Annotated in this window: 42 protein-coding genes and 1 tRNA gene (1 of these 43 cut by a window edge); 23 read left to right on the top strand and 20 right to left on the bottom strand. The window is 53.2% G+C overall.

All coding sequences use genetic code 11. The features are described 5' to 3' along the window. The coding region (locus tag K7H09_RS14120; protein WP_230805000.1) for a 2-oxo acid dehydrogenase subunit E2 at window positions 1-119 on the top strand (119 nt) is incomplete at its 5' end. 79 nt (window positions 120-198) lie between these two features. On the opposite strand, the gene K7H09_RS14115 is transcribed toward K7H09_RS14120, so the two are convergent. The 11 genes from K7H09_RS14115 to uraH all read right to left on the bottom strand — a co-directional run bounded on the left by K7H09_RS14115 (window position 199) and on the right by uraH (window position 12512). Continuing rightward, on the bottom strand, window positions 199-915 hold the full coding sequence (locus K7H09_RS14115; RefSeq protein ID WP_027957831.1) for a GntR family transcriptional regulator: 717 nt from the start codon (window positions 913-915) through the stop codon (window positions 199-201). 134 nt (window positions 916-1049) lie between these two features. After that, a complete protein-coding gene (gene pyk / locus K7H09_RS14110) occupies window positions 1050-2519 on the bottom strand; it encodes a pyruvate kinase (RefSeq protein WP_141440446.1) in 1470 nt (489 codons plus the stop codon). Next, the gene (locus tag K7H09_RS14105; RefSeq protein WP_141440445.1) at window positions 2516-3838 is read right to left on the bottom strand and encodes a glycerate kinase type-2 family protein; all 1323 of its coding nucleotides are present in this window, start codon (window positions 3836-3838) and stop codon (window positions 2516-2518) included. Before K7H09_RS14105 ends, pyk begins: the two co-directional genes overlap by 4 nt. A gap of 201 nt (window positions 3839-4039) precedes the next feature. After that, window positions 4040-4924 carry a 2-hydroxy-3-oxopropionate reductase gene (locus tag K7H09_RS14100; RefSeq protein ID WP_141440444.1) on the bottom strand — a complete coding sequence of 295 codons (885 nt, stop codon included), beginning with the start codon at window positions 4922-4924 and terminating at the stop codon, window positions 4040-4042. 52 nt (window positions 4925-4976) lie between these two features. Further along, the gene (gene hyi / locus K7H09_RS14095) at window positions 4977-5753 is read right to left on the bottom strand and encodes a hydroxypyruvate isomerase (RefSeq protein WP_141440443.1); all 777 of its coding nucleotides are present in this window, start codon (window positions 5751-5753) and stop codon (window positions 4977-4979) included. 74 nt (window positions 5754-5827) lie between these two features. Next, the gene (gene gcl / locus K7H09_RS14090; protein WP_041157232.1) at window positions 5828-7615 is read right to left on the bottom strand and encodes a glyoxylate carboligase; all 1788 of its coding nucleotides are present in this window, start codon (window positions 7613-7615) and stop codon (window positions 5828-5830) included. A gap of 407 nt (window positions 7616-8022) precedes the next feature. Then, on the bottom strand, window positions 8023-8859 hold the full coding sequence (locus K7H09_RS14085; protein ID WP_027957837.1) for a bifunctional allantoicase/(S)-ureidoglycine aminohydrolase: 837 nt from the start codon (window positions 8857-8859) through the stop codon (window positions 8023-8025). Window positions 8860-8926: 67 nt separating this feature from the next. Continuing rightward, window positions 8927-9703: an IclR family transcriptional regulator gene (locus K7H09_RS14080; protein ID WP_027957838.1), complete on the bottom strand. Its 777-nt coding sequence runs from the start codon at window positions 9701-9703 to the stop codon at window positions 8927-8929. Window positions 9704-9811: 108 nt separating this feature from the next. Continuing rightward, window positions 9812-10735: an allantoinase PuuE gene (puuE, locus tag K7H09_RS14075; RefSeq protein WP_027957839.1), complete on the bottom strand. Its 924-nt coding sequence runs from the start codon at window positions 10733-10735 to the stop codon at window positions 9812-9814. Between the two features lie 139 nt (window positions 10736-10874). Beyond that, entirely contained in the window at window positions 10875-12083 is a 1209-nt protein-coding gene (locus K7H09_RS14070) for a urate hydroxylase PuuD (RefSeq protein ID WP_141440442.1), read from the bottom strand. 75 nt (window positions 12084-12158) lie between these two features. Next, window positions 12159-12512 (bottom strand): hydroxyisourate hydrolase, encoded by a 354-nt coding sequence (uraH, locus tag K7H09_RS14065; protein WP_027957841.1) that lies wholly within the window; start codon window positions 12510-12512, stop codon window positions 12159-12161. 434 nt (window positions 12513-12946) lie between these two features. On the opposite strand from uraH, the gene K7H09_RS14060 reads away from it, so the two are divergent. The 3 genes from K7H09_RS14060 to K7H09_RS14050 all read left to right on the top strand — a co-directional run bounded on the left by K7H09_RS14060 (window position 12947) and on the right by K7H09_RS14050 (window position 16821). Continuing rightward, window positions 12947-14428, top strand: a complete 1482-nt coding sequence (locus K7H09_RS14060) for a uracil-xanthine permease family protein (protein ID WP_422822625.1) — start codon at window positions 12947-12949, stop codon at window positions 14426-14428. 161 nt (window positions 14429-14589) lie between these two features. Further along, window positions 14590-16200, top strand: a complete 1611-nt coding sequence (locus K7H09_RS14055; RefSeq protein ID WP_141440441.1) for a methyl-accepting chemotaxis protein — start codon at window positions 14590-14592, stop codon at window positions 16198-16200. Between the two features lie 69 nt (window positions 16201-16269). Beyond that, window positions 16270-16821 carry an AmiS/UreI family transporter gene (locus K7H09_RS14050; protein ID WP_230804987.1) on the top strand — a complete coding sequence of 184 codons (552 nt, stop codon included), beginning with the start codon at window positions 16270-16272 and terminating at the stop codon, window positions 16819-16821. A gap of 438 nt (window positions 16822-17259) precedes the next feature. On the opposite strand, the gene K7H09_RS14045 is transcribed toward K7H09_RS14050, so the two are convergent. After that, on the bottom strand, window positions 17260-18144 hold the full coding sequence (locus K7H09_RS14045) for a LysR family transcriptional regulator (RefSeq protein WP_041157235.1): 885 nt from the start codon (window positions 18142-18144) through the stop codon (window positions 17260-17262). A gap of 161 nt (window positions 18145-18305) precedes the next feature. On the opposite strand from K7H09_RS14045, the gene K7H09_RS14040 reads away from it, so the two are divergent. From K7H09_RS14040 to K7H09_RS13995, 10 genes are all read left to right on the top strand, one after another. Next, on the top strand, window positions 18306-19283 hold the full coding sequence (locus K7H09_RS14040) for a hydroxyacid dehydrogenase (protein ID WP_230804985.1): 978 nt from the start codon (window positions 18306-18308) through the stop codon (window positions 19281-19283). Window positions 19284-19325: 42 nt separating this feature from the next. Next, a complete protein-coding gene (locus K7H09_RS14035) occupies window positions 19326-20006 on the top strand; it encodes an RraA family protein (RefSeq protein WP_027957847.1) in 681 nt (226 codons plus the stop codon). 2 nt (window positions 20007-20008) lie between these two features. Beyond that, the gene (locus K7H09_RS14030; protein ID WP_027957848.1) at window positions 20009-21265 is read left to right on the top strand and encodes an MFS transporter; all 1257 of its coding nucleotides are present in this window, start codon (window positions 20009-20011) and stop codon (window positions 21263-21265) included. A 482-nt stretch (window positions 21266-21747) separates the two neighbouring features. Then, window positions 21748-22731 (top strand): TRAP transporter substrate-binding protein DctP, encoded by a 984-nt coding sequence (gene dctP, locus K7H09_RS14025; RefSeq protein WP_208797104.1) that lies wholly within the window; start codon window positions 21748-21750, stop codon window positions 22729-22731. A 23-nt stretch (window positions 22732-22754) separates the two neighbouring features. Beyond that, window positions 22755-23279 carry a TRAP transporter small permease gene (locus K7H09_RS14020; RefSeq protein ID WP_141440440.1) on the top strand — a complete coding sequence of 175 codons (525 nt, stop codon included), beginning with the start codon at window positions 22755-22757 and terminating at the stop codon, window positions 23277-23279. Next, window positions 23279-24574 (top strand): TRAP transporter large permease, encoded by a 1296-nt coding sequence (locus K7H09_RS14015; RefSeq protein WP_141440439.1) that lies wholly within the window; start codon window positions 23279-23281, stop codon window positions 24572-24574. The genes K7H09_RS14020 and K7H09_RS14015 overlap by 1 nt, the downstream gene beginning before the upstream one ends. Window positions 24575-24576: 2 nt before the next feature. Continuing rightward, the gene (locus K7H09_RS14010; RefSeq protein ID WP_208797106.1) at window positions 24577-25512 is read left to right on the top strand and encodes an SMP-30/gluconolactonase/LRE family protein; all 936 of its coding nucleotides are present in this window, start codon (window positions 24577-24579) and stop codon (window positions 25510-25512) included. After that, window positions 25512-26675 (top strand): amidohydrolase family protein, encoded by a 1164-nt coding sequence (locus K7H09_RS14005; RefSeq protein WP_141440437.1) that lies wholly within the window; start codon window positions 25512-25514, stop codon window positions 26673-26675. Before K7H09_RS14010 ends, K7H09_RS14005 begins: the two co-directional genes overlap by 1 nt. A gap of 210 nt (window positions 26676-26885) precedes the next feature. Continuing rightward, window positions 26886-27707 (top strand): tripartite tricarboxylate transporter substrate binding protein, encoded by an 822-nt coding sequence (locus K7H09_RS14000; protein WP_223828071.1) that lies wholly within the window; start codon window positions 26886-26888, stop codon window positions 27705-27707. A 335-nt stretch (window positions 27708-28042) separates the two neighbouring features. After that, entirely contained in the window at window positions 28043-28999 is a 957-nt protein-coding gene (locus K7H09_RS13995) for a Bug family tripartite tricarboxylate transporter substrate binding protein (protein WP_141440436.1), read from the top strand. Between the two features lie 18 nt (window positions 29000-29017). Here K7H09_RS13995 and K7H09_RS24445 read toward each other — a convergent pair whose 3' ends face one another. Continuing rightward, entirely contained in the window at window positions 29018-29152 is a 135-nt protein-coding gene (locus tag K7H09_RS24445) for a hypothetical protein (protein WP_255200324.1), read from the bottom strand. Here K7H09_RS24445 and K7H09_RS13990 point away from each other — a divergent pair. Both K7H09_RS13990 and K7H09_RS13985 read left to right on the top strand, forming a co-directional pair. Further along, entirely contained in the window at window positions 29151-29618 is a 468-nt protein-coding gene (locus tag K7H09_RS13990) for a tripartite tricarboxylate transporter TctB family protein (RefSeq protein WP_027957855.1), read from the top strand. The two genes, K7H09_RS24445 and K7H09_RS13990, sit on opposite strands and share 2 nt — an antisense overlap. A gap of 14 nt (window positions 29619-29632) precedes the next feature. Next, window positions 29633-31138, top strand: a complete 1506-nt coding sequence (locus K7H09_RS13985; RefSeq protein WP_141440434.1) for a tripartite tricarboxylate transporter permease — start codon at window positions 29633-29635, stop codon at window positions 31136-31138. Between the two features lie 239 nt (window positions 31139-31377). Here K7H09_RS13985 and K7H09_RS13980 read toward each other — a convergent pair whose 3' ends face one another. From K7H09_RS13980 to K7H09_RS13960, 5 genes are read right to left on the bottom strand one after another with little or no spacing between them, the layout of a single operon-like run. After that, complete coding sequence (locus tag K7H09_RS13980; protein ID WP_141440433.1) at window positions 31378-32463, bottom strand: ABC transporter ATP-binding protein; 1086 nt, start codon at window positions 32461-32463, stop codon at window positions 31378-31380. Then, entirely contained in the window at window positions 32460-33320 is an 861-nt protein-coding gene (locus K7H09_RS13975) for an ABC transporter permease (protein WP_230804982.1), read from the bottom strand. Before K7H09_RS13975 ends, K7H09_RS13980 begins: the two co-directional genes overlap by 4 nt. Continuing rightward, window positions 33304-34137 (bottom strand): ABC transporter permease, encoded by an 834-nt coding sequence (locus K7H09_RS13970; protein ID WP_141440432.1) that lies wholly within the window; start codon window positions 34135-34137, stop codon window positions 33304-33306. Before K7H09_RS13970 ends, K7H09_RS13975 begins: the two co-directional genes overlap by 17 nt. Then, entirely contained in the window at window positions 34134-34958 is an 825-nt protein-coding gene (locus K7H09_RS13965; protein ID WP_141440431.1) for an alkaline phosphatase family protein, read from the bottom strand. Before K7H09_RS13965 ends, K7H09_RS13970 begins: the two co-directional genes overlap by 4 nt. Window positions 34959-35014: 56 nt before the next feature. Next, entirely contained in the window at window positions 35015-36094 is a 1080-nt protein-coding gene (locus K7H09_RS13960; protein ID WP_230804980.1) for an ABC transporter substrate-binding protein, read from the bottom strand. A 269-nt stretch (window positions 36095-36363) separates the two neighbouring features. Here K7H09_RS13960 and K7H09_RS13955 point away from each other — a divergent pair, with 269 nt between their 5' ends. Beyond that, a complete protein-coding gene (locus K7H09_RS13955) occupies window positions 36364-37137 on the top strand; it encodes a UTRA domain-containing protein (protein WP_141440430.1) in 774 nt (257 codons plus the stop codon). Window positions 37138-37708: 571 nt separating this feature from the next. Here K7H09_RS13955 and K7H09_RS13950 read toward each other — a convergent pair. Further along, window positions 37709-38581, bottom strand: coding sequence for an ABC transporter substrate-binding protein (locus K7H09_RS13950; protein WP_442908120.1), 873 nt, complete (start codon window positions 38579-38581; stop codon window positions 37709-37711). 234 nt (window positions 38582-38815) lie between these two features. Here K7H09_RS13950 and K7H09_RS13945 point away from each other — a divergent pair, with 234 nt between their 5' ends. From K7H09_RS13945 to kwaB, 5 genes are all read left to right on the top strand, one after another. Then, a complete protein-coding gene (locus tag K7H09_RS13945) occupies window positions 38816-40990 on the top strand; it encodes a TonB-dependent receptor (protein WP_141440428.1) in 2175 nt (724 codons plus the stop codon). Window positions 40991-41118: 128 nt separating this feature from the next. Further along, window positions 41119-41337, top strand: coding sequence for a hypothetical protein (locus K7H09_RS13940; RefSeq protein WP_230804978.1), 219 nt, complete (start codon window positions 41119-41121; stop codon window positions 41335-41337). Between the two features lie 715 nt (window positions 41338-42052). Next, on the top strand, window positions 42053-44689 hold the full coding sequence (locus tag K7H09_RS13935) for an ATP-binding protein (protein WP_230804976.1): 2637 nt from the start codon (window positions 42053-42055) through the stop codon (window positions 44687-44689). A gap of 122 nt (window positions 44690-44811) precedes the next feature. Then, window positions 44812-45390, top strand: coding sequence for an anti-phage protein KwaA (kwaA, locus tag K7H09_RS13930; protein WP_230804974.1), 579 nt, complete (start codon window positions 44812-44814; stop codon window positions 45388-45390). A 3-nt stretch (window positions 45391-45393) separates the two neighbouring features. Beyond that, window positions 45394-46359: an anti-phage protein KwaB gene (kwaB, locus tag K7H09_RS13925; protein WP_230804972.1), complete on the top strand. Its 966-nt coding sequence runs from the start codon at window positions 45394-45396 to the stop codon at window positions 46357-46359. A gap of 232 nt (window positions 46360-46591) precedes the next feature. Here the strand turns inward: kwaB and K7H09_RS13920 are convergent. Further along, window positions 46592-46668 (bottom strand) — tRNA-Arg (locus tag K7H09_RS13920). A 144-nt stretch (window positions 46669-46812) separates the two neighbouring features. On the opposite strand from K7H09_RS13920, the gene K7H09_RS13915 reads away from it, so the two are divergent. Further along, window positions 46813-47678 carry the 5' portion of a TRAP transporter substrate-binding protein gene (locus tag K7H09_RS13915; RefSeq protein ID WP_230804969.1) on the top strand. Its footprint extends 130 nt past the window's final position, so the window shows 866 of its 996 coding nt (coding positions 1-866); it begins with the start codon at window positions 46813-46815; its stop codon lies beyond the right edge, outside the window.

Here is a 47678-nt window from a genome sequence, read left to right as displayed (position 1 = left end):
GCCTGATGATGCCGCTGTCGCTCTCCTACGACCACCGCGCGATCAACGGCGCCGACGCGGCACGCTTTACCGCCTTCCTGGCCGATGTGCTGTCCGATATTCGTCGCTTACTGTTGTAGTTAACGATAAAAAAAGGGACTTATAAATGGCGCCTTTATAGGCGCCATTTATTTAAATAAAAAACTTTTCTTTATTAATTTAATTACCACCTAAAATGGCCATAAGATCAGCATCAGGTTCTCTGGAGGTGAGTACAAGCAAGGATTCTAAGCTATTGAGGTGTGTATATACGGAGTTCCGAGCTGCTTCGGCATCGCCATTTACAAGATGCGAAAGTAGTTGAGCATGGTCTCCCTCTAAATAACAAGACAATAAACTCGGCGGTTTATAAAGTGCAATAACGATAGAAGTGCGTAGTACCAAATCAGTAAGCATCGCACCCATGATACTATTAGGTGAGCATTCGGCAAGAAGATGATGAATATTCAGAGAGTGTTCAATGCGTGCTGGTTCATTATTATTTTCATAAGCCTCCTTTTCAAGTACGACTTGCTGTTGCAATGCTTTCTTAGCGCTAGTCTCCAACTTGCCTGCTAGCAGTGCAACAATTTCACCTTCGACTAACCTGCGTGCAGAAAAGGTCTCACGAGTTTCTTCGATTGAAGGAGCACGCACGCGAGCGACCTGATTGGGGCGTTGATCAATGACATGCTCGGCATCAAGCCGTGTTAATGCCTTACGCACCACCGAGCGACTGACTCCAAATACTTCACCTAGCGTTATCTCAGGCAATTTAGTATTGGGAGTCAAACGTTGCATCAGCACAGCCGACCGGATGTGGTCGACGATGTCCTGGTCGCCGACGCGACCTTCTTTGGGTTTATTAAAGCGATTTTTATGCCAGCCGAGGTTCATATTCTTTATCTCTAACGATCCTCGCTGGAACTTAACATGTATCCCCCAATACAACCAACATAAGATCAATGCTTTATCGTTGAAGATGGTTATTTCTCAAGAGCTAACTCAAGCATTTTTTGTAGCGTTTCCGATCATCTTATGCTCTGGTTTACAGCAAGAATTTTCATGGTGTTAGTACCTCCGTGTGCATTCATATGGTTGCCACGGGTAAGAATGACGTGATCATTTTGGGAAACAATTCCTTTAGATACCAGTAATTCTATTGCTTTATCATTGAGTTCTTCGGCTTTCATACTTGTTGTATCAAAGGCCAGAGAGACCACACCGCGATACAGTGCCATACGTCGTTGAGAAATTTCACTTTGTGCTAAACCGATAATGGGCAATCCAGAGTGTATGCGTGAGGCGATCAACGCCGTAAAACCACTAGACGTCATACAGGCAATAGCGGTGACTCCAGCGAGATGGTTCGCAGCGTACATGGCAGAAAGAGCGACCGTTTCATCGACCTGCAAAAAATCTTGATGGATGCGATGGCCAGACTCCTGAGCGCTCCGCTCACGTTCGGCCCCCAGGCATAAACGATCCATTGCCTTCACGGTTTCTACAGGAAAGTCCCCAGCAGCGGTTTCAGCGGATAGCATCACCGCATCCGTGCCATCAAGAACGGCATTGGCAACATCGAAAACCTCAGCACGCGTTGGCAGCGGCGCACTAATCATCGTCTCCATCATCTGCGTGGCGGTGATCACCGCACGGTTGAGGCTACGCGCGCGCTTGATCATGCGTTTTTGCACGCCGATCAACTGAGCATCCCCGATTTCTACCCCCAGATCACCCCGTGCCACCATGACTGCTTCGGATGCCATAATAATGCCATCTAAAATTTCATCATCCGCCACCGCTTCGGCACGCTCAATCTTCGCGACAAGACCGATTTCTTTACCCTCCTCACCCAGCAGCTTGCGAGCTTCCTGCATGTCAGCAGCGCTACGTGGAAAAGATACCGCAAGGTAGTCAACACCTATTTCGACGGCGGTCTTAATGTCTCGTTTATCCTTCTCGGTAAGAGCGGCCGCAGACAACCCGCCTCCCTCCTTATTGATGCCCTTGTTGTTGGAAAGCTTACCTCCAACAACAACCCGAGTATGGATTTCTTGGCCCCCAATGGCACTGACTTCGAGCACCAAACGACCATCGTCAAGCAGGAGGCGGTCACCCACGATGACATCGTCCGCCAACGTCTTGTAATCACAACCGACGCGTGTGATATCGCCGGCATTGCTATCCAACAACATATCAAGCACGAAGGGCTGGCCTTCTCCAAGCAAAACCGAATCGTCCTTGAAGCGAGCGATACGAATTTTAGGGCCTTGCAAATCAGCTAACACCGCGACGCTTCGGCCTAGACGTTGGGAAATCTCACGCACTTCGACTAGCCGACGGCGATGATCATCAGCCGAACCATGGGAGAAATTGAGTCGAACGACATCCACACCTGCCCGCAGCATACCTTCCAGTACACCTTCACGGTCGCTGGCGGGGCCTAAGGTTGCCACTATTTTGGTGCGACGAATGGGGGTATAAGCGGTTGGTTTCATGCTGGCCTCGGGAGAACAAGAATAGCTCGAAAATCATTGACATTAGTTCGGGTCGGACCGGTCACAACCAGGTCGTTAATAGCAGCAAAAAAACTGTAAGCATCGTTACGGTTCAGATAATCCTTTGCTGACAACTGCAAGGCTTTTGCACGTTGCCAGCTCTCGGGGCCGAATACAGCACCGGCGTTGTCCTCAGAACCATCAATGCCATCGGTATCGACAGCGAGTGCATAAACGCCCTCTGCACCCTCAAGTGTGTCGAAAAGCCCTAATAAATATTCGACATTGCGCCCGCCACGCCCATCGCCACGCACAGTGACGCTGGTCTCACCACCGGAGAGCACCAGCAGTGGACGTTTAATTTCACTTTGCAGTTTGCGCACCATACGCGCTTGAGCAATACCTAAATCACGAGCTTCACCTTCCAAATCATCGCCCAGCACTCTGACGACGACCGCACTTTTTTCAGCACTGAGTCGAGCAGCCTCAAGGGCATCACTGGCTCGCGCCAGGATTATGAACTGGTCGCGTGCAAACTCAGGGCTAGAGGCTTGAGGCGCGTCGTGATTGGCCATCAAATGTTGACGCACGTTATCAGGAACCTCGATGGCGTGGCGTTCGAGAATCTCCAGGGCATCAAGCGGTTTTGAGTTATCTGGCAGGGTGGGACCTGAAGCAATCAGGGTAGGATCATCACCCGGCACATCAGAAATAAGGTAGGTCACCACCCGAGCGGGGTGAGCGTGAGCAGCCAAACGACCACCCTTGATCCCAGACAAGTGACGACGCACCGTATTGATGTCGCGTATCGGTGCGCCACAGAGCAGCAACGCTTTGTTAACAGCCTGCTTGTCCTTCAAACTGATACCTGCGGCGGGTAGCGTCATCAATGCAGAGCCGCCCCCTGAGATCAAAGCAATCACTTGATCGTCTTCACTGAGGTTTTTCACCGCTTCAAGCATACGTTTGGCGGCTTGCTCACCAAGTGCATCGGGCATGGGATGGGACGCTTCTAACACCTCGATATATTGGCAATCAGCACCGTGTTTATAGCGAGTCACCACCACTCCGTCCAAGTCAATTGCTTCACCGTTGTTACGTGCACGCTCAACCCATGCTAACTCTAGTGCGCTTGCCATAGCAGCGGCGGCTTTTCCAGCACCGACGACAACGGTTCGTCCGGCCGGTTTTTCTGGTAGTTGGTCTGGCAATAAGCTGAAAGGATGCACCGCAGCGATGGCCGTTTCAGCCAGGTGCACTAACCACTGGCGCGAGGCCTCTTCACTAGTAAAGGGTGCTAAGCGAAAAAGGGCATTCATCGGTAGACTCCACAGGCAAGGGCCGGGGGGAATAGAAAAAAGGGGACAAAAAAACCGGTGAAAGACACATAACGAAACGGAAGTCTTGCACCGGGAAAAGGCAACGAGTCACATGCAATAACGAGGGCGGGCGCAGAACGATGCCCGCCGTAAAACAGTAATGAAACCTCCGTCAATCAGTCAGTCGCGCCATAAAAGGCATTACTGGCCAATTTCATAATTCGCCAGTTTTTCCAGGGCACGCAGGATTCCCGCATGATCCCAATCCGCACCGCCATTAGCGGCACATGCCTGGAACAGCTGTTGGGCATTTGCCGTCCCCGGTAAAGAGAGGTTAAGGCTACGTGCACCCTCCAATGCCAAGTTGAGATCTTTCTGATGCAGGCGGATGCGAAAACCAGGGTCAAAGGTACGCTTAATCATGCGCTCGCCATGCACATCCAGAATTTTCGACTGAGCGAGGCCGCCCAACAGGGATTCACGCACCTTGGCGACATCGGCACCGGCCTTGGAGGCGAACAGCAGCCCCTCTGCAACGGCCTCAATAGTCAGTGCAACAACGATCTGGTTGGCGACCTTGCAGGTCTGGCCTGCTCCGTGACCACCAATGTGCGTAATCACCTTACCGACGACTTCAAGCAGCGGCTTAGCCCTTTCAAAGCCTTTGTCCGTCGCCCCTACCATAATGGTCAGCGCGGCATTGATCGCACCGCCTTCACCACCGGAAACAGGGGCATCAACAAACTCACCACCGGCTTCCGTAATGCGCTTGGCGAATGCCTGGGTCTGCATTGGGGCAATGGAACTCATGTCGATGACTAGGGTGCCGGGCTTGAGGCCCTCTATCACGCCGTTCTCACCGAACAGTACACTCTCTACATCTGGCGTATCCGGCACCATGGTGATAATGACATCGGACGCCTGGGCAACCGCTTTTGGATTAGCCGCCTCTTGCATGCCCTTATCGGCAAGCGTTGCGTCCAAGGGGCCGCGTTTGACGGTCACCAAAGAGTGGCCCGCATCGAGCAGGTGGCCTGCCATTGGGCGTCCCATGATGCCTAAACCGATAAAACCAATCTTGCTCATCCTCTTTCTCCTTCAAACTAACGCAATTTGTACTTATTCATACTTGGGATGTTCAGCGCACCGCCTCTAACCAAACCAGCCCTTCCGACGTCGACGTCTTGGGCTTGTATTCGCAGCCAACCCAGCCGTCGTAACCTAAGCGGTCAAGCTGTGAGAACAGAAAAGGGTAGTTGATCTCACCGGTACCCGGCTCATGACGGCCCGGGTTATCCGCCAGTTGCACATGCGCGATACAGCCCAGATGCTTCTCGATCGTGGGCGCTAGATCCCCCTCCATGATCTGCATGTGGTAGATGTCGTATTGCAGCTTCAGATTGTCACTACCGACCTCGTCGAACAGCGCCAGAGCCTGCTCGGTGCGGTTGAGGAAAAAGCCTGGGATATCACGAGTGTTGATCGGCTCCGCCAACAGAAGAATGCCAACCGACTTGAGCTTTTCAGCGGCATAACGCAGATTTTCAATCAGCGTGCTGCGTGCCTCGTCATCACTTACACCTTGAGGCTTAATACCCGCCAGGCAGTTCACCTGTTTGCACCCCAAAACAGTGGCATATTCGATAGCACGATCAACACCGACCCGGAACTCTTCCACCCGATCCGGGTGACAAGCGATGCCTCGTTCACCCGCGGCCCAATCGCCCGCAGGCAAATTGTGCAATACCTGGGTAAGGCCGTTGGCTAATAAACGCTCTTTGATTTCCGCCGCCGTGTAATCGTAGGGAAATAGGTATTCAACCCCCTTGAACCCAGCCACGGCAGCGGCCTGAAAACGATCGAGGAAGTCTACTTCGGTGAACATCATGCTGAGATTCGCGGCAAATTTGGGCATGCAAGTCTCCTTGTTTTTATCTTAGTGATAATAATTGCCCTGGTGCCGAACCTCGGTAGTCACCAGGGCCAAGCTTAGGTCAAACTGGCGATGGAGCTAGGCGCATCCGTCAAGTTTTCAGCCAGTTCCTCGAATTCATTGACGCCATCAAGGTCGGTACCCATTGAGATATTGGTGATGCGCTCAAGAATGATCTCAACGACTACAGGTACGCGATGTTCACGCATCAGTTCGCGGGCCTTTTCAAATGCCGGAGCGATATCCTCAGGCTTTATTACGCGCAGCGCTTTACAACCCAGGCCTTCGGCAACAGCAATATGGTCTACACCGTATTCAGCTAATTCAGCCTCTTCGTCGGTGTAGTTAATGTTTTTGAAAGAGAGCTGCACGCAGTAATCCATGTCGAAACCGCGCTGAGCCTGACGAATCAACCCGAGATAGGAGTTGTTCACCAGCACATGGATATAGGGAAGGTTGAATTGCGCCCCGACTGCCAGTTCTTCGACCATAAACTGGAAATCGTAGTCACCGGAAAGTGCCACCACTTCAGCTTCAGGATCAGCACGGCAAACGCCCAACGCCGCTGGAATGGTCCAGCCTAGCGGCCCCGCCTGGCCACAGTTGATCCAGTGACGCGGCTTGTAAACGTGCAGGAACTGAGCGCCCGCAATCTGGGACAGACCGATGGTGCTGATATAGCGGGCATTCTTGCCGAACACCTTGTTCATTTCTTCATAAACACGCTGGGGTTTGACCGGCACGTTATCGAAGTGCGTCTTGCGCAACAGCGTGCGTTTGCGCTCCTGGCACTCCGCGGCCCAGGCACTGCGATCCTTGAGTTTGCCCTTCGCCTTCATTTCCCGAGCCACATCAAGGAAAAGTGCCAATGCCAGCTTGGCATCAGAAACGATGCCGTAATCAGGGCCGAAGATACGCCCGATCTGCGTCGGCTCGATGTCGACGTGAACAAACTTACGGTCTTTGGTATATGTTTCGACGTTACCGGTGTGGCGATTGGCCCAACGGTTGCCGATGCCCATCACGAAATCCGAGGCAAGCATGGTTGCGTTGCCGTATCGATGAGATGTCTGCAAGCCCACCATGCCCGCCATCAGCGGGTGATCGTCGGGAATCGTACCCCAGCCCATCAGCGTCGGAATGACCGGCACGCCGGTAAGTTCGGCAAACTCGACAAGTTGTTCTGCGGCATCTGCATTGATGATCCCGCCCCCCGCGACCAACAGCGGCTTTTCGGACTCGTTGAGCATGGTCAACGCTTTTTCAATCTGGGCACGCGAAGCAGACGGCTTATAGGCCGGAAGTGATTCGTAGGTATCCGGATCAAACTCGATTTCGCTCATCTGAACGTCGATCGGCAGATCGATCAACACCGGGCCGGGGCGGCTTGAGCGCATGAGTTGAAAGGCTTTCTGGAAGGCCCGCGGCACTTGGGCCGGTTCCATCACGGTAATCGCCCATTTTGTGACCGGCCCGGCAATGGTCTGAATATCCACTGCCTGGAAGTCTTCCTTGTGCAACTTGGCCCGTGGCGCTTGACCGGTGATGCACAGAATCGGTATGGAGTCGGCGCTGGCGGAATACAGCCCGGTGATCATGTCGGTGCCGGCGGGACCAGAAGTACCGATACATACCCCGATGTTCCCCGCTTTGGTTCGGGTATAACCCTCGGCCATGTGCGACGCCCCTTCAACATGGCGTGCCAGAATGTGATCGACTCCACCCACCTTACGCATGGCAGCGTAAAAAGGATTGATTGCGGCCCCCGGCAACCCAAAGGCAACGTCGATACCTTCTTTCTTCAGAACGTGAATGGCGGCTTCCGCAGCTGTCATTTTAGCCATTACAATTTCTCCTCAACAATTGAATACAATTGCTGTATTCATTTTCGATTTGTTCTTGTATTCAAAAATAGGCGCCTACTCGATGAGTGTCAATTTTTTTATGGAAAATATTTCCATAAAAAATTAAATGCCAACATATACCCTTAATAAACAAAAGGTTATTGAAATCACAGCTACGGGGATATGCACATAGTGCAGAGGTGGAATCGTAGAACCAAGGAGGGAAATTCAGGCACCACTAATAGACCAACAGCCTTGGCTGTTAGCCTTTAAAAACCTTAAGGAATAGCGGATGACATGCGAGAAAATTTAGCGCCAAAGGCATCTCAACAGGCTAACAACGCTATTGATCAGAGTGTGTACGTCATCGCCATCATCTTCGGTTTCAACTCGTGCCAGGAAACGACTCAGCGTGCCCCCACGCAACCCAGTTTCATATGGCGGTTAACGTCTTTGTAGAGCAGATAGCGGAACGGCCCTGGGCCGCCGGCATAACAGGCCTGCGGGCAGAACGCGCGCAACCACATAAAGTCGCCAGCCTCGACCTCAACCCAACTCTGATTCAAGTGATAAACAGCCTTACCTTCGAGCACGTAAAGCCCGTGCTCCATGACATGGGTTTCATCGAAAGGGATGACGGCTCCAGGTTGCAGAGTGACGATATTGACATGCATGTCATGGCGGACGTCATCCGGTTCGACGAAGCGTGTAGTCACCCATCTCTCATCGGTATCCGGCATAGCCGATGGTTCAATGGCATTTTCGTTAGTGACGAAAGGCGCAGGTGCTTTAATGCCTTCAACATATTCGTAAGCCTTGCGCACCCAATGAAAACGAACCGGCTCGTCAGCCCTGTTATGCGCCTGCCAGCTAATACCTGGGGGTAAAAAAGCATAGCCGCCGGGCTGCATAAGGTGTGTTTCACCCGCCAGAGTGAGCGTCAGTTCGCCTTCAACAATGAACAGCACCCCCTCGGCTGCCGGATCTAGTTCCGGCTTTTCGCTACCACCGCCAGGAGATACTTCCATAATGTATTGTGAAAACGTCTCGGCAAAGCCAGACAGGGGACGAGACAACACCCATAAGCGGGTTTTATCCCAAAACGGCAAATTACTGGTCACAATGTCACGCATGACCCCTTTAGGTATCACTGCATAGGCTTCGGTAAACACGGCGCGATCCGACAGCAGCTGTGTCTGTGCTGGCAACCCTCCCTGGGGGGCATAATAGTTACGCTTGGCCATCATCTTTCCTTTATTGTGGTCAATTTTATCGTTTGGATTTTTTATATATAGAAAGGGATCTAGAAATTTATCCGTAACCCAACATTGCGGAAATGGTCGCGGCAGCTTCAGCTACGCAGCTCTGTAGTCGATCACGCTTTTCGGCAGAGACTTCGTGTACTGGCACCATAATGCTGATAACGCCTTCCATAGAGCCATCATGGTTATAGAGGGGATAGACAACCGAAGAGATACCAAAGTGATAATAGGAGTCCGCAATAACATATCCACGCTGCCGGTCTTCCTGCACTAGATCCCAGAGAACATCACGGTTGGCAGGCGCACCCGGCTCCTTATCTAAAAGGTAATCTGATGGATAAAGAGTTTCGAATTCCTCTCGTGATAGATCGGTAAGCAGCATTCGTCCCAAAGAAGTGCAATGCAACGGCAAGCGGGTTCCGACACTCACACGGCGAATAGTAGCGTTCGATGCCCCAACTCTCGCCACGTAGACGGCATCACGACCATCTCGAATAGCGATATGGCTCGAACAACCGGTTTGCTCACACAAAGACTCAATAACCGGCTGTCCGATCTGTACTACATCCAGCGAAGCGACGTACTCAAAGCCTAGGCGCAATACATTGACCCCCAGGGAATATAAACCGGTGACGGGGTGATGGCGTAAAAACCCCATGTGCTCCAAGGTCTGTACCGCTCGATGCGAAGTTGCTTGTGGATAACCCACTCGCTTAACAAGCTCGGAAAAGCTCATCTCTCGGTGATGACGATTGAGCTCCATTAAGATCATTAGCCCTCGTTCAAGCGCGGGTATCAGATGTTTTTTGTTATCCTTGTCACTCATGGCTCGTTCACTCGCTTCAGGGTTATCGCTTTTAGGCGAACAAAAAAAAGAGACCTTAGTAGATAAGTAATTACTAATAAATATTTCTTTAGACCTGCATCGATAAGCTCAGTAGGCGGGATGGTGCTTTACCCAATGCCGGGCGATATCCACGCGCCGACTGACCCAGACACGGTCATGCGCTTCAATATGATCAAGAAAACGCTGGAGTGCGATAAAACGGCCAGGGCGTCCTATCAGGCGGCAATGCAAACCGATAGAGAGCATTTTTGGCACTTCTGCTCCCTCCGCGTATAACACATCAAAAGCATCACGCAGATAGCTAAAGAAATGATCAGCGGTATTAAAACCCTGTGGCGAGGCAAAGCGCATATCATTAGAGTCCAGTGTATAAGGCACTACTAGATGAGAGTGCGTATGGCCCTGGCTGTCCTTCTCGCGTGTCCAGAACGGTAAGTCATCACCGTAGTAGTCGCTGTCGTACAAAAAACCGCCTTGATCCAATATCAGACGACGCGTATTGGGGCTGTCACGGCCGGTATACCAACCCAGCGGCTGCGCGCCGTAAAGGTTCTGAAACACTTCGATAGCACGCTCCATGTGCTGGCGTTCCAGCGCTTCTGGCACTTCCTGATAATTGATCCAACGATAGCCGTGACACGCAATTTCATGACCCAACTCCTGAAAGGCATGAGCCACCTCGGGGTTACGCTCCAGCGCCATGGCCACACCGAAAATGGTCAGCGGCAAACCACGTCGTTCGAATTCACGCAAGATTCGCCATACCCCTGCCCGGGAGCCATACTCATAAATGGATTCCATGCTCAGGTGGCGATTGGAAAAAGCAGGCGCACCGACTATCTCGGAAAGGAACTGCTCGGAACCGGTATCGCCGTGTAGTACCGAGTTCTCTGCACCCTCTTCATAGTTCAGCACGAATTGCACAGCAATTTTCGCCTTGCCAGGCCAATTGGCCTGAGGGGGATTACAGCCATAGCCGACCAAGTCACGAGGATAATTAGGCGAATGCATGATGCAAGTTCCTTGTTATAAAACAGCGATCTAATGAGTGTTTAAAAACAATAAAAATGTACATAGCGAAAGATACAGCCCACCATAAGGCAGGCTTTAAATAGCACTGACGTTAAATACGTACGAATTATTTAGACGCTTACTCTTCCCACTCCTCAATCAATGCACGTTCTTCCTCCGTCATATTCGTCATATTGCCAAGCGGCATATAGCTGCTCGCTACTACTCGCTTAATGCTCTCTTGTTGTTTAATGATTTGCTCGATTTCGTCATATGCAAAACCAGCAGGAGGAGCAGAAAAGCCTGGCTGTGTCGGCGTTTGTGAGTGGCAAGCGACACAACGTTGCTCTATGACGGCACCGATCTCGGTGATATCTGGCCCCTTTTCTGCTGCCTGAGCACCAGATTGACTCGAGCTTTGCGCAGGCATAGCCACCCAAAAAGCTATTAAGAGAAGAGCAACACCAGCAATGGGATAAATTGGCTGAATTTTACCCGCATGCATTAAGACAAAGTATTGACGAATCAATGCACCCGCAAAGATAAAGAGTGTCATCAGCACCCATGCATGCTCATGAGTGTAAGCAAAGGAGTAATGATTGCTGATCATCAACAATACGACGGGCAGGGTGAAATAGGTGTTATGAACCGAGCGCTGCTTACCACGCTTACCATCAAGCGGATTGGGTGTTGCGCCAGCCTTCATCGCCTTTACCATGCGACGCTGACCAGGAATAATCCAAAAGAACACATTCGCCGACATCGCAGTAGCCATCACAGCCCCTGTTAACAGGAAAGCCGCGCGCCCCGAAAACATTTGAGTACTCAAGTAGGTAACTACGATCATCATGACCGCTACGCCGATACTCAAGAGACCATCACGCTCCATGTTCGGGCTGATACGCTTACACATCTCGTTATAAACAACCCACCCTAGTAGCAGGAAGGCCAGCGCCAGGATATTAGCTTCCCAACCAGCAAGGTTAGCCGCCCACTCCCAGTTACTGTTGGGGTTCACCAAGTAGAAGCTTGGGTTAACCATATACAAAATGATGAACAGGGCAAAACCGGACAGCCATGTGGTGTAAGACTTCCAGAACGACCAGTGCAGATCATCCGGTAGTTTTTCTGGACTCGTTGCATATTTCTGGTTGTGATAGAAACCACCACCATGTACAGCCCACATTTCACCAAACACCCCTTTTTGGCGGCAGTTTTCGTCTTTAGGTGTTTTGAGGCCGTTGTCCAGCATCACAAAATAGATGGATTCGCCTATCCAAGCGATGGCCGCGATGACATGCAGCCAGCGCAGCATAAAGTTTCCAAATTCAAGTAAATAGGCTTCCATTAGGGGAACCTCGCCTCATTTGATTATTGTTGGGTGGCTAACTACAAAACGTACATTGACGCTCAAAATGGATGTTCAGCTGCCGCGATAAGTCGAATAGGCATATGGCGTTAGCAATAACGGCACATGATAGTGCTGCGCCGCATCATTAACCCCGAAACGGAGTGGTATGATGTCCAAAAAGCTCGGCTCTGGCGCTTTTAAGCCTTGGCGCATCAAGTAGTCACCTGCATGGAACACCATTTCATAATTGCCCTTTACTAATTCACTTCCTTCAAGTATTGGAGCATCACAACGACCATCGTCATTGGTCTTAACTATTTTAAGAAGCTGGCGTAGCCCCCCATCTAAACGGAATACCTCTATTTTAATTCCTTCACCAGGGCAGCCTTGGGCTGTATCCAAAACATGTGTTGTCAGTTTTCCCATCACCTCTCTCCTCTGATTTTCCGCGAATCCTGTGCCGCTAGCTCATCATTGGCAACGCAGTATTAGCACAGTCTAAAAAGCGTTCATGTGGTTATAGTCAACATTTTTAGCTCTTTAATGGACACATTTCAAATATTTTCTGTATACATTTTTGGAATATTTTGATGACCAACGTCAGCGAATGCGACTTTAGTAGGCATTCCTTAAGGGGATTTACCTTTAGAAAGATCGGCTACAGCAGGTAGATGTAAAACAGGCAATACAAATGTAAGTCACTGTTATTTAATAACTTTAATTAAATTTCTGTTAGAAGAAACTGGGCATACCAGTATTATTTTCTAGGTATAGTTATCCGGAAAAAACGCACATTGCTGATATGGGGTTGGAGGATGGCTGCAAAATTATTTATTTTCTGATTTATTTTTGTGTACAGTATGATCAAATCAGATAAACAAAAAATTAATAGCACTGAATACAATAACAATGGAGACTCATCTATGAATGATGCATTAGCCTCTTCCGAAGATCGGAAACGCGTGAGCGAAAAGAACACCTCTCTGTTTGATTTCTATGGAAAACCGCGGTTTTCAAAGGCTTTGCCTCTATCTCTTCAGCATCTATTGGCCATGATCGCTGGCGTCATCACTCCGCCCATTATCGTTGCCGGTGTTGTGGGGGCGAGCATAGAAGAAAAGCTCCTACTTATTCAGATTGCCGTGCTGGCATCAGGGGTATGTACTGTTTTCCACCTTTACGGTGTTTGGAAATTTGGCGCCCGCTTGCCCGCCATCTTTGGTGTAGGCTTTGCCTATGTACCAACCTTGGTCGCGGTAGGAGCTCAGTATGGTATTGAAGGGATTCTTGGCGCCCAGTTAATCGGCGGTATGACCATGGTGATAGTGGGCTATTTCATCCAGTATATCCGCCACCTCTTTCCGCCTGTTGTCGCAGGCACCGTGGTATTGGTCATTGGCTTATCACTTTACGATATTGCTATTCGTTACATGGCGGGCAATGGCAACGTAAACGCACCCAATTTTGGCGATCCGATTAATTGGGTCGTGGCGTTGGTAACGCTACTCACGGTATTGATCGCCGCTCAGTTCGGTAAAGGCGTGGTTAAGCTTTCCGCAATCATTGTAGGCATCGTCGTGGGTTACTTGCTCTCGCTCGCCCTTGGCATGGTCAGTTTTGATAGCGTGTCCAATGCTTCCTGGGTGGCCATTCCCAAGGTAATGCCTTTCGAGATGGAATTTCACGCGGCCGCCATCGCCTCTATGGTCGTTATCTGCATTATCAATTCCGTACAAACTATCGGCGATTTGTCCGCAACAACCGTAGGTGGCATGAATCGCGAGCTGAAGACTAGGGAGTTGACGGGAGGTTTACTGGGCAATGGCCTGACGACCACCCTAAGCTCTTTCTTCGGTGCATTACCTACCTCCACCTTCAGCCAGAACGTAGGCATTGTGGCGATGACCAAGGTTATTAGCCGTTATGTCCTGGCGCTGGCGGGCATCATGATGATTCTGGCTGGCCTTAGCCCAAAGTTTGGGGCAATCATGACCACCATTCCTTATCCCGTATTGGGTGGAGCAACCATTACCGTATTCGGCATGATCACCATGACGGGGATTCAGCTGTTGGTAAAAGATGAAATGTCCGCTCGAAATATGACGATCGTGGGGCTCGCTTTAGCATTGAGCCTAGGCATCGCTTCTGTCCCCTCAGCCATTGAGCAGTTTCCGGCGGTGTTGAGAGACCTGATTGGCGGTGCGCCTATTGTCGTTGCTGCGATAACAGCCTTCACACTTAACATAGCCCTGCCTAATAAAACACTGACCGACGAGGCAAAAGAGCGGAAGGAGATTGCCAAAGCAGATGCCGAGGCGGCCAAAGCCGACAGCGACAAATGAAGCCAGAAAATCTCACAAACAACACCCACTCTAATTAAACAGTTTTTATGTACACCTAATTAGAAGCCATTTGGCCACCACTAAATAGAACTGCTGCGTGCGCTGGCAGTTCTATTTTGTGGTTAAGGTGCATGGCTCTATAGGTTAACTTGGGAATATAAATGCGTATATTAGATAATATGACTTTAAGGATGAGCTGGACGCTGGTTCTACTCTCATTCTTACTTATGCTTCTTGTGCTCAGTGGCACAGGGCTTTATGCCGTCAATCACAGCCAACAAAGCATCGAGCAGCTCACTAATGTCAATGTTAACCAGCAGGCTAGTCTCAACCGAACTAATTCCACGCTACAAGCCACACGCCTTAGCATGGCGCGCCTTTATGAGGAATTGATTGAGCCACAAACAACGCTTACCAATGAAGAGAGGCAGCAGCGAGCTAATGAGCTGCATAGCTCACTTAATAGTACCCAAGACGTGTTTTCGAATTTTATCTCACTGCCCGCCGACGCAGCCCATGAGGCGATCATCTCGCCTATCGTAACAAGCTTTGACACCATGATAGATGTACACCTTTTGCCGCAAGTAACTGCATTGTATGAAGGCGATACAGTTACTTACCGCGAACAGCGTGACGCCGCTTACCAGGCTTATGCAGCTTTCTATCAAGATGCGATTGGTTTTTTTCATCAAGTAGAAAAAGAAGGTAACAACCGGCTGACCAATTTTGACTCTGTCATCAGCCTTTCCACTATTACCATCATCACCGTCTTCATTATAGCGCTCATGGTTACCGTGATTGTTTACTGGGGCGTAGGTGCTAATTTAATACGGCCTTTGCACCGCATTACCGAGCATTTCAAGAGCATGGCGGAAGGCGACCTTTCAAGAGAAGTGGAAACCCGCGGTCGCAATGAAATCGGCGTGCTTTTCACCTCTCTGCGTCATATGCAGCAAAGCTTACTCGGAACTGTTATGACGGTTAGAGAAAGCAGTAGCGAAGTATTTACCAGCGCCCAAGAGATCGCCAAAGGTAATCAGGATCTCTCGGCGCGTACGGAACGACAGTCAGCCTCGTTAACCGAAACCGCGTCAAGCATCGAAGAAATGACCTCAACAATGGAGCGCAACAGCGAAAACACTATCCAAGCAAGACAAGTAGCTCGTGAAGCGGCGAACACTGCGGATCAAGGCGGTAGTGTGGTTATGGAGGTCATTAGCCATATGCACAACATCCGCGAAAGCTCACAGAAAATCACCGACATCATCAAACTGATTGACTCCATTGCTTTCCAAACCAATATTCTCGCCCTCAATGCTTCAGTAGAAGCGGCACGTGCTGGAGAGCATGGCCGCGGCTTTGCGGTAGTGGCCAGTGAAGTACGCCAGCTCGCTACCCGCAGCGCTAGCGCTTCAACGGATATTCGAAAGCTGATTGAAACATCGGTCAATATGGTAGAAGCCGGCACGCATCAAGCGGATAAAGCAGGCGAAACCATGGCGCGAATCATGGCATCGGTGACCCAGGTCACCACGTTAATGGACGAGATATCCGTAGCAACCGAAGAGCAACGCGCGGGTATTCGAGAAGTTAATATCGCAGCTAACGATATGGAGCAAACGACTCAACAAAATGCCGCGATGGTCGAACAAGCCAGTACGGCCGCCATCGAGCTTCAGCATGAGGCCGAACGCCTCAACTCCATCGTCGCCCGGTTTAAGCTGAATGAATCAACACCGCAGCTAACGGCGCAAGCGGTCAATACCCACTAACGATACACAGTAGTGCCTTACTAAAAGCACCCTACCATTAAAGCAAAGCCACGGGAACGAGCACGTGGCTTGATTAAAAATAAACATCTGGAGCAAGACAGTATGATCCTGGGTCTTACATTGCTATATGTGGGCGCTGTTTTGTTTATAAATGGTATCTGGCTGCTGGAAAAAATCAGCAACCAAGAAGTCTCAATCATCAACGTCCTGGTTGGGTTGCTCAGCTTTATTATAGCCATGCACTTAATTTTCAAAGACCCTAACAACACGGCTGAGATTAGCGCAGGGGCTTTTACGCTCTTATTTTCAATAATCTATCTTTGGGTAGGTGCCAATCAGTGGCTAAAATCTGATGGCAAAGGATTAGGTTGGTTCTGTCTTTTTGTAAGCATCACCGCCGCGGTTATTGGTGTGCACTCAATCGCTGGCTACACGACAAGTTTCAAATTATGGAATACGGTTAACTGGTTTTCATGGTCTCTTTTATGGCTTAGTTTCTTCTACCTATTAGCGCTAGCGAAGCCTATTCAGCGGTACGTTGCAACTTATACCATTTTTTGCGCGATCTTTACCGGCTGGATTCCAGGCGTCATGATTTTACTAGAACTTATTAGTACATAATTTTCAATAAACGCTTCCTCTTAAAGGTGTTTTTAAACCTTCCTCAAAAAGACCAACTTTCGAATCGTGCCGCTTATGCCAGGCTGATACTGATAAAACCACCAATAAGCTGATTCGCCGATGTTTCCCGAAAGTGCTGCGCTTATTAGTTGAATTCAGAATTCAAGATGGCCAATATTAACCACGCTGAAAGAACACTATAGGTTACCAGCTCATGAACTGGTAGTTGACGGATCCATCATGATCAGCAAACCCTGTATGGGTTGATGGGCATAAGCGTTAATATCAAAGTGCTTGCGCCAGGTAAGTGGCCAGTAACCCTAAAGGCGAATGCGGCCCAGGTGATCGCGCATTACTAGGGCCTGTTGACGTTTCATCAGCGTAGCGGGGACGGCTCGGGCAAGTGCGATATTGTATCTACGACTTCCGTAATGACGACTATTCTCGATAAACACCAAACTCTCCCGCAACTTCCGCCAGCTTATTGTGTAACGCTGTCAGTAGCTCGGCCTTGGCCGAACTGGCGCGATGGATCATGCCAATTTGTCTGAAGACTTGGGGCTCACCGAACGGCAATGTCAGCATGTCGCGACCGTTCTCGCGCACCGCGACATTTGGCACGATGCTGGCACCAAGGCCCGCGGCCACGCACTCCACGATGGCTGGCACGGTGTCGATCTCAGCGATGTCCTGCACCGCTATGCCTAGCCGGGCCAGCTCGTTGTTGATCATTGCGCCCAGCGGCACGTTACTGCCAAAGCGCACGAAGGGCAACGTTTCCAGCAACTGCTGAACCGGCATCGGCGGTGTTCCGGGCGGCGCTATCACCACTAACGGCTCGCGTATGAACGGCGACCACAAGAGATCGCGCGACACGCCGGAGTGCTCGGCGACCACCGCCACATCCAGCCGGTCGGCGTTGACATCACTGATCAGCGTCGAAGACATGCCCACTCGTAGGTTTACGTTCAGCTCGGGGAACTCCTGTCGCAGTGCCACGATGGCACGTGGCAGTAGGCCGATAGTACTGGTGCGCACCGAGCCAATATTGAGCGTACCCGTTATCTGCTTCCCGGACAGAACGCCACGCGTTTCATCCACCAAGGCCAGAATCTGTTTAGCCGTTTCAAGCATTTTCAGCCCCTGGAGGTTGAGGCTAGGAGGGCGGGAGTCACGATTGAACAGCTTGGTATCCAGTTCCTGCTCAAGCGAATGGACCTGTTGGCTAACAGCGGAAGGGGTCAAATTTACGATCAAGGCCGCCCGCGCGAATGTGCCATGCTCAGCGATCGCTACGAATGTTCGTAGTTGGCGAGTGTCCATAAACCCTCCTTAAATGAAGAAATGCTTAACATAAAGGCAAATTTTATTCGCTTTTGTATAAAAAATCTTCCTGTATTCTAAAAATCAATTCGAAAGCAGTCGCCTGTGATGCTACGCCGATCAGTGTCCGGCTGCCCTCGTTACAACAGGGAGGATCTGATTTGGCACTACAACCTTTGATTCTAATAACAGGCCCCGACCTTGCCCCCACTGCAAAGCAAATGGCCGAAGACGCTGGCTATACCCTTGTTCACACACCCCCCTATCCATCTGAGGAGGTACTCGCTGACTTCCTCAAACAGTACGACCCGGTTGGGGTCGTGTCTCGAATGGGGCAATTTGGTGCCGGTGCTGTCGCAGCAGGGAAATCGCTGCGCGTTATCTCCAAGCATGGCGCAGGCGTCGACAATATCGACATCGATGCAGCAACCCAACATGGTATCCAAGTCATCCGGGCGGCAGGTGGCAATGCAGTTTCTGTTGCGGAACACACGGTTGCTCTAATGTTCTCGACGATCAAACGTTTGCTGCCACTGGATGCAGGCATGCGGGCAGGACGCTGGGAAAAGGCGGGATTCCTCGGTCGAGAATTATCCGGCATGCGTTTAGGTCTAGTGGGTGGCGGCGCCATCGCTGCCGCCGTAGCGAAGCTGGTGAAAGGCATGGGTCTCGACGTGCTCGTCTACGACCCCTATGCCTCGGTGGACGCCATCGAAGCTATGGGCGCACGCCGCGCCGAACGCATCGAGGACCTGCTCCGCCAATCGGACATCGTCAGCCTGCACTGCCCCCTTACCGAAAGCAATACGCACATGCTTAACGCCGCGATGCTCGCCCTGATGCCGGCCGACAGCTACGTCATCAATACTTCTCGGGGTGGTCTGATCGACGAGGCGGCCCTGCTTGCCGCCCTAGAGAGTGGGCATATCGCAGGCGCAGGACTAGACACTTTCGAACAGGAGCCGCCATTGGACGTGAACGCTCTGGCCGCGTCTGAGCGAGTCATTCTCACGCCCCATATCGCAGGCGTCACCAAAGAAGCTGGCAAGCGCGTCGGCGAACTGGCGGTAAGCGGTATCGTGGACTTCCTCGCTGGAGAAACCCTACCGAAAGCCCGCTTGGTCAACACCCTAGCCTGAACGCACCATCTTTAATGTTGAGTCACATGACGGAGTAATGCCATGACAGTCGGAAATAGAGTTCTTCAGCGCCAGCGCCGTGTCGACGACGACCTCGTTAAGGCGTTCGCAGTACTGCCCGTAGCGGTGGTCAGCGATAGCATGTCCCGCGTCTTCGCCGGTGGCCCAGACCTTCGCCCGATGCATCGCGCTGGCAATTTAGCCGGGGTCGCCCTTACTGTTCGTACGCGCCCCGGTGATAACCTGATGCTGCACAAGGCCATCGACATGGCCCAGCCCGGTGACGTCATCGTCTGCGATGCCGGAGGGGACACCACCAATGCCCTGATGGGTGAGTTAATGCTGGCTTACGCGGTCAAGAAAGGCGTTGCGGGTTTCGTGCTCAACGGTGCGCTGCGCGACCTGGACGGCTTTCGCGATACCAACCTGCCGACCTTCGCCGTGGGCGTCACGCATCGCGGCCCATACAAAAACGGGCCAGGTGAGATCAATACTCCGATCAACCTTGGCGGGATGGTTATTGAGCCGGGCGACCTAATTCTGGGTGACGCCGATGGCGTGCTGGCCGTTCCCTACGCTGATGCCGAGACAGTGCTAAAAGCCGCCCAAGCGAAACAGGCCTCCGAAGAGAAGCAAATGGTCGCCATACATACTGGCGAGAACGACCGCACCTGGGTTGATAAGGCTTTGGAAACGACGGGCTGCAGCCTCCTGCGAGGCTGAGTTTGCACCTGCCCAAAGCCGCCGCCCCGCTGGCAAACGCTCGGCTTCGCGCGTACTTGGCGGGTAACGCGGCTTCGGCTGTTGGCACCTGGGCGCAACGTGTGGTGCTGCTATGGCTCGCCTGGGAGATGACACAGTCGAGCTTCATGCTAGGGCTAATGGCAATGGCGGACCTGCTGCCATCAATGGTCGTGGCTCCCTTTGCAGGCACATTGGTCGATAGACAAGACAAAATTCGCCTAGCCCTGTGGCTGCAGCTTCTCTCAATAGCGCCGCCTTGCATTATGCTGATTGCCATAATGGCCGAGCTTGTCAGCCCGACAATGTTGCTAATCGTGGCTGGATTAACTGGCATCCTGAACGGATTCGATCATCCAACGCGTATGGTCGTTGTCGGTAGCATCGTCCCTAAAGAAGATGTGCCTGGAGCGATAACGATCAACTCCATGGTGTTTAACCTTGCGCGGATGTTAGGTCCAGCCGCCGCCGGCATGGCGCTAACGCTGGAAGCACTTTGGTCGGTCTTTTTATTTAACACAATTAGCTATTTGCTCTTTGCACTGATACTAGCGCGGCTTTCCCAATCAGAAAATACTAACCAAAGGCGAGGGTCTGAGGGACTGGAAGGGTCGACGGAAGGCAAACTCAGCCACTCAACATGGTCAGCGGTAATACATGCACTGACTGGACATCACAAGCTCTTGCTGCTGTTCTTCGCCCTTCTAGCGCTATGTTATAGGCCTATTTTCGAATTATTACCGGCTTTTGCCGGTCAGGTCGTTATTGGAGAAGCAGCAAGAGCAAAGGCCTTCTCTTTGATGACATCAGCTCAAGGGCTCGGTGCGATAGGCGGTGGGTTGATGACCTCCTTCTTACTAACAAAAGGCTCTCCTCTCTCACTGGCCATAGGCTTCGGACTATCGGCAATATTGGCATGCGGATTATTTCTGATTAGCCATGTGTTATGGGCAGGATTATTAACCCTTGCCTGTTTGTCAGGAGCCATCCTGGCCAATGGTGTGTGTACGCAAGTTGTTCTGCAGACACAGGTGCCAGAGTCGGTGAGAGGAAAAGTGCTGTCACTCTATACAATGATCTTTCGAGGCCTACCAGCGATGGGGGCTATGGTAGCCGGACTAATCGCCGAGAATACATCCAACCGCGTCATCTTCGGCTTGAGCAGCCTACCAATAGTAGCAATGTTGCTTGTGCTGCTAGTGGCTCTAAACAAGGATCGAAAAAAGCTGAGTGACTCATAGCCCTTGAATCTGCAGAAGACTTCAAATCAATAACGTTCATAGATACGTTACTATTATGGGTTACTAGATAATCTGTAAAACCTCATCATTTTCCTCTTTTGATACAGATTGGCGGAGTTCGATTCGGCGCGCTTCCCGTTCCAAGATTGTCTCCCCCCCGATGCAGTCGTATAGGTTGATATCGCCTCAGGTACGTTTGCATCTTTTTGCTACGCCATGCCAATAAACTACCACTAAAGCGGCATATACAAGTCTGCAAAAACACGAATTTTTAATAAAGAAATTCTTCATACTTCTTCAAGAAAAACGCGCTTTATACAGAAAGTCTTTTCATGTTCCACTTCTGCTAGAAACACGCTTTCCAATGGCTTAGATGCCCGTGGTTCGCGTCTTTTCGATCATAGATCAACATCTAACAACATGCGCTGTACCGCCAGTTCCTCGAACGGTAGAGACATAACAACGATTAATGAGGTATCGATATGAAAGCCTTCAAGCCCTCTTTGGTAACTAGCCTACTCATCATGGGTATAGCCACGACAGGTGCTGCTCAAGCCGCTGATTGGACCGGCTACACCTATTCGTCGGTTTCCACTACCGCGGCAGTAAAGGGAATGCAGCGCATCATAGACCGTACTGAAGCTGAAACCGAAGACCTGTCGATCACGCTGCATTTGGGAAAAACACTGCAGATCGCCTCCAGCGATATTACCCAGGCGGTCGGTAATGGATTTATCGATTTCTCGGCTGATCTGTTTTTTTCCGGCAATGTGCCCATCGCGCGTATCCTCAATCTGCCAATGCTGATCCAGAACGATGAGGAGTGGGATAAAGCCTACGCGGCCATGTCTCCCTATCTCACGCAAGGCTTCGCCGAGCAGGATGTTACCTTTCTGGGCGCTTATCGCTACCCTCAACAAGTCATTTTCACCTCGTTCGAGATCGACTCCCTCGACGATCTCGAAAGTCATAAGATCCGCGTGACCTCACCCGAGCAGGGTGCCTTCGTCGAGGCCTTCGGAGGCGCGCCGATCACCCTATCCGGCTCCGAGGTTCCAACTGCACTGGAGCGCGGCGTAATTGATGGTGTGCTAACAGCCAGTGCGGGCGGTGCAAAAAACTGGCACGAGTTCCTCGACTACAACTACCGATTACCGGTGAACTACGCCTATAGCGCCATTATCGCCAATACCAACGCCTACGAGTCCCTGAACGAAGTCGATCGAGAGACCTTCGCCACCATCATCAGAGAGGAGGCTTCTAACATCACCGAGGCCTTCCTTATAGACGAGCAGGCCCAAAAGGAATCTCAGGGGGACGCTGGCATGACCATTGTTGAAGCAAGTGACGCAGAGATCGTCAAGGCCCAGGAAGCCCTCGCCCCCTTCTGGCAGGAATGGGCCAGCGAAGCCGGTCCTGAGCATGAACAGGCACTGCAGGATGTGCTCACAGCGCTCGGCAAGTGATTGATCTTTTAGAGGATCTCAACATGTCTACCCCCCAACATGAAACAAGAAAAGGGCCGGCCTCCGCCGGCCCCATTTTTGACGTGCTCTCCGCTATTGTGCGCATGCTCGCCAGTGCTGGACTAATAACGCTAACGGTATTGGTCGTCGCCGAGATCGGATCACGGTTGCTTTTCAACAGTTCCCTACATGTAGTGGAGGAGCTCTCCGGCTACTTGGTTATCGCCACCACTCTGTTCGGCGCTAGCCTAGCAATCAGGAACAATGCATTGTTTCAGGTCGGTTTTATATACGAAACCTTGCCGCCTCGGGTCAGGCAGGTGCTTGGTCTGGTGTACGTCGCACTAGCCATGGGCATCTGCGGTGTGCTCGCCTGGCACTCCTCCCTGCTCGTCATGAGTTCGTTCGCACGCGGCAACGTGGCGCCCACCGCTCTGATGACACCGCTTTGGATCCCGCAGATGCTGCTGCCTGTGGGCCTGTCCGTGATGACCCTTTTCCTGTTAGAGCGTGCCTTGCTGCAACTAGGCATCGGAGGACAACGCTGATGGATGCAATCATTGCCTTTTCCGTCTTGCTGCTACTGATCCTCGGCGGTCTTTGGGTGCATTTCGCTGTAGGAGCCGCGGCCCTTGGGTATCTTTGGCTGCTGAAGGGATTTGCTGGCTGGAATGCCCTTGGAATGGTTAGCTGGGGGGCATCCAACAGCTTCACTCTAGCCGCCATTCCGCTGTTCATCTTGATGGCGGAAATCCTACTCGGCAGCGGCCTGAGTGGCCGTCTCTATAACGGCATCGCACCCTTCATGCGCCGCCTGCCGGGCGGACTGCTACATACCAACATCATAGGCAGCGGCATCTTCGCCGCCGTCGCTGGCGGCAGCGCCCCCACAGCCGCGGCCATGTCGACCGTGGCTCTGCCAGCCCTATCCGCACGGGGCTATCAAAAGCGTATCATCGCAGGCTCGCTGGCCGCCGGTGGCACCCTGGGCATACTGATTCCGCCCTCGATCACGATGATCATCTACGCCACCTTCACCGAGACCTCCATCGCCAAACTGTTTGCGGCCGGGCTGGTGCCCGGTATCCTGCTGGCTGGCTGCTATAGCCTGTTTATTGCCGCGCGCTCGCTACTCAACCCCTCGCTGGTGCCACGCGACACCACCCAGTTGCGGCTTTCCGATTACCTGAAGGCGGCGCTGGATGTCGTGCCATTCATGATATTGATCAGCTTCGTACTGGGCAGTATCTATTCGGGCATCGCTACGCCTACCGAGGCCGGTGCTGTTGGCGTAGTTGGGGCAGTAGTGATCGCTGCCGCCTACCGCAGGCTCAGCTTGAGCATATTGCGCAAAGCCATCTCACGTACCCTGGTGATGAGCGGCAATGTTCTGTTTATCGTCTTCATTTCGATGATTTTCGCCTACGCCACCGCGCTATCCGGCGTCGGCGAGGATCTGGTTAGCTGGGTGTCCGAGGCGGACATGTCGCCGTTCGTTTTTCTAATGATCTTGCTGGTCACCTTCGCCATCCTCGGCTGCTTTATGGAAGGTCTAGGCATGATCGCGATCATTGTGCCGGTCATCTTTCCCGTGCTGATGGCGATGAATATCGACCCAGTGTGGTTTGGCGTGTTCGTGGTCATCCTGGTCGAGCTCGGCCAACTGACGCCGCCACTGGGCATCATCCTGTTCGTGGTCGCCAGTTCGGACCCCACCGTTAAAGTCGAAGACGTCGTCATGGGTGTGCTGCCCTTCTTCCTGATCATCCTGGCCTTCCTTGTTCTGCTGATCTGGTTCCCCGACATCGCCCTGTGGCTCCCAACCACGACCTTTGGAGGTTGAACATGGCATTCCCCCACCCCGACCCGATACTGATTGAGGCCGAGGTTTTCACCAAACTGCCGACGTCACTGAGAAGATCCGGCCAACGCTCTTACTGGGCGGATCGCAACCGGCGCGGGGCGGTGGTCGACAGCTTCATTGAGGGCCCATCCTTCGATCTCGAAGGCAACCTGTGGTTCGTTGACATTCCTTTTGGTCGGGTCTTTCGCGCCTCACCTAACGGCGCCGTCGAGCAGATCACCGAGTACGAAGGCCAGCCCAATGGCCTGAAGATCAACGCAGCCGGACACATCTACATTGCCGATTTTCGTAACGGCATCATGCAGTTGAATCCGAACACTGGCGAAGTGATCACCGCGCTGGGCGATGCTGACACCGAGGGCTTCAAGGGCTGCAACGACCTGCACTTCGGCCCCGACGGCTCGCTGTACTTCACCGATCAGGGCCAAACCGGCTTGCAGGACCCCTCTGGCCGTGTCTACCGCTGGCACCCGGACAGCGGTCGGCTGGACTGCCTTATCGACAAAGTGCCGAGCCCCAACGGGCTGGTGCTCGATAAGGCTGGCCATGCACTCTATGTGGCGGTAACCCGTGCCAATGCTGTCTGGCGTCTGCCGATCTCGGACAGCGGACGCGTGGTAAAAGCGGGGCTATTCCTGCAGTTTTCCGGCGGCCGTGCGGGCCCGGACGGTCTGGCGCTTACCAAGGATGGTGGCGTGGTGGTCTGTCAGACCGGCATGGGACTGGTTTGGGTACACGATGCGCTCGGTGTGCCAATCGCCGTGGTGAGATCCCCTCGTGGGCTCGGCACCACCAACTGCGCCTTCGGCGGGCCGGAAGGCCGTACACTCTTCATCACCGAGTCTGACACCGGCACTATTCTGCGCGCTGAGCTGCCCGTCGGCGGCTTTCCCATGGCTTCCGGCTGGGGTATGTGATGCTGACGACGAAGCCGCAGCCCTACGACAGCTTCCTTGCCTCCTGTTCCACGACCCAGCGGAATCACCAAGACAGTGACGATGCCGCCAACGAGCGACCCTGGCGCCGACGCCCCGTCGTAGACTCACCGAACCCGCCGCCGCGGCCGGACTGGCTCACCCAGGTTCGGGAGCCCTCGCTGGCTCCGGATCAGAAGATCGTCGATGCCCATCACCACCTTTGGGATCGCCGAGGCTTTCGCTATCTGCTTGAGGAGTTCACCGACGACATCGGCGACAGTGGCCATTGGGTGACTGCCTCGATCTACATCCAGTGCCGGACGATGTATCGCGCGAGCGGCCCCGAGGCCTATCGATCCGTCGGTGAGATCGAGTTCGTTCGCGGCCTCTCCGCTCAGTCGCGTAGCGGCCACTACGGGCCCACCGACGTGGCAACGGCCATCGTTGGCTATGCCGACCTACTGATGGGGGCCAGCGTCGCGCCGGTGCTCGAGGCGCTGATGGAGGCTGGCGGCGGGCGCTTTCGCGGTGTGCGCATGCCCGTCGCGGCGCATCCCGACCCCACCGTTCGTTCCAACCCCGTGCCAGCACCGGAGGGGCTGATGGTCAGCAAGCCCTTCGTCGAGGCAGCACGGCAGCTGTCCCGCCTCGGCCTGTCGTTGGATATATGGGCCTACCAAACCCAGCTCGACGAGGTAGCAACCTTGGCCCGCCGCCTGCCCGAGCTGACCATCGTTCTCGACCATGCTGGAGGGCCTCTGGGCGTCGGATCCTATCCCAGTCCTCATAGTGACCATAACTCGATCCATCGCCAGGCCTGGCGCGACGGTTTGGCGCGACTGGCCGAACTCCCCAATGTGATGCTCAAGATCGGCGGCTTTGGCATGCCGATCATGGGCTTCAGCTTCAACACAGGAAAGACGCCACCGAACTCACAGCACCTTGCCGATGCCATCGCCCCCGACGTGGACGCCTGCATTGAGCGCTTTACACCATCGCGCTGCATGTTGGAGAGCAACTTTCCTGTCGATAAGGGCAGTATCTCCTACGGCGTGCTGTGGAATGCCTATCACCGACTCACCGCCTCCTGGAGCCAGGAGGAACGCAACGCCGTGTTTCACGACACGGCTACACGGGTCTACCGGCTACCCGCCGGTTCATGACCTAACTAACCGCGCCGTTAATGAGCCATGCCCGCAAGTTCAACAACAAGATCGGAGTACGCCAACATGAAACAACGTTTTTTAAGCTTGTCCCTCGCCGCTGTCGCGTCGACTTCCCTCCTGGTCGGCACCAGCCTCGCTCAAGCCGACTATCCCGACAAACCGATCAACTTGGTGGTCGGCTACTCCGCCGGGGGCGGCACGGACGTCATGGCCCGCACAGTCGCCAAGTATCTGGAGGAGCAGTTGGGCGACGGCGCCACGGTGGTGGTTAAGAACATGCCTGGCGCGGGCGGTCAGATCGGATTTTCGGCGCTAGCCTCGGCCAGTCCAGACGGCTACACGATTGGCACCATGAATCTGCCAGCTGCCCTGGCGCTGACCTATGACCGCGAGGCTGACTACGACGTGGACAGCTTCACCTGGCTGGCCAACTTCGTCTCCGACCCTAATACCCTAGTGGTGCCGAAAGACTCTGACATCGCCTCGGTGGAAGACCTGATCGCGTACGCCAGGGACGTCCAAGGCAAGATGCCGGTGGGCCTGTCCTCGCTAGGCGGCAACGACCATTTCTCCGCTATCCAGTTCGCCGAGGCGGCCGACATTGAACTAAACTACGTACCGTTTAATGGCGCAGCCCAGGCGCGCAGCGCACTGATGGGCGGGCACGTGGCCATGGGCACCATGGCATATAGCCAGACGGTGGGCTTTGAAGATGAGCTACGCGTACTGGCCGTGCTGGCTGACGAGCGCCTGGAACAAGCCACCAACGTGCCGACGGCGAAGGAGCTCGGCTTCGATATCGAAATGGGCTCGTTCCGCGGCTTGGCGGCACCGGCCAACCTACCGGTTGACATCCGCTCTGCTCTGCTGGGCGCCCTTGAGGATGTGGCCGAGGACATCAACTTTAGCTCCGACATGGCACAGCAGGGCAACCCGCTGAGCGTCATCTATGGGGAAGACTATCGAGCCCTGGCCGAGGCCCAGGATGAGTTGGCGCGGCGCACCTGGGAAGAGACGCCCTGGAAGTAATCTTATTTAACAGACCGACGCGAGGCACTGCTGTCCCGCGCCGGTTTATCTCTATTTCATCCCCCCGGCGCACCAGCCTCACTCAATACATAGTCACACTGAATTACTCCCACTCCCCCCGACCATAGTCGTAAGCCTTTACTGGCCGTTCGTCATGGTATTAGCGGCCAACCCCGATGACATGGGCTTTATCGCCTTTCCTCTCCATAGATACAGAAAAACTTACCACACAGTTAAACATTATTCGCTTTTATCAAGTAATTCTGTACTGTTCACTGCACTAGACAGGCTTTGCCTTTTAGACCATCCGTGAATGTAAACGGGAGTACAACAACATGATCACAAAGTTTTCAACCATCGCCGCCACTCTCTGCCTCGCTAGCATTACCTCGACTCAGGCCCTCGCCAACTATCCAGAGAAAAAGATAGACCTGATCGTCGGCTATGCTGCAGGTGGTGGAACCGACGTCATGGCCCGCACCGTTGCGCCTTTCCTTGAGCAGTATCTTGGCGACGACGCTACCGTCGTAGTAAAGAATATGCCCGGTGCCAGCGGCCAGATCGGCGTCACCGCCACGGCCCAGGCCGATCCCGATGGCTACACTATCGGCACCTACAACCTGCCCGGCATGATGGCCCGCACCCTTGACCGCGACGCCGACTACGACGCCGATAGCTTCACCTACCTGGCCAACGTGGTAGACGATCCCAACGTGATCGTCACACCTAAGAGCAGCGACATCGACAGCATGGAAAAACTGGTCGCTGCAGCCCAGGAACGTGATGGTGCCATCACCGTCAGCATGTCAAGCCTCGGCGGCGATGATCATTTCTTCCTTATTCGGCTCTCCGAGGAGACCGACGCTGAATATACCATCGTTCCCTTCTCAGGCTCCGCGCCGGCGCGTAGTGCTCTCATGGGCGGTCATGTCGCAATGGGGATCATCAACTTATCGGAGGTGGTCAACTTCCGTGACGAGCTAAATGTGCTGGGCATTGCCACCAACGAACGTTCTGAACTACTGGAAGGTGTGCCGACCTTTACCGAGCAAGGCTACGATCTTGTCAACGGTTCGCTGCGTGGGTTTATTGCCCCCTCCGGCCTGCCGGAAGAGGTCGAGGCCAGCCTGATTAGTGCCTTCGAGAAGACGTACGAGGATCCAAAATTCCAAGAGGCTATGCTCAAATCTGGGAATCCTATCAGTCTGACGACAGGAGATGATTTTCAAGCACTTAACGCAGAGCAGCTTGAACTGGCCGAGCGTGTTTGGGAATCCTCACCCTGGAAATAAATTGATTGGCCGGGGTGTTCAATCAACCCGGCCAACCATGGCAAGCCCCCCTTCGTCACGCCCCGTAACAGGATAAAACGTCACCTCCACCATGTCGCTCGACTCGCTTGGTGGTAGACGCTCTACGAGCAAGCCAGCCAGAGAATAGAACATGAAACAGACCACTTCAGGGCAAGGGCCTCATCCCGACCTCATCACCGGTATCGCCATCATCGTTGTCGCAGGGTTTCTTCTGCTACGCACACCCGACATGCCGACCATGAGCTCCCTGCTGCCTATAACAATGCTGAGCACGCTAATCGGGCTCTCTGTATTAATGATCTTACGGGTTTTTGCCGCCACGCGAAGCGAGCGCTTTAAAGCCCCACGGCACCAAATATTCGAGAATTTGCCGCGCTTTCTCGGCATTGTCGTGGCCATTGGGCTCTACGTGGCCAGCGTGAGCTTGATCGGCTTTTACACAACCACCGCGGTTATGGTGCCTTTGGTGGCGTGGAGCTTCGGCTATCGGGATATCAAACGGTTGCTGTTGGCGGATCTGATATTCACCGGAGGCTTGGCAATAATTTTCGCCTTGCTGATGGGTCAGGATCTCCCCACTGAATTCTTCATACGCTGAAAGAGGGCTGACACATGTATGGAAGTTTGATTGATGCACTCCCAGCGGTGCTGTCTCTCGGCAATTTCGCCGCTGTCGTGCTCGGCGTCATAACGGGCATCTGTATTGGTGCCTTGCCCGGGCTCAGCGCCACCATGGCAATCTCGGTACTGATTCCCTTCACCTTCGGCATGGATCCACTGGTAGCACTTGGCATGATGGCCGGTATCTATAACGGCGCCATGTACGGTGGTGCTATTCCCGCGGTGCTGCTGCGCATTCCCGGCACCCCCGCCGCCGTAGCCACCAGCTTCGACGGCTACCCAATGGCCCAGCAAGGCAGGGGCGGCTATGCGCTTCAGGTCTCAGTGGTGTCATCCGCCATCGGTGGCATCGTCTCGGCTATCGTGCTCATGCTATTGGCCCCGCCGCTGGCCAAGGTAACACTGCTGTTTGGCCCCTCCGAGGTTTTCTGGGTCGCCGTCTTCGGCCTCTCGGCCATCGTCTTCCTGCTCGGCGGAGACGTCCTCAAGGGCTTGTTGAGCGCCTGTTTCGGCGTTTTTGTCTCGCTGGTCGGGCTAGACTCTATCTCCGGATATGACCGCTACACCTTCGGCCACCTGGAGTTACTCGACGGCATCAACATCGTGGTGCTACTCGTCGGGCTCTACGCCATACCGCCGGCAATCGCCCTCCTGGAGGAAGTCGTGGATGTCGACACCTCCACGGCCAAAAAGCTCAATACGACGAGCCTCTGGAAGGCCTTTCCGAGCATGCTGAGATTCTGGAAGACTTGGCTGCGCTCTTCGGTGATCGGCGTGTTCGTCGGCATCCTGCCGGGCGCTGGCGGATCAATGGCGGCCTTTCTCAGCTACAACGAAGCACGTCGCGCATCCAGTAATCCCGAAGACTGGGGCAAGGGCGAACCCGAGGGCGTAGCGGCCTCCGAGACCGCCAACAACGCCGATACCGCCTCAGCACTGATTCCCGCCTTGACGCTCGGCATCCCCGGTACCGCGGTGGCTGCAGTGATGCTCGGTGGCCTGATGATCCACGGTCTGCAACCTGGCCCGATGCTCTTCCGTGACAACCCCGGCATTGTGTTCGGCTTCATGTGGCAGTTCCTGTTCGCCGCCATCTTGCTGATCGTACTTGGCGGCGCCCTGGCCACCAACAGCTTTGCACAGGTTCTGCGTCTGCCGCGTCCACTGCTTGGCGCTTTCATCATCACCCTGGTTCTAGTGGGGGTCTACTCGATCAATGGCCGGATGTTCGACGTTTACTTGATGCTGGGCTTCGGTTTTATCGGCTACTTTATGGACAAACTGAAGTTCCCATTGCCCCCAGTCGTGCTGGGCCTAATTCTCGGTGGCTTCGCCGAGCAGAACTTGCGTCTGGCTCTGCGCATTGGTGGAGGCGATTGGACAGCCTTGGCAGCGAATACCACGTCGAAGGTGCTTATTGCCATGATTCTTCTTGTCATTCTTATGCCTCTCTTTTCACGACTGTCCCGCCGCAAGAAGAGTGAGTCGACGGCATAGTACCCTGTTAATAATTTAGGCCCTGCGGTCTGATATGGCATGAAAGCGCGGCGCCCCTACCGCGCTTCTTCTGTTGTTTGCCCCCGGTGGCCAAGGGGATGTCAGCCCTTCATTCGCTTCGACTACTGGCACTTCAGCGGGCGTTCTCTTCTGCCGGCGCTGGCTATCGTTACGATATGCCTTGCCACCGCTATGCTTTAGAGCGCCACTGATAAAGGCACATGATAAACGGGGCCTAATTACTCTACGAACGCTTGAACCTCATCGAGGTCCACCACCACCCCTACTTGGCTGCCTTCCGTCAGCAGATGCCGGCTACCGCGGTTGAGCGTATCGACAGAGAGCACCACCCCGGGGCACTCTACCGAATAGCGCACGATGTTGCCGAGCAGTTGGCAGCGGCGTATGACCCCGGGGCACTCTGGGCCAGGGCGAGCCGGTCGCTCCACGCCCATCGCTCCGTCTGCCAGTGGCTGGAGGTAAAGGGCCTCTGGCCGCAGCGCCACGCGTGCTGAGTCGAAACCCTCTCCTAACAGCGGACGGGCCTGATCGCCGAGCAATATGTTGTAGTGCCCCATAAAGCCCGCCGCGTGGTAGTCCCTGGGCCGTGTATAGAGTTCTTCGGCGCTTCCCTGCTGCAGAATGTGCCCGTCATGCATCAGGAAGATACGGTCAGACATCACCAGTGCCTCTTCCTGGTCGTGGGTCACAAACAGGGTCGTCAGCCCTAATGTCTGCTGGATATCGCGCAGCTGCTGACGTAGATGGCCGCGGATACGGGCATCGAGCGCTGAGAGCGGCTCATCCATCAATAGGATACGTGGCTCAACCACCAGCGCTCTTGCTAAAGCCACGCGTTGGCATTGTCCGCCGGAGAGCTGGTGGGGAAACTTGTCAGCATGCACATTGAGCTCTACCAGACGCAGTACCTCATCCACCCGGCGGCGGCGCTCCTCATGCGGCACCTTCTGCATACGCAGGCCGAAGGCGACGTTGTCGGTCACCCGCATATTGGGAAACAGCGCATAATGCTGGAAGACCATGCCAACACCACGCTGCTGGGGCGGAAGTGCGGTGATCTCTTCGCCATCCACCACGATTCGCCCCTCATCCAGCCGATTCAACCCGGCAATAGATCGCAACAGGGTCGATTTTCCGCAGCCGGAGGGCCCCAGCAGCGTGACGAACTCCCCCTTGGCTATCACCGCATTGATGTGAGAAAACACCTGGGTAGTGCCGAAACGCTTGGCCAACCCCTCGAGATGGAGATAGCCAGAGGCCAGGGTGCTGTCGTTGGCTACCGGAGCACCGCTTAGGGTCGTCATGGGTTGGCCCCCTTGGTAATGGCGTGACCGGCCTGACGATTCCCCAACCAGGTCAGCAGCAGGGTGAACAAGAAGAGTGTTATCACCAATGCGCTGGTGAAGTGGCCGCTGGAGCCACGCATATTGTTGAGATACACCTGCAGGGTCTCGAAGCGCGTGCCTACCAGCATGTTGGCGAAGACGAACTCGCCGATCAGGAAGGAGAAGGACAGGAACACGGCGACCTGCACTCCCACGCGGATGTTGGGAAGAATGACCAGGAAGAAGGCCTTGAAGGGCGTTGCCCCCAGCAATTGCGCGGCTTCCATCAGTGACCTTACATCGATGGTGCGCAGGCTGTTGGCAATGGCCCGGTAGACGAAGGGCAGCGCGATCGTCACGTAGGTAAACATCAGAATCCAGGGGGTGCCCACCAGTGGCAGCGGGCCGCCAGCGTAGAGTTGCAGCAGTCCTACCGAGGAGACCACAGGAGGCACTGCAAAGGGCACCAGGATAAGGCCACTCATCCAGGCATCCAGCCGTGGGTAGCGGGTATGCGCCAGGAAAGCTACCGGCACCACCAGCACCAAACTCAGCGCCAGCGCACCTAGAGTGACCAGCAGTGAGCGGGCGAAGGCCCACTGAAAGCGCGGTGTACTCCATAGCTCCCAAAACCACTTCAGGGTCACCCCATCAGGCAGGAGGGTGGCCCCCCAGCTGGACGCCAACGCATACCCCAGGGTGGCGAGCAGCGGCAGCGCCAGTAGCGTGAACACACCCCACACCACCAGTGCATAGGGCGACGGCCAGGCAAGGCGAAGTGCTGGCAGTGGCGACTCCCCTGGTCGGGATAGGGTGAGATCAGCGTTCTGCGACATAATGGCTCCTGCGCACTATCCACTGCTGAATCAGGGTGACCATTGCCAGTAACCCGACCAGAACCAGCGCCAGTGCGCTGGCCAGATTGGGCTGCAGGAAGAGATCCCCCGAGACCAGATTGGCGATACGGATAGTCATGAGGTTGTAGCTGGTATTGACCAGCGCATAGACGGTGGCATAGGCGCCCATGGCGTTGGCGATCAGAATCGTCAGCGTCCCCGCCAGTGCCGGCCGGAGGATCGGCAGACCGATATGGCGCCAGTAGGCGATACGCCCGGCGCCCAGCAGACTAGCAGCGTCCCGCCACTCTGCCCGCAATCCCTCAAAAGCAGGAAACAGCAGCAGTATGCCCAAGGGAATCTGGAACCAGGTGTAGATCACGATCAGGCCGTTGCGCGAATAGAGCGAGAAGCTATCGATCAGCCCTAGACGCTGAAGGGCTATGGTCAACACCCCGTTGGCGCCCATCAGGATGATGAACGCGAAGGCCAGCGGTACACCGGCAAAGTTGCTGGTCATATTGGTGAAGGCGATCATCCAGCGCCGCAGCGGACCGCTGGTGCGGGTCAGGCTGTGGCACGCCAGGGTGGCTATGATCAGCCCCAGAAGGCTCGAAATCAGTGAAATCTCCAGGCTGCGCCCAATGGCCTGCCGAAAGAAGGGCGAACCCGCGATTTCCCTAAAGTGGCCGAGCCCCCAGGCGCCCTCGACGTGGAAGGCACTGATGGCTATCCAGCCGAGCGGCGCCAGTTGGAAGGCCACGAATACCAGCGCAAAGGGTACCAGCCATAGCCAGGCGGGCAGTAGACGCTTCACGACGCCGCCCTCCCCTCGGCCAGCAGCTCGGCGTGATAGGGTTTGTCATGCTCCAGGCCCAGCAAGGTGGCCAAGGTACCGCACAGCCTTGGCTGCTGCAGCGATGCCACCGGCGCATGAGCAAATGCCTCGCCAAATAGCCATAGTGGCACCCGGCGCTCCTCCTCCAGTAGGCCCGAGTGAGAACCGTCGGCGTTCATGCCGTGGTCGGCGGTCACCATCACCTGGTAGCCCTCAACCAGCCACTGCGGCAAATAGTCTGCCAGGGCGCTATCGGCCCGACGTGCGGCGTTGCGGTACTGGGGCGACTCGCCGCCATGGCGATGGCCGGCATCATCGACATTCATGCTGTGCACCAGCAGAAAGTCAGGGGCGTTGAGCCGGCGCAGCGCTTCGGCGTCGCTGAACAGGTGATCGTCAGGGTAGTGATCCTGCCAGTAGAAGAGGCCCACCTGGATCGCGCTCTCCGCACTCTGGTGGAAACGGTGGCGGGCAGGCACGAAGGGAGCCTCAAGATAGAGCTCGCTGACCCAGTGATAGGCCGCCGCGGCGGTACGCCGCCCTTGGCGAACCGCCAGATCGAATAGGCTGGTGCCCGTTGATCGGCGCACCACCTGGTTATGTACCACCCCAGAGTCCACAGGACGGTCGCCGGTCAGCAAACACTCATAGAGGGGGCGGGACATGGCTGGCAGCTCGCAATTAAGCGCGTGGAAGCTGCCACGGCCCGCTTCACAGAGAGCGTGTAGGTGGCCCATAGCGTGCCGCCCCACGGCATGGTTAAGGCCATCGAGCACCACGAGAATGACGCGGTGAGACATCACAGGCTCCTTGCCGCCTCCTGGGGAGGCGGCCGTCAGTCGGGAAGAGGAGGTGGTTACTGTTGATGGATCAGCACCTGGGACTGCCACTGGCTCGGCAGCTGCCGAGCGCTCATTTCCCAGGCGTCGAAATCCTCTACCGCGCGGGCATTGGCGTACTGCTCATTGGGCAGCAGTTTGGCGGCGATCTCGTCGGGGAGGGTCAGGTGCTCGGCGCGAATCGGGCGGGCATACCCCTCCGCCAAGTTGAACTGCCCCTCGTCAGAGAGGATGAACTCGCGAGCCAGCTTGGCCGCGTTTGGATGCGGAGCGTGCTTGTTGATGATGGTGGCGTAGCCAGAAGTCACCGAGGCATCGCCAGGAATGACCACATCGAAGGCATCACGGTTGATCTGATCACGGTAGTTCAGAGCGTTGAAGTCCCACATCAGCGCAACCTCGACTTCCCCTTTCTCGAGGTTGGCGATGCTGGGATCCGCCAGTGACAACCGCCCCTGGCGGGCCAGTTCGGCAAACAGCTCCAGCCCTGGCAGCAGGTTATTTTCATCACCTCCGTTGGCATAGGCGGCGGCGAGCACCGAGCTGTTAGCCTGCGCCGCTTGCCCTACGGCGCCCAGCGCTACGCTGTAGTCGCCCTCGACCAAGTCAGCAAAGGTGCGCGGCCGCTCCTCCTCCGGCACTAGCTGCTTGTTGATCATAAAGGCAATAGTGCCGGTATAGCCCAATACCCAGTGGCCGTCCTCATCCTTGGCCCAATCGGGAATCTCTTCCCAGGTCGTCGGCTTGTAGGGCTGAGTCACGCCTTCTGACACGGCGATGGGGCCAAAGCTGATGCCCACGTCACCGATATCAACGGTGGCATTTTCACCCTCGGCCTTGAACTTGGCAATTTCCTCGGCGGAGCTCATGTCGGTATCCATGTGCTCCAAACCATACTGTTCGTGCAAATCGGCCCAGGTGTCTTTCCAGTTGGCCCAGGAGTCCGGCATGCCGACGCTGTCGACGCGCCCCTCCTCCTGGGCAGCGGCGATCAGTTCGGACAGGTCGGTATCCGCTTGGGCTTGGCTGGCGAGAAGCGCCGTTCCGAGCGCAGCGGTTAGCGTCAGTTGCAGCAGCGACGAGCGTGTCGGATTCACAGTATGGCCTCATTCGGTTAGTCAGGGTAATGCCGCCATCTGGTCTAGTTCAGTAACGGCTGACAAAAGGCATACTAGGAGGTGGAAATGACAAAGGCATGTCGCTTGAATGACATTCACATGTCCTTACAATAGCGGAAATTGCTGCTGAAATTGGCGGTTATAGATCAGACATGTCATCGCCCTGACATGATACCTTCGCTAAAATAACCTGCAGACGACTGCGTGTGAGCTTAAGCAGTCTGAACTAGACCAGAAGCGAGCTTCCTTTGACCACTACGCTGCCACACGCCACGCCATTTAGCGCGGATAACGCCTTACCCCGCCTGACGCCACCGACCAGCCGCCTTCAGCAGGCGCTACTGGGCATGCTGGCAGAGGAGACCCCCTCTGCCACTGGGCGCCTACCCTCCGAACGACAGATGATGGAGCGCTTCTCAACCACACGCATCACACTGCGTGAGGCGTTGATGCAACTGGAGGCCGAAGGTCGCATCTATCGGGAGAGCCGCCGCGGCTGGTTCGTCTCTCCTCCTCGTCTTCGCTACGACTTACTCGCCTCTCTGCCGTTCAAGGAAATGGTAGCGTCCCAGCAGCGCTGCCCGGAAACCGAGGTACTCAAAGCCACCCAGTGCCCTGCCCAACCCAAGGTCGCGGCCCGCCTGGGCATCCTGGAAGGAGCACCGGTTTTCCACATCATCCGGGCACGCCGTATCGATGGGCGCCCCGTGCTATACGTCGAACACTACCTGCGCGCGGACTGCTTCCCCGGGATTCTCGAGCACGACCTCGTGACCTGCTCACTCACCGAACTCTATCGCAGCCACTACGGCGTACGCATCAGCCGTGTCAGCTTCGAGCTCTGCTCCACGGTGCTGCATAGTCGTGCGGCTGAGGCACTGCGCGCGGCCTCAGGAGGGCCTGCTCAGCGCGTCACTCGTATCAACTACGACCAGAATGGCCGAGCCATCGATTATGACGATGAGCTTTGGCGACATGATGCGATTGAACTCACTGTGTCGGCGGCGCCGCAGGGCACGTAACAACTGCCCATCGGTGAGCTCGCCCGCATAAAAGCGTTTCAACAGCGTCACCAACGCCGCTTCACGATCATCAGCAGCGTGTTTTTTCATAACAGCCCCAGCGCTTGAGCCGAGTATCAAGAGTGCGCAAGCCAACGAACCTCGCGTCCAATATTCGTGGGCAGGTAACGACAATTAACCCGCATCGTGCCAAGCCTTATCAAAATGAATCTGTACTGTCAGTTTCAAGCACCACCTGTGCGCAGAATAGTGCTCAAGATATCCAATATGAGCAGTTTAGTGCGCAAAATAAGCTTCAGGAAAAATTAATGAGCAGTATTCTGCACAATAAAAGCAGCAGAACGTTTTAAGGTGCCAACGAAATCCAGAGCGATTTGGTCACGGTTCTCGCCCCAGTGGGCATATCACCATGTTCCCCAAGAGGCTGGATATCCACCAAGAGAGCTGGAGTTGGTTGTTGGAAAAGCGCTGGAAAGGCATGGTCAGCCTGCAAAATGACAGCGCCACCGGCGCCATTGACGCATGAAATAGCACCTAGCCTGATCGGAAATAGGGTTAAGCGCTCAAACGCTTACTCAAGGTGGGTGCGCGACGTCAGGGCAGAAACCAGCTCCCGAGCAAAGCGTTGAGCGGAAGGCAGCGCGCCAAAACTCCATACCGGCGGTAAGCGCAATAGAGTGGCGTTTTTAACGCTGGGTAAGTGTTGCCATAAACCACTTTTCGCCAGTGCGTCTTCGACCCCAGCGGGCACCGGCTCGACAACGACCAGCGTGGCCTCAGGATAGTCGTAGAGCGCTTCGATACCCACGAGTGAAAATCCCCAGGCGTTGGTAGGCCGATCCCAGGCATTGGTCAAATTGATTCGTTCAAGCACGGCATTATAGAGACTGTTGTCACCAAAAACCCTGACATGGCGGGCATCCATGAATTGCACCATCAGCAGCGGCGGTGCATCGGGACGCTGTTGGCTAAGCGTGTCCATCAACGCATGCGTTTCGTTGATTAGCTGCGCTGCCTGTAGCCGGTGGCCGGTCAACTCACCTAGCTGCCGGGTGAGTGTTTGTATCTCTTGCCAGGTATGAGTGCCGGGAGAATAGGGGGAGAACGACGTGACGGGGGCAATTCTCTCCAGACGCTCTGTCAAACTGGCGAACATCGGCGAAATGAACGTTTGCGTCGGTGGCGATTGCGCCATGAGTTCGAGGTTGGGCTGTGATCGCAGGCCAATATCTGCAACGCCGTCGGGGATTCTTGGCTCCCCTACCCACTCATGGTAGCCATTTTGTTGAGCGGTACCACTCAGCGGCGCGTCAATGGCCAGTAGCGTTTCGGCAATGGTCCAGTTGATAGTGGCCCACTGCGCGTGGGCACTCGACAAGGGCAGCAAGCAAGCGGCCGTTAAACAGCAGCGAACCAAGAAAGAGAGCATCGACCGGTGGCACATAGCAGCGAGAGCATCAGAAAAAAGGGATCACATTGAGACGTCAATGCGCATTTTTTGCAAGGCAGTACGTAAAAAATATCATCCGCATATGTTAATACATCTCATTTTGTTTATCATATGCATTTATGCCGGAAAGGTGATCATGGCACGACAGCCAAGCCCTCCGCTTGCTTATATCGGCTTCATAAAAACGCGGCGGCTGGGTGCAGCTGTAAAAACGATAGGATCGATACTATGTCTCTTGGGAACACCTCCAACACAGCGGCTAAGCGCCGTAAAGCACGGCTTCTGCGCGCGCTGACGCTGGTCGCGATGGGTATTTCGCCCGCGACCGCCTGGGCGCAAACGAGTGCTGACAATCAGTCCCTGGAGACCGTCACCGTCACGGGCTCCGTACCGACCTATGGAGATACGCCACCTCCGGCCTTCGCCGGTGGCCAAATCGCGGCGGGTGGCCGAGTGGGCCTGATCGGTGAAAAGGACGCGATGGACGTGCCTTTCAACGTTATCAGTTATACCAGTGAGCTGATGGAGAACCAACAATCCCAAACACTGGGCGATACGCTGCAAAACGATGCCTCGGTATCGGTTGGGCTGGGCTTTGGCATCTATGGCGAAGCGTACAAAGTACGCGGCTTTAACCTGACCGGTGACGACGTTGCTTATGGCGGCCTCTACGGTGTACTGCCACGACAAATCATCAACAGCAACCTTGCCGAGCGCGTCGAAGTCTTCAAAGGCGCCAGCGCCTTTACGTCGGGCATTCCCATCGGCGGGAGCGGCGGAATTGGTGGCACCATCAACATCGAGCCCAAACACGCGGGGGATGACCCGATGCTTAATCTATCCAGTGGCTATCGTTCCGATGGCTACGGCGAAGTGGGCGTCGATGCTAGCCAGCGTTATGGTGATCAGCAGCAATGGGGGGCACGGGTAAGTGCCATGCGCGGCCGTGGTGACACTGCCATTGATGACGAAAACCAGCGCGATACCTCCACCGTCGTTGGGCTCGACTACCGTGGCGCTCAAGGCCGGATATTGTTCGATGTCGGTCATCAAAAGCTCACCCTGGATGGTGGCCGCTCAAGCGTTAATACCGGCGCGGCCACTCAAGTGCCCGCTGCGCCGGATTCCTCGTTGAACTACACCCCCTCTTTCGGTGGGACCGAGCTAGAAACCAATTTCGGCATGGTCAGAGGCGAATATGACCTCACCAACACCTGGACCGCTTTCGCGGCCTTGGGGGGTAACCGCACGCTCGAAGGCATCGTGTCGGCGACTCCTCGCCTTACCGATGATGCAGGTAACGCCAGGGTCAACGACTTCGAGACCAACAACCACATCGACAACGTCGCCAGCCAAGCGGGGCTTCGTGGGTATGTGTTGACCGGCCCGGTCAGCCATGACATCACCGTTGGCTACTCCAGCGCCTATCGCAAGTTCGACACGGACTGGAGTTTCCTCGCGGCAGGCACGACCAACATCTACGATCCCGTCGATTTATCTCGCCCGGATGGCACGCCTTTCGTGGGGGGTAGCGTGACGCGCACACGCTCCCAAGGGGTCACGCTGAGCGATACACTTGGATTCATCGATGACCGACTGTTGCTGACACTGGGCGCACGCTATCAGGAACTCGAGATCGACGAACGTCCTAATGACGATAGCAGCAATCGCTATGCCGATCGTCGGGTAACCCCCGCTGTCGGCGCGGTGTTCAAGACCACGGATAATATCTCGCTCTACGCCAACTACGTCGAAGCATTGCGGGATGGCGGCACGGTCACCGATACCACAGCGCTGAACTTTGGCCAGCACTTGGGCATTGCCCATGCCGAGCAGCAAGAGGTGGGCGCTAAGTTCGACTACGGCAACCTAGGCGGTGGCATTAGCCTGTTCCAGATCGAGCTACCCTCTGCAGCGGTCGTCGATGGCGTCGGCAACCTGGATAACGAGCAGCGTAATCGCGGCCTGGAGCTAAGCCTTTACGGTGAGCCGACGACAGGAGTGCGCCTGTTCAGCAGCGCGACCTGGATAGATGCCGAACTCACCAAAACACAGGATGGCAACGAAGGAAATGACGCCACGGGCGTTCCTGAGTATCGTTTTGTGCTTGGTGGCGAATGGGACACACCCTTCATTGAGCGCCTCACTGCCACTGGGCGCGTCCTGCACACAGGCTCGCAGTACGCCGATGTAGCCAACGACTTGGAGTTGGATTCCTGGACACGCCTCGATCTTGGCCTGCGCTACACCACACCGGTCGGTGGCGCTGATTGGATCTGGCGCGCAGGCATCGACAACGTGACCGACGAAAATTACTGGTCAGGCGCCTCGACGTCCTTTGCGAATTATTTGATTCAAGGCGAACCGCGCACCTTCAAGCTTTCGGCGACCGTCGAGTTTTAAGTAACGCACACTCTTTACCGTTACCATGAGGGCGCTTCCTATGAAGCGCCCTCACTGTTTGCGGCACGCTTACCTTAGGCTTGCTTAATTTGATGTGTTGCCGATTGGTCGCCCGCTAGATGCGGCTTATGACTACCTCAACTGGTGGATATCGGGATGGCCCGACGCCGTCATGGCCCGCCAAGAGCCTTCCTAGCCCCGATGGCACCGCTGACATGATTCATCGAGGCGAAATCCGCGATGGCGGAGACTACCAGACCAGAATGAGCCGTATCGCGGTGTGGAATATCGTCATGGATGAGCATAACTATTTGGTAAGGCGCTGGAATGATTTTATGTCGGCGTAAGCCTTGAGTTTGATCTAGCATTTCGCATCTTCCGCCCTCGCATTGGAAGCAACAGCGTGATGACCATAAGTACATGACCTCACCTCTTGGCTTTCAAGAGCTTACGCGGGGTTTGTGTTTGCTCCCCAGCTCCCATCTAATCAAGACTGCGCCGCGCCAACGCTAGAAAAATGTATGCTCTAATCAGCAGGCCAAGAAGAAGCGTTGAAAAGAAAAGCTTACGAACCTCAGCCCATTTAAACAGCTTGTGCTAGGCTAAGTTCAGTAGAGAATTGAGCAAGTGCTCGGAAACTAATTAGCAAGTAGCATAAGGTTGAAAACGCCCCAAAGCGAACCCTCGGAAAATGCAGCAGCCGCGCGGATTTCGAACATACGGCCTAATGGAAATTAATAGTTATACCTGTCATAAACTTAGAGCAGATTTTACAGGCTTTATTTGACGGATAGACGTGTCGTTGCGTTTGTTCAATCATAAGATAGGAAGCCTAATACGCTGTTATATGTCAAAGCCTGAAAAATAGGATGTCTTGTAAGTGATCAACAAAAATTCACTCTCAGAACAGGATATGACCGACTAGCTATCCATGTTACTTAACATAGGATCACCGCAGAGACATACCCAGAACGAGTCTATAATCCACTGGATAGCATGATAAACCTTTGACGACAGTCGCCAAAAGTTAAGGGGATTGAACCTAAATTATAAGGAAGCATTATGATTAAGTCTGAATATCTACGCTTTTTGCGAACTCTTAATTCAGACGAAGTTATTCCGGGAGTGCGCAAGCTAGCTAACCTTGTGCTGGCAAATCTTGAAGATCTTGCTGCCCTAGGAACCTATCAAGGCCAGCGGGTTAAGAAAATGGTTGCCTTGGCACAGGCTAACTGGGATACCTTAAGCTCAGAGATTCAGTCGTTACCGGAGCTGGCCGTCGAGAAAACTTCTCCCATTACCCAGATCAAAAGTATGACCGTGGGACCCTTTCGTGGTTTTTCTAGGCAAGAAGTTTTTGATTTAGAAAGCCGTTTGGTTCTTATATATGGCCCAAATGGCACCGGTAAATCTAGCTTTTGCGAAGCTCTTGAATATGGCCTTCTTGGTAATGTGGCTGAAGCAGAAAGTAAGCGCTTTCGAGATCAAGGTGATTACCTAAAAAACGCACATATTAATCGTTTTTCGACACCAGTCGTTACAGGTTTAAGCGAGCAAGGCGATGAGGTTGAAATCGACGAAAATGAGGCATTATTTCGATTTTGTTTCATTGAAAAAAATCGCATCGATAGCTTTTCTAGAATTGCCGCACAGGCGCCAGCTAAGCAAACTGAACTTATCTCAACATTATTTGGTTTAGACTCTTTCAATGAATTTGTGCGCAATTTTACTTCGGATATTGATGGCAAATATATTGATATTACTGGTGTTAAAGCAGCTCAGTTAGCGCAAAAAAGGCAGGCACTTTCTGGTGCGCAACAGCAGATATCGACAAACAATGCAGAGTTACAAAAGCTAAATATTGAGGAGCAAAACTTAGCCAATCGGTACCGTAACGATGCAACCTTTAATCAAATACTCATTGAGTTAAAAGGTGACGGTAAGAATCCCGGAGCAATTCAGCAGTTAGAAACAGAGTTACAACAGCCTCCAGAAAGCAAGAATAACTTAACCATTAACGCATTACAGACACTAGGTAGCTCCATAAAAACCGGTCTCAGTGAGTTGGAATTGAAGCAGCAAGAGCTGGCGACTGCAAGTCAGGAGGTGTCATTCAAGAATTTATACGACGCAGTTGTTCAGCTGCAATCCAGTAGTCCAGAACACTGTCCAGCGTGCAAAACGCCGCTAATAAAGGTCTCTGTAAATCCCTATAGTAACGCTAGTGAAGAACTCCACAAGCTACAACACTTGGCAGTGCTGCAGAAAACGGCGCAGCAGCTTCAACAAAATATTAGTAAATGGTTACTGAATCTCTCTCAAATATTGGATGTTTGTTTGACGTTTTTTCCACAAAACAATGCAATACAAAATTATGAAATTCCACCTGGCTCTCAAGCCGATATCGAATGGTGGCACGCGTTACAACAGAAGTTAGATGATGGCTTTACACCATGGCAGCACCTAGAAGCGCAGGTAAAATATCTTGAGGAAGCTGACAAAAAGGCTGATCAGGCTGTTCAGATTCGATCAACCAAGCAAACGGAACTAAATCGTTTGCGCTGGTTTAAAGACCAAATCACAGTCTTAGAAACGCGTAGAAACACAGCTAAGCAAGCAATTTATACTGCGCAACAGGCAATCACCAGCTTTGATGAGGAAAATGCTCGACTTATAGCTGATGTAGCCAATGAAAGCGCCGAGGTAGAAAAAAATCAAGAAATTTTAGCTTCTTATAAAAGATTTGTAGAAATATTGAATGCATATAAAAATCGATTACCTAGCCAGTTAGTTGCTGATCTCGGCGACCTGGTTGTGAGACTTTATAATGCTTTTAATCGTTACGATTCAGAAGCGGATAAACTGACTTCTGTTCAGCTACCGTTGTCTCAAAATCAACGACTACGCATCGCATTTTTAAAAGATCCCTCTACCATATTTGACGCTCTCCACATTCTGAGCGAAGGTCATATTCGTTGCCTTGGTCTAGCAATATTGCTAGCCAAGAACATAAAAGAATGTTGTCCAGTGCTTATTTTTGACGACCCAGTAAATGCAATTGATGATGAACATCGTCGTGCTATCAGGGAAACGTTATTTGTTGATGACTTTTTCAATAATTGTCAAATTATACTGGCTGTACATGGTGAAGAGTTCTTCAATAACACGCACCAACTACTGGGTAAGAAGCAGTCGCTTGCATCTCAGTCATATATTTTTCTATCGAGCATTGGTGAAAATCATATTCAAGTTGACTCATTAAGACGGCCCAAAAATTATGTACTAGCTGCACGTGAACTTTATGCACTGGGGGAATATCGTGACGCATTGATGTCTGCAAGAAGGGCGTTAGAGAATCTGTGTGAGAAAACTTGGTTCCATTACGGTAAATATAGTGATAAGCATGACGGCCTAATTAGTGTTTCTCGTCGTTCTCCATCGATGCCTTGGGATCTAAGAGCATTAGCTGAAAACCTAAAATCGAAGTTAAATCGTTCCACGTCAAATATACCTAATAAAGAACCGATAGTGGCTGCGCTGACTGCTGTGCTAGGCCAAGATGGAAGAAACACATACTGGTCGTACTTGAACAAAGGTACACATGATGAGACAGATTTGCCTGAGTTCGATCAATATACTGTCAACGAAGTGATTTCTGCCTTAGAAAGCTTGGACGCTGCTCTAAGTGCGGCAAACTGATGGGAAAGTGCCAGCATATAACGGCGAGCAAAACACTATATGCTACAGAAGCCGCATCAAGCAAGCTCTCCATTAGCAATCCTAGGAAGCTTATTAATAAAGCAAAAATATCATGAGGTCGCATGAGAAATACGCGTAGAAAAATTGATTTATACATCCTTTCACTTGGGTTGCTATTTATCTTCTTCATTATCATTACGATTAAAATCCCCGTGCAGCAATTTTCAATAAAAGAATGGTCTCACTGGAAAGTATTATTAAGCGAAAACCCCATACCATTAATTTCATCTACTCTGTTGATTTACTGTTTTTTTTCTTACAAGAGGTTCGATTTCGACCTTAAGGGAGCGACAGACATTCCCTTTGAAATAAAAAAAATAGAGAGTATAAATTACGAACATCTAACTTTTCTGGCAACGTACGTGGTACCACTAATTAGCTTTGATTTCAGTAGTGGTCGACAAATGGTCGTGCTTGCACTTCTTTTGATAGTGATGGGCATTATTTATATAAAAACGGATTTGTTTTACGCGAACCCATCTCTTGCATTAATGGGCTTTCACATCTATCGAGTTGACGGTGAATTTAAAACAGGATCTAGAAAAGGAATAATTTTGATTTGTCGAAGTAAATTTATTGCTGGAGATAAAGTTTCTTATATAAAGCTAGATGATAGAATCTACTATGCTAAAAAGGGGTGAGGAATGACTGGGGATGAGCTGAAGACCGCATTACAAAAATTTTATGACGAATATGACGATATAGGAGTATCTGTCTATACTGTTTTAAAAGATCAAGAGGAATCTGGCCCTCAAAAGGTAGATATTGAATCAGAAGCGATGCAGGGGTTGAAGGCTCTATTCATACAGAGCTTGAAAGATTCTATTACGGAGAAGGAAGACCTATCTGTTCTAAACTTATCTACTTCCGATGAACGAGTGGATGCTATTTATCTCTACGATATTGAATTGCCGGAAGAGCTACTGGCAATGGAAGGTGTCCTTCAGCAAGATGATTTACCTTTACTTAATCTACAGGAATCGAGCTTGTCAAACATTAAGGCGCTCTTGATAGAAATAGGAAATAACGTCGGACAAATGGTTCTCTACAAAACGATGGCTCCAATTAATATTTTTGGTCGTAAAAGCTTTTTTCTGAAAAAAGCAAGGCATCGAATGGAGAAAATTGAGGACGAGTTTCTCCGTATTAGTTCTGGATTTCAATTATTACGTATTGATGGGCAACTGTTAGTGATTGATCTGACTGCGATCGAAAAAAGCTTTGGCTTCCACGAAGTAATTAAGCGTGAAGCCGCTTTAGGCGTCACGGCTGTAGAAAAAATGCAACTAGTACAGAATCCAGAGGTACTTCACGAGTTATTGGAAGATGTAAAGTACGCACGCCGCCTTACTAAAATTGCTAAAGCATCTCCCGTCATTAAAAAGAACATCCCCAATGAAAGCATTATCAGTTTTTGTAAGAGCTTTCCAAAATTGAAAGGAAAAATTCGATTTAATGGCACTGAAGACAAAATCGTCTTGGACACTAAGGTTTCACAGGATCTATTTATTAAGGTTCTAATGGATGATTATCTCACTTCTGAATTAACAGACTTGCATTATGAAAGCGTAGCAAAAGATAGTGCAGAGGAAGAAGAAGTGGAGAATTGAGATAACGTGAAAATTGTGAGTCCCAATTTCTGGACGACTCTGATCAAAGGAATCTCTATACCCGCTCTATGCTGTATATAGCAAACGCATATTGTCGGACTTGGTTTTCCGCTGCGCGCCAAACCAGCCGCAAATGTCGGCGCGGCGCTATATCAAAAATTCTTAAAATACTTTTTTGGCCGATACCAGCCAAAAAAAGAGGCCCACGATTTCGTAGGCCCCTTTTACAATTTGGCGCGCCCGGCAGGATTTGAACCTGCGACCCTCGGCTTCGGAGGCCGATACTCTATCCAACTGAGCTACGGGCGCTTGTGGGTGCGTATCGTAACTGTGCAGGGGCGCTGTGTCCAGCCGTATGGCGCTTGAGTACCTTTAGTCAATTGACCGTTTTCCCTGGTGTGGTGCATGCTTTGGGAGCACTTCTGCACCTTAGTCCACTGGGAACACAATAATATGAAAACATTTGCACGTAGCACGCTGGCACTGGGCATCTCACTGGCGCTGGTAAGCACCGCGAACGCCGCTGATTTTGCTGATATGGATCCCGTCACTCTGCGCCTGGCCCACGTGGTCAACGAGCAGGATGGTTTCCACATTGCCGCCACCAAATTTGAAGAGCTGGTAGAAGAGCGCACCGACGGCAAGGTAGATATCGAGATTTACCCCAACGCCACCCTCGGTGACGAACGCACGCTGCTTGAAGGCATGCAGATCGGCACCGTGGATATGGGCGTGATCACCAACGGGCCGGTAGCCAACTTTGTCGAAGAGATGGCGGTATTCGAACTGCCGTTCCTATTCCCCTCCCCGGAAGCCGCTTACGAAGTACTCGATGGCCCGATCGGTCAGGAGCTGCTCGATAAGCTTTCCGAGGTGAACCTGAAAGGTATGGCCTACGCCGAACGCGGTTTCCGCAACCTGACCAACAGCGAGCGTGCCGTAAACTCGCCGGAAGATCTGGACGGCCTGCGCATCCGCGTGATGGAAAACCCGGTCTATACCGACACCTTCCGCGAGCTGGGCGCCAACGCGATTCCCATGGCGTGGACTGAAGCGCTCACCGCCATGCAGCAAGGCACTATCGACGGTCAGGAGAACCCGGTGAACGTGATTCACTCGTTCAACCTGGATGAAACCCAGAACTACATGACCCTCTCCCGCCATACCTACGCCCCGGCGATTTTTGTCATGGGTATGCCCGCCTGGAACCAACTGCCTGAAAACGCCCAAGAGGTACTGCTAGCAGCGGCACAGGAAGCAGCGGAGCATGAGCGCCAGGTGAACGCAGAAATGGAAAGCGAACAGCTGCAGGCCCTGCG

The organism is Halomonas sp. IOP_14 (assembly GCF_021021315.1).
Lineage (GTDB): Bacteria > Pseudomonadota > Gammaproteobacteria > Pseudomonadales > Halomonadaceae > Vreelandella > Vreelandella titanicae.
Note: the sequence above shows the minus strand (reverse complement) of the source record. Positions and strands in the feature narration are given on the sequence as shown.

Excerpts from the sequence above, each read along its gene's own strand:
- K7H09_RS14060 (WP_422822625.1), top strand. The coding sequence starts at position 12,947 with ATGATCAAATCAGATAAACAAAAAATTAATAGCACTGAATACAATAAC.
- hyi (WP_141440443.1), bottom strand. The coding sequence starts at position 5,753 with ATGCCCAAATTTGCCGCGAATCTCAGCATGATGTTCACCGAAGTAGAC.
- puuE (WP_027957839.1), bottom strand. The coding sequence starts at position 10,735 with ATGCATTCGCCTAATTATCCTCGTGACTTGGTCGGCTATGGCTGTAAT.
- K7H09_RS13935 (WP_230804976.1), top strand. The coding sequence starts at position 42,053 with ATGATTAAGTCTGAATATCTACGCTTTTTGCGAACTCTTAATTCAGAC.
- K7H09_RS14045 (WP_041157235.1), bottom strand. The coding sequence starts at position 18,144 with ATGGACACTCGCCAACTACGAACATTCGTAGCGATCGCTGAGCATGGC.
- K7H09_RS14070 (WP_141440442.1), bottom strand. The coding sequence starts at position 12,083 with ATGGAAGCCTATTTACTTGAATTTGGAAACTTTATGCTGCGCTGGCTG.
- dctP (WP_208797104.1), top strand. The coding sequence starts at position 21,748 with ATGAAAGCCTTCAAGCCCTCTTTGGTAACTAGCCTACTCATCATGGGT.
- K7H09_RS14020 (WP_141440440.1), top strand. The coding sequence starts at position 22,755 with ATGTCTACCCCCCAACATGAAACAAGAAAAGGGCCGGCCTCCGCCGGC.
- kwaB (WP_230804972.1), top strand. The coding sequence starts at position 45,394 with ATGACTGGGGATGAGCTGAAGACCGCATTACAAAAATTTTATGACGAA.
- kwaA (WP_230804974.1), top strand. The coding sequence starts at position 44,812 with ATGAGAAATACGCGTAGAAAAATTGATTTATACATCCTTTCACTTGGG.
- K7H09_RS14105 (WP_141440445.1), bottom strand. The coding sequence starts at position 3,838 with ATGAATGCCCTTTTTCGCTTAGCACCCTTTACTAGTGAAGAGGCCTCG.
- K7H09_RS13975 (WP_230804982.1), bottom strand. The coding sequence starts at position 33,320 with ATGTCGCAGAACGCTGATCTCACCCTATCCCGACCAGGGGAGTCGCCA.
- K7H09_RS14100 (WP_141440444.1), bottom strand. The coding sequence starts at position 4,924 with ATGAGCAAGATTGGTTTTATCGGTTTAGGCATCATGGGACGCCCAATG.
- K7H09_RS13985 (WP_141440434.1), top strand. The coding sequence starts at position 29,633 with ATGTATGGAAGTTTGATTGATGCACTCCCAGCGGTGCTGTCTCTCGGC.
- K7H09_RS13945 (WP_141440428.1), top strand. The coding sequence starts at position 38,816 with ATGTCTCTTGGGAACACCTCCAACACAGCGGCTAAGCGCCGTAAAGCA.
- K7H09_RS13980 (WP_141440433.1), bottom strand. The coding sequence starts at position 32,463 with ATGACGACCCTAAGCGGTGCTCCGGTAGCCAACGACAGCACCCTGGCC.
- K7H09_RS14005 (WP_141440437.1), top strand. The coding sequence starts at position 25,512 with ATGCTGACGACGAAGCCGCAGCCCTACGACAGCTTCCTTGCCTCCTGT.
- K7H09_RS14035 (WP_027957847.1), top strand. The coding sequence starts at position 19,326 with ATGACAGTCGGAAATAGAGTTCTTCAGCGCCAGCGCCGTGTCGACGAC.
- K7H09_RS13950 (WP_442908120.1), bottom strand. The coding sequence starts at position 38,581 with ATGTGCCACCGGTCGATGCTCTCTTTCTTGGTTCGCTGCTGTTTAACG.
- K7H09_RS14015 (WP_141440439.1), top strand. The coding sequence starts at position 23,279 with ATGGATGCAATCATTGCCTTTTCCGTCTTGCTGCTACTGATCCTCGGC.
- K7H09_RS14000 (WP_223828071.1), top strand. The coding sequence starts at position 26,886 with ATGGCCCGCACAGTCGCCAAGTATCTGGAGGAGCAGTTGGGCGACGGC.
- K7H09_RS13995 (WP_141440436.1), top strand. The coding sequence starts at position 28,043 with ATGATCACAAAGTTTTCAACCATCGCCGCCACTCTCTGCCTCGCTAGC.
- K7H09_RS14115 (WP_027957831.1), bottom strand. The coding sequence starts at position 915 with ATGAACCTCGGCTGGCATAAAAATCGCTTTAATAAACCCAAAGAAGGT.
- K7H09_RS13965 (WP_141440431.1), bottom strand. The coding sequence starts at position 34,958 with ATGTCTCACCGCGTCATTCTCGTGGTGCTCGATGGCCTTAACCATGCC.
- K7H09_RS13940 (WP_230804978.1), top strand. The coding sequence starts at position 41,119 with ATGACTACCTCAACTGGTGGATATCGGGATGGCCCGACGCCGTCATGG.
- K7H09_RS14085 (WP_027957837.1), bottom strand. The coding sequence starts at position 8,859 with ATGGCCAAGCGTAACTATTATGCCCCCCAGGGAGGGTTGCCAGCACAG.
- uraH (WP_027957841.1), bottom strand. The coding sequence starts at position 12,512 with ATGGGAAAACTGACAACACATGTTTTGGATACAGCCCAAGGCTGCCCT.
- K7H09_RS13990 (WP_027957855.1), top strand. The coding sequence starts at position 29,151 with ATGAAACAGACCACTTCAGGGCAAGGGCCTCATCCCGACCTCATCACC.
- pyk (WP_141440446.1), bottom strand. The coding sequence starts at position 2,519 with ATGAAACCAACCGCTTATACCCCCATTCGTCGCACCAAAATAGTGGCA.
- K7H09_RS14055 (WP_141440441.1), top strand. The coding sequence starts at position 14,590 with ATGCGTATATTAGATAATATGACTTTAAGGATGAGCTGGACGCTGGTT.
- K7H09_RS14010 (WP_208797106.1), top strand. The coding sequence starts at position 24,577 with ATGGCATTCCCCCACCCCGACCCGATACTGATTGAGGCCGAGGTTTTC.
- gcl (WP_041157232.1), bottom strand. The coding sequence starts at position 7,615 with ATGGCTAAAATGACAGCTGCGGAAGCCGCCATTCACGTTCTGAAGAAA.
- K7H09_RS24445 (WP_255200324.1), bottom strand. The coding sequence starts at position 29,152 with ATGTTCTATTCTCTGGCTGGCTTGCTCGTAGAGCGTCTACCACCAAGC.
- K7H09_RS14080 (WP_027957838.1), bottom strand. The coding sequence starts at position 9,703 with ATGAGTGACAAGGATAACAAAAAACATCTGATACCCGCGCTTGAACGA.